Genomic DNA, 47311 nt, shown 5'->3' on the forward strand with positions numbered 1-47311 from the left:
TGGCGCAACACCAAGCAGGAGCTGACCGAGTACCTGACCGAGCTGTCGGGTGAGGCGGCGGCCTGGATGCGGCCGAACTTCTTCGCCAACACCCCTGACATCCTGCACGCCTACCTCCAGCACGGCGGACGCCCCGCCTTCGAGGTCCGCGCCGTGCTCGCCGCCACCCTCTCCCCCGCCTGGGGCATCTACTCCGGCTACGAACTGTGCGAGAACACCCCGCTCAGGGAGGGCGGTGAGGAGTACCTGGACTCCGAGAAGTACCAGCTCAAACCCCGCGACTGGGAGGCCGCCGAACGCGAGGGGCGCACCATCGCCCCCCTCATCACGAAACTCAACACCGTCCGGCGGCAGCAGCCGGCCCTGCGACAGCTGCGCGATCTGCACTTCCACCACACCGACAAGGACGCGGTGATCGCCTACTCGAAGCGGAGCGGATCGAACACGGTTCTGGTGGTCGTGAACCTCGACCCCCACCACACCCAGGAGGCCACGGTCTCGTTGGACATGCCGCAACTCGGCCTGGACTGGCACGAGTCCGTGCCGGTGTGCGATCAGCTCACCGGCGAGACCTACTACTGGGGCAGGGCCAACTATGTGCGCCTCGAACCGGGTCATAGGCCCGCGCACGTCTTCACCGTCCTGCGACCGTCCACCCCGCAGATCGGAGGGTCACCCACAATATGATCGTCAATGAGCCCGTTCCGGACACCTTCGAGGACACACCCGCCAAGGACCGGGACCCGGAGTGGTTCAAACGCGCCGTCTTCTACGAGGTCCTGGTCCGCTCCTTCCAGGACAGCAACGGCGACGGCGTCGGCGACCTGAAGGGCCTGACCGCCAAGCTCGACTACCTGCAGTGGCTCGGCGTGGACTGCCTGTGGCTGCCGCCGTTCTTCAAGTCGCCGCTGCGGGACGGCGGTTACGACGTCTCCGACTACACCGCCGTCCTGCCGGAGTTCGGCGACCTCGCCGACTTCGTGGAGTTCGTGGACGCCGCCCACCAGCGCGGCATGCGCGTGATCATCGACTTCGTCATGAACCACACCAGCGACCAGCACCCGTGGTTCCAGGAGTCGAGGCGCGATCCGGACGGTCCGTACGGGGACTACTACGTCTGGGCCGACGACGACAAGCAGTACCAGGACGCCCGGATCATCTTCGTCGACACCGAGGTCTCCAACTGGACGTACGACCCGGTACGCAAGCAGTACTACTGGCACCGCTTCTTCTCGCACCAGCCGGACCTGAACTACGAGAACCCGGCCGTGCAGGAGGAGATGATCTCCGCGCTGAAGTTCTGGCTGGATCTCGGCATCGACGGGTTCCGGCTGGACGCGGTGCCCTACCTGTACCAGCAGGAGGGCACCAACTGCGAGAACCTGCCGGCGACCCACGAGTTCCTGAAGCGGGTGCGCAAGGAGATCGACGCCCAGTACCCCGACAAGGTGCTGCTGGCGGAGGCCAACCAGTGGCCCGAGGACGTCGTCGACTACTTCGGTGACTTCCGGGCCGGCGGCGACGAGTGCCACATGGCGTTCCACTTCCCCGTCATGCCGCGCATCTTCATGGCCGTACGGCGCGAATCCCGCTACCCGGTCTCCGAGATCCTCGCCAAGACCCCCGCGATCCCGTCCGGCTGCCAGTGGGGCATCTTCCTGCGCAACCACGACGAGCTGACCCTCGAGATGGTCACCGACGAGGAACGCGACTACATGTGGGCGGAGTACGCCAAGGACCCGCGGATGCGCGCCAACATCGGCATCCGCCGCCGCCTCGCGCCGCTGCTCGACAACGACCGCAACCAGATCGAGCTGTTCACCGCCCTGCTGCTCTCCCTGCCCGGCTCGCCGATCCTGTACTACGGCGACGAGATCGGCATGGGCGACAACATCTGGCTCGGCGACCGCGACGCCGTCCGCACCCCCATGCAGTGGACCCCCGACCGCAACGCCGGCTTCTCGTCCTGTGACCCGGGACGCCTGTTCCTGCCCGCGATCATGGACCCGGTCTACGGCTACCAGGTCACCAACGTCGAGGCGTCCATGGCCTCACCCTCCAGCCTGCTGCACTGGACCCGCCGCATGATCGAGATCCGCAAGCAGAATCCTGCCTTCGGACTGGGGTCCTACACCGAGCTGCCGTCGTCGAACCCGGCGGTGCTCGCCTTCCTGCGCGAGTACGAGGACGACCTCGTGCTGTGCGTCCACAACTTCTCCCGCTTCGCCCAGCCCACGGAGCTGGACCTCAGCCGGTTCGGCGGGCGGCACCCCGTCGAGCTGTTCGGCGGGGTCCGCTTCCCGGCGATCGGCGAGCTGCCGTACCTGCTCACCCTCGCGGGACACGGCTTCTACTGGTTCCGGCTGCGCCGGGAACCCGTGTAGCGAGGCCCTGTGGGGCGGTGCGGCGTTTCCACCGCCCCACCCGGGGCACGCATCAGTAACACCCCGACGACCCCCGGGGAAAGGACGTGACGCCCATGGCGGAAACGGTCACCTCTTCCGGCACCACCGGTTCACTCCTCGCCTCGCTCGACCCCCTGCTGCGCGCCTGGCTGCCCCGGCAGCGCTGGTTCGCGGGCAAGGGCCGCCCGGTCACCGGGTTCACCCCCGTGTCCGTCACCGAACTGCTGCCGCCCGACGGCCGGCTGGGCCTCTACCACCTGCTGGTACGCGTCCACCAGCCCGCCGTGCCGGGCGCCCCGCCGCACCCCGGAGACTGCTACCAGCTCCTCATAGGCGTGCGCGAGGCGCTGCCGCCCCGGCTGGCGCCCGCGCTCATCGGACATGTTTCCGAGGGCCCGCTCGCCGGACGCACGGTGTACGAGGCCCTGTACGACACCCGGCCCGCCGAGGTGCTCCTGGAGGCCCTGCGCACCCAGGCCCGCATCGGCGGGCTGCGCTTCGAACGGGACCCGGCGCAGGAGATCCGGGCCGGGCTCGTGGCCCGGCTGATGACCGCCGAGCAGTCCAACTCGTCGGTGGTCTACGGAGATACGTTCATTCTGAAGCTGCTGCGCCGGGTGGTGCCCGGCGTCAACCCCGATCTGGAGCTCCCCCTCGCCCTGGCCCGCGAGGGCTGCCCCCGGGTGCCCGCGCCGACCGCCTGGCTGCACGCCGAAGTGGCGGCGGACACCTACGTCCTGGCCGTGCTCCAGCCGTTCGTGAGCGGCGCGGCCGACGGCTGGGAGCTGGCGCTGCGCGAACTGGCCAAGGGCGAGGACTTCGCCGCCGAGGCCCGCGCGCTGGGCCGGGCCACCGCCGAGGTGCACACCGCGCTCGCCCGGGCCCTGCCGACGGTCACCCTCGGCCACGCCCAGCTGGAGCTGCTGGTCGACGGCATGACCGAGCGGCTGGCCGCCGCCGTGCAGGCGGTGCCGGCGCTGCGGCCGTACGAACGCGGGCTGCGCTCGGCGTACGAGGCGCTCGGCACGCTCGCCGCCGAGGGCCGCACCTGGACCGCCCAGCGCGTCCACGGCGATCTGCACCTCGGCCAGTGCCTGCGCTCGCCGTCCGGCGCGTGGTCGCTGATCGACTTCGAGGGCGAACCGGCCCGGCCGCTGGCCGAGCGGCGCATGCCGCAGCCGCCGGTGCGGGACATCGCGGGGATGCTCCGCTCCTTCGACTACGCGGCCCACTCGGCGACCCCGCCCGCCCCGGACTGGGCGCACACCTGCCGGGCCGCCTACTGCTCCGGATACGCGGAGGTGGCCGGCCGCGATCCACGAACCGATCCGGTGCTGCTGCGGGCCTACGAGACCGACAAGGCGGTCTACGAGGTCGTCTACGAGGCCCGGCACCGGCCCGACTGGCTCCCCGTACCGCTGAGCGCGGTGCGCCGCCTCGCCCTGCCCGACCAGGAGGCTCGTCCGTGACCCCCAAGGGACACAAGGAATCCAAGGCCCACAAGGGAACCAAGGCCAAGAAGGAATCCGCGGCCAGGAAGGAGACCGCCGGCAGGAAGCCGCCGGCCCAGGAGATCCCCGCGCAGACGCCGCCGCCCGCCGCGGACGCCCCGCCGCAGGCACCGGCGTCCGCCGTGGCGGTCCCGGCGCAGGCGGCGGCACCCCGTGCGGAGGTCGCCGTGTCCCCGGCCGTCGACGCCGGCGACCGCGAACGCCTGCTCCACGGCACCCATCACGATCCGCACTCCGTGCTGGGCGCGCACCCGGTGCCGGGCGGGGTCGCCTTCCGCGCCTTCCGCCCGCACGCCCAGGGGGTCACCGTGGTCTCGGGCGAGCTGCGGGCCAAGCTGCACGACGACGGCGACGGCTTCTTCTCCGGCCTGCTCCCGCTCACCGAGGTGCCCGTCTACCGGCTGCTGGTGACGTACGACGGCACGGTGCACGAGACCGAGGACGCCTACCGTTTCCTGCCCACCCTCGGCGAGCTGGACCTGCATCTGATCGGGGAGGGCCGGCACGAGCAGCTGTGGCAGGCGCTCGGCGCGCACGTCACCACCCACCAGGGCGTCACCGGCACCCGGTTCGCGGTGTGGGCGCCGAACGCGCGGGGCGTGCGGGTCACCGGCGGGTTCAACTTCTGGGACGGCACCGGCTTCCCGATGCGCTCGCTCGGCGGCACCGGGGTCTGGGAACTGTTCGTGCCGGGGATCGGCGAGGGCGAGCTGTACAAGTTCGAGATCACCCGCCCGGACGGCTCACGCACCCTGCGCGCCGACCCGCTGGCCCGCCGTACCGAGGTCCCGCCCGCCACCTCCTCGATCGTGCACGCCTCGCACCACGAGTGGGGTGACGCGGAGTGGATGGCCCGGCGCGGGGACACCCCGGTGCACGAGGCCCCCTTCTCCGTGTACGAGGTGCACCTGGCCTCCTGGCGCCCCGGCCTCACGTACCGGCAGCTGGCCGAGCAGCTGCCCGCGTACGTCTCGGAGATGGGCTTCACCCATGTCGAGCTGATGCCGGTCGCCGAGCATCCCTTCGGCGGTTCCTGGGGCTACCAGGTCACCGGCTTCTACGCGCCGACGGCCCGGCTCGGCACCCCCGACGACTTCAAGTACCTGGTGGACAAGCTGCACCAGGCCGGCATCGGGGTGCTGATGGACTGGGTGCCGGCGCACTTCCCGCGCGACGACTGGGCACTCGCGGAGTTCGACGGGCGGCCGCTGTACGAGCACCACGACCCGCTGCGGGCCGCCCATCCCGACTGGGGCACGCTGGAGTTCGACTTCGGACGGCGCGAGGTGCGCAACTTCCTCGTCGCGAACGCGGTGTACTGGTGCGAGGAGTTCCACATCGACGGGCTCCGCGTCGACGCGGTCGCCTCGATGCTCTACCTGGACTACTCGCGCGAGCCGGGCCAGTGGACGCCGAACGAGCACGGCGGCCGGGAGAACCTGGACGCGGTGGCCTTCCTTCAGGAGATGAACGCCACCGTGTACCGGCGCTGCCCGGGCGTGGTGACCGTCGCCGAGGAGTCCACGGCCTGGGACGGCGTCACCCGCCCCACCCACCACCGGGGCCCGAGCGGCTTCGGCGGGCTCGGCTTCGGACTGAAGTGGAACATGGGCTGGATGCACGACTCGCTCCAGTACATGAGCCACGACCCCGTGCACCGCGCGTACCACCACCACGAGATGACGTTCTCGATGGTGTACGCCTACAGCGAGAACTACGTCCTGCCGATCTCCCACGACGAGGTCGTCCACGGCAAGCGGTCCCTGGTGTCGAAGATGCCCGGCGACTGGTGGCAGCAGCGCGCGAACCTGCGTGCCTACCTGGGCTTCATGTGGGCCCACCCCGGCAAGCAACTCCTCTTCATGGGGCAGGAGTTCGCCCAGGGAGCCGAGTGGTCCGAGGCGCACGGCCCCGACTGGTGGCTGCTCGACCCGGCGTACGGCGCCGAGGCGGACCACCGGGGCGTGCGGGACCTCGTCCGGGACCTGAACGCGGTCTACCGGGCCACGCAGGCGCTGTGGCAGCGGGACACCGACCCGGCGGGCTTCGAGTGGATCACCGGGGACGCGGCGGACGACAACGTCTTCGCGTTCCTGCGCCACGACGCCGAGGGCACCCCCCTGCTCGCCGTCTCCCACCTGGCTCCGGTGGTGCGCCACGACTACCGCCTCGGGGTGCCGGAGGACGTGCCGGCCTGGGTGGAGGTCCTCAACACCGACGCGGCCCGCTACGGCGGCAGCGACGTCACCCGGCCGGACGTCGTCAAACCCGAGTCCCAGCCCTGGCACGGCCGCCCGGCGAGCATCCGGCTGACCCTGCCCCCGCTGGCGACGGTGTGGCTCCGCCCGGCCTGACCGGGTGGTGCGCGGCCTGTAGTGGCCGCACGTCTTCGGCGGAGCACGGGGGGACTGAGGCACGTGCGGCTGCACAGAGCACTGACCGCCCTGCTGTGTGCCGTGGCCGCTCTCCTGCTGAGCGGTTGCGGCACGCACGTGGCGGGGCGGGGAGCGTCCGCCACGGCGACCGGGCCGATCCCGTGGACCCTCACCGCGCCCTCCCGGATCGCGGCCGCCCGGATCGGCGCCGACCACCGCACGGTGAGCATCGACGCCCAGGTGCCCAGCGGCGAGCACCCCTGCGTGCGGAACCTCAAGGCGGTCGACACCGACGCCGAGTACGGCACCGTGCCGGGCACCGTGCACGTCCAGATCAGTTTCACCTCCCCCTCCCTCGACCCGCGTTCGGGATGCGTCGGGGAGACGACGGCCACGGCCCGGGTACGGCTGCCGAAGCCGCTGGGCGACCGGGAACTGGTGGTCGACAACGACACGGTGTTCACCGCTGACGGCGCGAAACCGCCCGCCCTGCGGATGTGCGGGCGCCTCGGCTGCCATCCGCCGGCCGCCGGCTGCACCCCCGCCTCCTACGACCAGGCCCTGATCGCGGCCGGCGCGCCGATGCACGCCTACCGGGACGCCGAGCACTGCGACGGCAGGTGGCTGGTCCTGGACTTCTCCTGGCGCACCGGCCCGGCGTGCGACTCCGGCGACGAGAACCCCGCGTGCTCCTCCCGGCTGGGCGACCGCTGGTTCTTCCGGGCGGAGCGCTCCGGCTGGAAGCCGGTCTTCGAGACCGCCGCCGGAGGCTGCGCGGCGGTCCGGCGCAGGGTTCCGCGGTTCCCGACAGCGCTGTGCGCGGAGCTGCCCCCGCTGTCCGCCACGCTGCACCCGAGCTACCCACCGCCGTCGGCCCCGCCGACGGCCGGGGGCAGCCCCGCCGCGACCGCTACGACACGGTGACGCCCGTGGCGAGCGCCTGCGGGAGTTCGTCCGTGTAGAGCACGCCGAGCCGCTGGGTGGCCCGGGTCAGGGCGACGTACAGGTCGCTCGTGCCGTAGGCGCCCGGCTCCACCACCAGGACGGAGTCGAATTCGAGGCCCTTGGACTGCCGCGGGTCGAGCAGGACGACCGTCCGCGTCAGGTCCGGCTCGGCGCCGGCCGTGACGCCGTCCAGGCGGGCGGCGAGGGCCCGGTGCAGGTGGCGCGGGGCGATCACCGCGAGCCGGCCCTCCGCCGGAGTGAGCTCGGCGACCGCCTTGGCGACCGCGCCGGGCAGGTCGTCGGCCACCCGCCGCACCCAGGGGCGCTCACCGGTGGAGCGGACGGAGCTGGGCGGTGCGAAGTCGGGGTTCTCGGCGCGGACGACGGCCGCCGCCAGCTCCATGATCTCCGCGGGGGTGCGGTAGTTGACGCCCAGCCGGGTGTGCTCCCAGCGGTCCTCGACGTAGGGCGTGAGGATGTCCGCCCAGGAGCCGACGCCGGCCGCCTCCGCCGTCTGGGCGGGGTCCCCGACCAGGGTCATCGAGCGGGTCGGGCTGCGCCGCATCAGCAGCCGCCAGGCCATCGGCGACAGTTCCTGCGCCTCGTCCACGATGATGTGCCCGAACGCCCAGGTGCGGTCGGCGGCGGCCCGCTCGGCGGCGCTGCGGTGGTCGGCCTCCTCCTGCCGCTCGGCGAACCGCTCGGCGTCGATGATGTCGTGCGCGGACAGCACCTCGGAGGCGTCCGGGTCGTCGGCCTCCTTGTCCTCGAACTCGTAGGTCCGGGAGGCGTAGGAGACGTCCAGCACGCCCTGGGCGTAGGCCACCTGCGTCTCGCGTTCGCGTTCGGCGCGGGCCCGCGCCACCCGGTCGTCCTCGCCGAGGAGTTCGGCCGCCTCGTCGAGCAGGGGCACGTCGGCGACGGTCCAGGCGCGGGTCACCGGGCGGCGGATCGCGTCGGCGTCCTCCTTCGGCAGGTGGCCGTCGGGCTCGGCGAGGAAGTCGGCGACCAGCCGCTGCGGGGTGATCCGGGGCCAGAGCTGGTCGATGGCGTCCCAGACCTCGGGGTTCTCGGCGAGTTCGTCGCGGATCTGGGTGATGTCGGAGGCGTCGAGCAGGCTGCTGCCGTCGTAGGGGTCGGTGCCCACGCGCTCGGCGTACAGCTCGGTGAGCGTGTTGAGGATGTGCCCCTCGAAGTACTCGCGGGCGACGTTGTGGGGCAGCTTGGCGGCGCGGGTGCGCTCGCGGGCGACGTTCACCAGGCCGTCGTCCAGCATGAGCACCTCGCGGTCGTGCTCGATCGCGATGACCGGGTCGGGCAGGGCCTGCCGGTCGCGGACGACGGCGGCGAGCACGTCGGCCATGGCGGCGCGGCCCTTGACGGCGGCGGCCTCCGGGGTGTCGGCGGCGGTGGCCTTCACGCCGGGGAACAGCTCGCCGACCGTGGCCAGCAGCACCCCGGTCTCGCCGAGGGAGGGCAGCACCTCGCCGATGTAGCCGAGGAAGGCCGGGTTCGGGCCGACGATGAGGACCGCGCGCCGGGCCAGCAGGTCCCGGTGCTCGTACAGCAGATAGGCGGCGCGGTGCAGGGCCACCGCGGTCTTGCCGGTGCCGGGTCCGCCCTCCACGACCAGCACGCCCCGGTGCGGCGCCCGGATGATGCGGTCCTGGTCGGCCTGGATGGTCTGCACGATGTCGCTCATCCGGCCGGTGCGGGCGGAGTTCAGCGCGGCCAGCAGGACGGCGTCGCCGCTCGGGTCCTCGTGCCCGGTGCGGGTGGCGTCGCCGAGGTCGAGGATCTCGTCGTGCAGGGAGGTGACGGTCCGGCCCTCGGAGGCGATGTGCCGGCGGCGGCGCAGGCCCATCGGGGTGTGGCCGGTGGCCAGGTAGAAGGGGCGGGCGACGTCGGCCCGCCAGTCGATGAGGACCGGCGTGCGCTCGGCGTCGTCCTCGCGCAGCCCGATCCGGCCGATGTGGTGCTTCGTGCCGTCGGCGAGGTCGATCCGGCCGAAGCAGAGCGAGCCGTCGACGGCGTTCAGCGCGGCGAGCAGCCCCGAGCGCTCGGCGACCAGGATGTCCCGCTCCAGCCGGGCCTGCATGGGCTTGTCGCCCTGGGCGAGCGCGTCGGCGACGGAGGTCTCGGCCTCGCCGCGCAGCACGTCCACGCGCGCGTACAGTCCGTCGATGAATTCCTGCTCGTTCCGGATTTCATCGTCTGGAAAGTCGGTGTTTGACAATTCCGCTCCCGCCCGGATATACTGTGCTCAGTAAATTACTTCGTGGCTCCTCGGAAATGAAGTCACGAATCACTGAATATACGCACAGCAATCCCCCGAGCGCAATTGCTCAGGGGATTTTTTGCTGGGCGGGGCCTGGTCTACAGCGGTGCGTGCACCGCGCCCGCCGACTCCTCCACCTCCATCAGCGACGCGCTGTGCCGTTCCTCCTCGAACGCCCGGCGGCCCCCGCGCAGCCCGAAGAGGCGCTTGGTCAGGGCGATGTAGAGGACCGCGAGGATGTTGAGCACGAGCGTGGCGATCTTCAGCCAGCTGACGTGCTCGGTGAGTTCGTAGATCTCCAGCGGGAGGAAGGCGGCCGTCGCGACCACCGTCAGGTACTCCGCCCAGCGCTTGGCGTACCAGAGGCCGACCGCCTCGATCAGCTCGATCAGCGCGTAGGCCAGCAGCAGTCCGGCGACCAGCAGCAGGGTGGAGTGCCGGTAGCCGAACGCCTTCTGGACGGAACCGACGACCGGCGAGTGGTCCAGGTCGTAGTGGAAGTGCCGGAAGACCGGCCGGAAGACGTCCAGGTACTCGTCGAACAGGCGGCGCACCGCGTCCTGGCTGTTGCTGAACTTCCACACCGCGACCGCGACCAGCACGATGAACACCCCGCGCACCGCCCGCTCGACGGCGAGGAAGCGCAGGACGAACAGGTCCCGGAGCACCTTGCCGCGCGGTACCAGCGGCGCGTCGGCGGCCGGCCCCGAGCCGCGTGGCTCGCCGAGCACGAAGTCACCGCAGCGCAGACACCGCCAGACCTCGCCGAGCGCGGTCTGCGCGTGCAGCCGGATCCGCAGCCGGGGGTCGTCGGGCGCGTAGGTCACATGGCCCTTGCGCGCGCAGGTCCGCCGGTCCCAGTCGATCTTCATGCCCCGTGCCTCCACAGTCGGATCATCACCACCCGTACGGACGCCGTACGCGAACGTGCCGTTCCGGTCGCTCCGGAGCGGCACGTCGGCGGAGGGGTGCGGGAGGCGGTCAGCCGGCCGCGCTGTCCACCAGCTCCTTCTCCTCGGTCGCGGCCTCAGGCGTGCCGGCCTCGCGGCGCGGCAGCAGGACGGCCACCAGGACGGTCCCGACGCCGAGGATCACCGCCCCGACGAAACTGGTGCGGGCGACCGCGTCGGAGAAGGCGGAGCCCACCGCGTCGGCCATCTGCCGGGCGCCGGCGGCCAGCTCACCGGCCTGCTGCTTGAGCTGGGCGGCCTGCTGCGGGTCACTCGCCTGCTGGGCCCGCGCCGCGGCCTGCTGCGCCTTCTCACCGATGCCCTGCGCGACGGCGTACCCGGCGCCGACCGAGTCCTGGGCGGTGTCCAGCGCGCTCGCCGGGAGCTTGCTGCCGGCGGTGGCGTCGGCCAGGTGGTCGCCGTAGGAGGTGGCGAGCAGCGAGCCGAGGAGGGCGATGCCGAGCGAGCCGCCCAGCTCCAGCGAGGTGTCGTTGACGGCGCCGCCGACGCCCAGCTCGGACTCCGGGAACGCGCCCATGATGGCGTCGGTGCAGGGTGAGAGGGCGAGGCCGATGGCGAGGCCCAGGATGATCAGGGGCGCCACGAAGTCGCCGTAGGTGGAGCCCGCGTCCACGCGGGTGAGCAGGGCGAGCGCGGTCGTGCCGCCGACCATGCCGGCGCTGACGGTCCACTTCATGCCGAGGTGCGGGGTGAGCCAGCCGGTCAGGGCCGAGCCGGCGAAGACGGCGCCGGCGAGCGGCAGCATGCGCACACCGGTCTGGAGGGCGTCGTAGCCGAGGACGAACTGGAGGTGCTGGGTGAGGTAGTAGAAGGCGCCGAAGACGGCGAGGAAGAACAGGGCGACGGCGAGGTTGGAGCCGGCGAACCGGCGGCCGGTGAAGCGGCGCACGTCCAGGATCGGGCGCGGGTGGCGCAGCTCCCACAGGACGAAGGCGACCAGGCCGAGCCCGGCGGCGACGGCCGCCCCGACGGCCTTGGCGCCCCAGCCGAAGTGCGGGCCCTCGATGATCATGTAGACGAGCGCGCCGGTCCAGAGCACCGACAGCAGCCCGCCGACGTAGTCGATCCGGTCGTGGTGGCCGGCCCGCGAGGGCGGGACGAGGACGAAGGCGGCGACGATCGCGACGGCCGCGACGGGCACGTTGATCAGGAAGGTCGAGGACCAGCCGTGGTCGCGCAGCAGGGCGCCGGCGACGACCGGTCCGGCGGCGATGGCGAGCCCGGCGGTGGCGGTCCACAGCGTGATCGCCTTGGCCCGCTCGGCGCGCGGGAAGGTCGCGGCCAGCAGGGACAGGGTGGCGGGCATGATCAGCGCGGCGCCCACGCCCATCACGGCGCGGGCCGCGATGACGGTCGCCGCGCTGTCGGCGAGGTACCCGAAGACGGCCCCGCCGCCGAAGACCACCAGGCCGAGGACGAGCGCCCCGCGCCGGCTGTACTTGTCGCCGATCGCGCCGAGCAGCAGCATCAGCGCGGCGTAGGGGACGGTGTAGCCGTCGATCACCCACTGCAGGTCGGCGCTGGACAGCCCGAGGTCCCGGGTCATGTCGGGCGCCGCGACCGTGAGGGCGGTGTTCGCCATCACGATGATCAGCAGGCTGAGGCACAGCACCAGCAGCGCCCACCACCGCCGGGCGTAGGGGCGGTCCATCCTTTCGACCGGTTCGGTCATGACGAGTCGCATGGCAGGGGTCGCCTTCCTCGGGTGCGCGACAGGACTTGCACAATGGCGTGCAATTGCACAACCATGTGCAATGTACGACGCTGCACAGCACTGTGCAAGTCGACCGGAAGACGCCCGGAAGGCTCCGGGGAGGCACAATGACCGCCATGACCACGGGTAACACCAGCCGCGCCGACGCCAACCGGCGCCGCATCCTCGACGTCGCCCTCACCGAACTCCTGCGCGATCCGGACGCCTCCATGGACCAGATCGCGCGCGCGGCAGGCGTCGTCCGACGGACGGTCTACGGCCACTTCCCCAGCCGGGAGGCGCTGATCAGCACGCTGGTGGACGGAGCCGTGGAGGCGCTGGCGGACGCCGACTCCCGGGCCGGCGCCGCGGTGACCGACCCGGCGGAGGCGGTGGCCCGCTCGGTGCTCGCCCTGTGGCCGGTCGCCGACCGCTACCGGCTGCTGATCGCCCTGGCCCAGCGCACGGTCACCGTGCAGGGCATCCGCGAACGCCTCGCGCCCCTGCGCGAGAACAAGATCCGCCTCCTCCAGCGCGGCCTGGACGAAGGCGCCTTCAGCTCCCCGCTGCCCGCGCCGGCCCTCGCGTACGTGCACGAGCAGATGCTGTTCGCGGTGATGGAGGCGGTGAACGACGGGCTCCTGGCAGCGCAGGAGGCGGGCCGCTCCGCCACGGTCGCCGTCCTGACCGCGGCGGGCGTACCCGCCTCACGGGCCACCGAGCTGGTGGCCGAGGTGTCGTAGCAATGGGGAGTGTCCGGGCGGCTGGGTCACGGGGAGCCTTGGCACGCCCGGCGCGGTGACCGGACGCCCGGCCCGGGTTCAGGCGGGGCCGGGCGTCCGGAACTCCGGGGTTGATCAGGCCTTGGCGAGTTCCTTCTCGCCGTCCTGCCGGGGCTCGGGAAGCTCCTCCGCCCCGGTCCCGTCCTCGTCCAGCAGCGTGGTCTCGTCGAACGGCAGCTCCCCGGCCAGCACCCGCCGCACCCGGACCGTGTCGATCTCCTTGGTCCAGGTGCCGACCAGCACCGTCGCGACCGCGTTGCCCGCGAAGTTCGTCAGCGCCCGCGCCTCGCTCATGAAGCGGTCGATGCCGACGATCAGACCGACCCCGTCCACCAGCGCCGGCTTGTGCGACTGCAGGCCGCCGGCCAGCGTGGCGAGGCCCGCACCGCTGACACCGGCCGCGCCCTTGGAGGCCAGCAGCAGGAAGAGCAGCAGCGGGATCTGCTCACCGATCGACATCGGCGTGCCCAGCGCGTCCGCGATGTACAGCGACGCCATGGTCATGTAGATCATCGTGCCGTCCAGGTTGAACGAGTACCCGGTCGGCACGGTGATGCCGACGACCGGCCGGCTGACGCCCAGGTGCTCCATCTTCGCGATCAGCCGCGGCAGGGCGGACTCCGACGAGGACGTCGACAGGATCAGCAGGAACTCCCGGGCGAGGTACTTGAGCAGGGAGAAGACGTTCAGACCCGCGACGACGCGGAGCAGCGCGCCGAGCACGACGAAGACGAACAGGAAGCAGGTGACGTAGAAGCCGAGCATCAGCACGGCGAGGCTCTTGAGGGCGTCGATGCCGGCCGAACCGACCACCGCCGCGATGGCACCGAACGCACCGATGGGCGCCGCCCACATCACCATGGACAGGATGCGGAACACGAGCCGCTGGATGTGCTCGATGCCGCGCAGCACCGGCTGTCCGGCCGAGCCCATGGCCTGGAGCGCGAACCCGGCGAGCAGGGCCACCAGCAGCGTCTGGAGCACCTGGCCCTCGGTGAAGGCGGAGACGAACGTGGTCGGGATGATCGACAGCACGAAGTCGACGGGCGGCAGGGCGTCCGGGGACACCTGGTCGTGTCCGGTCGCCTTGATGGCGTTGGTGATGTGCAGCCCGTCGCCCGGGTGCAGCACGTTGCCGACGACGAGCCCGATGGCGAGCGCGACGAGCGACATCACGAGGAAGTAGCCGAGGGCGATGCCGCCGACGGCGCCGACCTTGGCGGCCTTCCGCACGGATCCGATGCCGAGCACGATCGTGCAGAAGATGATCGGCGAGATCATCATCTTGATCAGGTTCACGAACCCGGTGCCGAGCGGCTTCAGCTCCACCGCGGCATCGGGCCAGATCAGCCCCACCCCGATGCCGAGCGCGACCGCCACGATGACGGCGATGTACAGGTAGTGGGTCCGGTCCCGCTTCACGCGGGGTGCGGCAGGTGCCGTATCGGGAGTACTGGCGGCCACGACTGCCCTCCTTGACGTCTTCGTCGGTGAACAACCGGCGTGCGGCTCACGTCCGGGCGTTTTGAGGAATGCCGTGACTATCTCCCGGCCTGTGAGGGCGGTCACCCTTCCGTTCATTTAGTTCACACTTAACCGGAGAGGCACACTGCTGACATGCGCGTCCCCACCCTCCCGCGGCCCCGGAGCCTGGCCGGCCAGCTGTTCGCCATGCAGGCCGTGCTGATAGCGGTCGTCGTGGCCGGGTACGCGCTGTTCACCTACGTCAGCGACCAGCGGCAGGCCGAGGACGCCGCCGCCCGGCAGGCCACGGCGGTGGCCCGGTCGATCGCCGACTCCCCCTCGGTCCGCGAGGCGATCCGCACCCCCCACCCCACCGCCCGGCTGGAGCCGTACGCCCTCCAGGTCATGCGGGACGCCAACGTCGACTTCGTGACGATCATGAACCCGTCCGGCATCCGCTGGACCCACCCCGACCAGAACCAGATCGGCAAACGCTTCCTCGGCAACATCGGTCCCGCCCAGCACGGCCGCACCTTCACCGAGACCTACACCGGCACGCTCGGCGCGTCCGTCCGCGCGGTGACCCCCATCTCGGACAACGGCCGGATCGTCGGCCTGGTGAGCGCCGGCATCAAGGTGGAGACGATCAGCGCCCGGGTCCAGGACCAGGTCACCGCCCTGCTCGGGGTGGCGGGCGTGGCCCTGCTGCTGGGCGCGGTCGGCACGTACGTGATCAACGCCCGGCTCCGCCGCCACACCCACGGCATGAACGCCACCGAACTGAGCCGGATGCACGACTACCACCAGGCGGCGCTGCACGCGGTCCGGGAAGGCCTGCTGATGCTGGACGGCCGGTACCGGATCGCGCTGATCAACGACGGCGGACGGGAGCTGCTGGGGGTGGGCCCGGAGGAGGAGGTGGTCGGCCGCTCGGTGGCCGACCTGGGCCTGCCGGCCCCGCTGACGGGCGCCCTGCTGTCCTCGGAGCCCCGGGTCGACGAGGTGCACCTGACCGCGTCCCGGGTGCTGGTGGTGAACACCTCCCCGGTGTCGGGCGGTGAACACCGGGGCACGGTCGTGACACTCCGGGACGTCACCGAACTCCAGTCGCTGATGGGCGAGCTGGACTCGGAGCGGGGCTTCACGCAGGCACTGCGCTCACAGGCGCACGAGGCCGCGAACCGCCTGCACACGGTCGTCTCCCTGATCGAGCTGGGCCGGGCCGGGGAGGCGGTGGAATTCGCCACGGCCGAGCTGGAGCTGGCCCAGGCCCTGACCGACCAGGTGGTGGCGGCGGTGAGCGAGCCGGTGCTGGCCGCGCTGCTGCTGGGCAAGACCGCGCAGGCGAACGAGCGGGGCGTGGAGCTGGTGGTCTCCCCGGACAGCCGGCTGGACGACGGCCTGCTCCCGGAGAGCCTCTCCGCCCGCGACCTGGTGACGATCCTCGGCAACCTGATCGACAACGCGGTGGACGCGGCGCAGGGCGGCGCCCGGGCGCGGGTGACCGTGACGGCGTACGCTACGGCCGCCGAAGTGGTGCTCCGGGTGTCGGACACCGGCCCGGGGGTCGACCCCGCCCACGCCGACCTGGTGTTCCAGCGGGGGTTCTCCACGAAGCCGGCCGAACCCGGCGGACGGGGACTCGGCCTGGCCCTGGTCCGGCAGGCGGTGAACCGCCACGACGGCACGTTGACGGTGGCCGAGGCGGAGGAGGGCGGAGCGGTGTTCGAGGTGCGGTTGCCGTTGCGCGCGTCCACGGGTGGCGCCGGATGACGAACGAGGAGCAGCCCATCCGCGTCCTCGTCGTCGAGGACGACCCGGTGGCCGCCGACGCGCACGTGATGTACGTCGGCCGGGTACCGGGGTTCGTCGCGGTCGGGAAGGCGCACACGGGGGCGGAGGCACGGCGCCTGCTGGACCGGACCCCGGTGGACCTGCTGCTGCTGGACCTGCACCTCCCCGACGTCCACGGCCTGCAACTGGCCCGGTCCCTGCGGGCGGCCGGGCATCACGCGGACGTGATAGCGGTGACCTCGGCGCGCGACCTGGCAGTGGTGCGGGAGGGGGTGTCCCTGGGCGTCGTCCAGTACGTCCTGAAACCGTTCACGTTCGCGACGCTGAGGGACCGGCTGGTGCGGTACGCCGAGTTCCACGCGGCGGTGGGCGAGGCGAGCGGCCAGGACGAGGTCGACCGCGCCCTGGCGGCCCTGCGCGCCCCGACACCGGCGGCCCTGCCGAAGGGGCTGAGCGGGCCGACGCTGGAACGGGTGACGTCCGCGCTGCGGGAGGCGGCTGCGGAGGGGCTCACGGCGGCCGGGGTGGCCGAGGCGGTGGGCATCTCACGGATCACGGCGCGGCGGTACCTGGAGCACCTGGTGGATGCGGGACGGGCCGGCCGGAGTCCGTTGTACGGGCAGGTGGGGCGGCCGGAGTTGGTGTACCGGTGGGTGTCTCAGGGGCGGTGACAGAGAGCACGGACGCCGGTGGCTCCTGCGGGACCGGGCTCAATCCCGCGCAGACACATTGACCTGACTAGACCACTCCTCTTACCTTCACACGGCAGCAATCTCCGCGCCACCCCCACGTGCGCTCAGGAGGTCATGCCCGTGCGCCCCACCGCCGCCCGCTCCCGCCGCCTCCCCCTCTCCCCCCGCTCCCCCCTCCCCCTCCTCCTCGCCGCCGCTCTCGCCGCCACCGCCCTCACCGCCTGCGGCAGCGGCTCCGGCAGCAGTCCGGACACGGTGAAGGTGTCGTACAAGCAGTCCACCGACAACTCCGTCAAGGTGATGGACACCTACCTCGCCGGCATCAAGAAGCAGTTCGAGCGCGAACACCCCGGCAAGAAGGTCGAGTTCGTGCCGATTAAGGCCCCGGACTCGGAGTACTACACCAAGCTCCAGCAGATGCTCCGCTCGCCGCGCACCGCCCCGGACCTGGTCTACGAGGACACCTTCCTCATCAACTCCGACATCACCAGCGGGTACCTGAAGCCGCTCGACCCCTACCTCGCCCAGTGGCCGGACTGGCGCCAGTTCATCGGCACCGCGAAGGCGGCGGCCAAGGGGCAGGACGGGAAGACGTACGGCGTCCCGGACGGGACCGACACCCGCGGCCTGTGGTTCGACAAGCGGGTGTTCAAGAAGGCCGGACTGGCCCTGGACTGGCAGCCGAGGACCTGGGACGACGTCCTCGCCGCCGCGCGCACCATCAAGCGGAAGGTGCCCGGCGTGATCCCGCTCAACGTCTACACCGGCAAGCCGGCCGGTGAGCGGGCCACCATGCAGGGCTTCGAGATGCTCCTGTACGGCACGGGCGACGGTACACAAGACCCCTTGTACGACAGCGGCAGCAAGAAGTGGATCACGGGGTCGCGGGCCTTCGAGGACTCCCTCCGCTTCGTGGAGACGGTCTACAAGGACAAGCTCGGACCCGACGTCTCCGACGCCCTCGACCCGAACTTCAACACCACCGTCAACGGCGAACTGCTCCCCCAGGGCAAGATCGGCATCGCCCTCGACGGCTCCTGGCTGCCGCAGGAGTGGCTGCCGGGCAGCGGGCACGAGTGGCCGGACTGGTCCGAGCAGTTGGGGCTCGCGGCCATGCCGACGCAAGCCGGGCAGGCGCCCGGCAAGGTGAGCATGTCCGGCGGCTGGACCTGGTCCATCCCGGCCAAGGCGGCCAACCCCGACCTCGCCTTCGACTTCGTCCGGACGCTGCAGACGAAGGACAACGCCCGCAAGTGGTACATCGCCAACTCCGGGATCGCCGTCCGCAAGGACGTCGCCGCCGATCCGAAGTACGTCACCGCCCAGCCCGGCATCAAGTTCTTCACCGACCTGGTGGCGAGCACCCACTACCGGCCCGCGTACCCGGCGTACCCGAAGGTGTCGACCGCCGTGCAGGAAGCCATGGAGGCGGTCACGACCGGTGACCTGTCCGTGGAGAAGGCGGCGGACGCGTACGACGCCACGGTCAAGGACGTCACCGGCGGCCAAGTGGTCCGGAAGTGAGGCGCCGCAGCCCGGCCGTCCGGGTCCTCCCGGTCGCCCCCGCCCTGGTCCTGCTGCTGCTGTTCCTCGCCGGGCCGATCGCCTACTGCGTCTGGATCGCCTTCACCGACCTCCAGCTGACCGGCCAGGCCCACTCCTCCTTCGTGGGCCTCGCCAACTTCCGCCGGGCGTTCCGGGACGACGCGTTCCTGAACGCCGTCCGGCTCACCCTGGTGTTCACGGTGCTGTCCTCGCTCGTCGGGCAGAACACCCTCGGGCTGGCCCTCGCCGCGCTGATGAAGCGCGCGTCGAAACCCGTCCGCACCCTCACCGGCGGGGTCGTCGTCACCGCGTGGGTGCTGCCGGAGGTCGTCGCCGGGTTCCTGCTCTACGCGTTCTTCCGGCGCGAGGGCACCCTGAACGCGATCCTGGACTGGCTCCATCTGCCCCGCCAGAACTGGCTGTTCACGCTGCCGATCCTCGCGGTGTCCTTCGCCAACGTCTGGCGCGGGACGGCGTTCTCGATGCTGGTGTACTCCGCCGCCCTGGACGAGATCCCCGCCGAGATCACGGAGGCCGCCGAGGTGGACGGGGCCGGCGGCTGGCGGCGGCTGTGGCACATCACGCTGCCGATGATCCGGCGCTCCATCGGCACCAACCTCATGCTCAACACCCTCCAGACGCTCTCGGTCTTCGGGCTGATCTGGGTGATGACCCGGGGCGGGCCCGGCGACCGGAGCCAGACGCTGCCGCTGTTCATGTACGAACAGGCCTTCCAGAACAGCATGATCGGGTACGGCACCGCGGTCGCCCTGCTCCTGCTGGTCGTCGGCTCCCTGTTCTCCGTCGTCTACCTGCGGCTGCTGCGGACGGAGGTCTGATGGCCCGCAACCGTGCCTCGCGGCGGCTCGCCGCCGATGTCGCGCTGCTGGCGGTGGCCGCCGCCTTCGCGCTGCCGCTCGCCTGGGTGCTGCTGTCCGCCGTGGACCCGCACGCCGGCCTGCGGGTCAGGGTCCCCGACGGCCTCACCCTGGCCAACTTCCACGCGATCCTGACCCCCGACATCACCTACACCCCGCTGCTCAACAGCCTGATCCTGTGCGGGGGCGCCACGGCGCTGACCGTCGGCTGCGCCGCCCTCGCCGCGTACCCGCTGTCCCGGTTCCCGTCCCGGCTGAACCGGCCGTTCCTGCTGACGATCCTGTTCGCGGCGAGCCTGCCCATCACGGCGATCATGGTGCCGGTGTACGCCCTGTTCGTCCGGGTGAACCTCATCGACACCCTCCAGGGCACGATCCTCTTCTTCGCCGCCTCCCAGCTGCCGTTCGCCATCTGGCTGATGAAGAACTTCATGGACGGCGTGCCGACGGAGCTGGAGGAGGCGGCCTGGACGGACGGGGCCTCGGCGGCGCAGTCCCTCGTCCGGATCGTGCTGCCGCTGACGGGGCCGGGGCTCGCCGTCGTGACCGTGTTCTCGTTCGTGATGATGTGGGGGAACTTCTTCGTCCCGTTCATGCTGCTGCTCACCCCGGAGCAGATGCCGGCCTCGGTGAGCATCAACGACTTCTTCGGCAACCGGGGCATGGTGGCGTACGGCCAGCTCGCCGCGTTCTCGGTGATCTACTCGACGCCGGTGATCCTGCTGTACGTCCTGGTGGCACGGCGGCTGGGCGGCGGGTTCGCGCTCGGCGGCGCGGTCAAGGGGTGAACGGGGAGGGTGTTCCGCCCGTTGCCTGCCGAACGGCCGGAACTGTGCGTTCCGACAATCCGTGATCCTGGCTGAACGGACCGTAGCCCTCCCGTCACCGCACCCCTAGCTTGTGCCGGGTGCGCCAACCCTCAGCTCCTCCGTTCAACGCCCCGGCGGCCCGCCGGCTGCGCGCCGCGCTCGGCATGGGCCCCGAGCACGTCGCCTACGGCATGCGGGCCTCCTACGGGCTGCCGTACGTCACACCCGATCTGGTGATCGCCTGGGAACGCGGCGTCGTCACCCCGGGCAGTACCGAACTGACCGCTCTCGCGGGCGTGCTGTGGTGTTCCCCGGGCGAACTCCTCGGCCGCCCGCGGAGCCTGCGCGAGCACCGCATCGCCCGTGGCGTCGCGCCCGAGGACGTCGCCCGTGCCGTCGGCATGGACCTGCGGTCGTATCTGCGCCTGGAGGACAGCGGGCAGTGGCGGGGCAACGAGCGCCAGTCGGCCGCGCTCGCCCGGGTCCTCGATCTCGCCCTGCCCGACCTCGTCACCGTCACCGGCCGCGCGGCGAGGCTCGCCGACCTGCTGCGCAGTGCGGTGACCACCCGCTGGCAGGCCTATGTGCGGCCGGTGCGCAAACTGGCCCCGATGGACACCGGCGTCCTCGAAGCGGTGCTCCAGGAACTGCACCAGGACTACCAGGGGCACATGGCCGCCACCCTCAGCTGGGGCGGCGGCAGCGCAGCCGCCAGCGAGTCCGGGCGGGAGTTCCTCGACCGGATCGTGGACACCTTCTGGAACGGCGTGGAGGCGAGGACGCCCCGGCCCTGAGGAAGGACTCCTAGAAGACCGACTCCGCCTCGTCCATCCGGTCCTTCGGCACCGTCTTCAGCTCGGTGACCGCCTCCGCGAGCGGCACCATCACGATGTCGGTGCCGCGCAGCGCGGTCATCTTCCCGAAGTCACCGCGGTGGGCGGCCTCGACGGCGTGCCAGCCGAAGCGGGTGGCGAGGACACGGTCGTACGCGGTGGGCACACCGCCGCGCTGGACGTGGCCGAGGATGACGGGCTTGGCCTCCTTGCCCAGGCGCCGCTCCAGCTCGTACGCCAGCGCGGTGCCGATGCCCTGGAAGCGCTCGTGGCCGTACTGGTCGATCTCGCCCTTGCCGTAGTCCATGGTGCCCTCGGCGGGGTGGGCGCCCTCGGCGACGCAGATGACGGCGAACTTCTTGCCGCGGTCGAACCGCTCCTCGACCATCTTCACCAGGTCGGCGGGATCGAAGGGGCGCTCGGGCAGGCAGATGCCGTGGGCGCCGGCGGCCATGCCCGACTCCAGGGCGATCCAGCCGGCGTGCCGGCCCATGACCTCGACGACCATCACCCGCTGGTGGGACTCGGCCGTGGTCTTGAGGCGGTCCATGGCCTCCGTCGCCACACCGACGGCCGTGTCGAAGCCGAAGGTGCGGTCGGTGGAGGAGATGTCGTTGTCGATGGTCTTGGGGACGCCGACGACCGGGAGGCCGGCGTCGGAGAGCATCCGGGCGGCCGTCAGGGTGCCCTCGCCGCCGATCGGGATCAGCGCGTCGATGCCGAACTCCTCGACCATGTCGGCGGCGCCCTCGCAGGCCTCCCGCAGCCGGTCGCGCTCCAGGCGGGAGGAGCCGAGGATGGTGCCGCCGCGGGCCAGGATGCCGCTGACCGCGTCCAGGTCGAGGGTGCGGTAGTGCCGGTCGAGCAGACCCCGGTAGCCGTCCTCGAAACCGATGACCTCGTCGCCGTACTGCGCCACCGCCCGGTGCACGACCGACCGGATCACGGCGTTCAGGCCCGGGCAGTCGCCGCCTGCGGTGAGAACTCCGATGCGCATCGTGCTGTGTCTCCTGCTCGCTGTCGTGTGCCGGTGAGCCGATGTCGATTCTTTCACGTCCGTCGGGCCATCGAGATCCTGATGGGCGCCTTATCCGTCGGCGGGGGTACTGTCAAGAGGGTTCTGCTCGCCGTGGTGAGCGATTTTTATGCCGAAAAAGCCATGAAAGCGATATGAGGAACGGAGTGGACACGTGACGCGCAGCGTGTACGTGACCGGCATCGACCGCGGTGACGGACGCCAGGTCGTGGAGCTGGGGGTCATGGAACTGCTGACCCGGCAGGTCGACCGGGTGGGTGTGTTCCGTCCGCTCGTCCACGACGGCCCGGATCGCCTGTTCGAGCTGCTGCGGGCCCGGTACCGCCTCTCGCAGGACCCGGCGACGGTCTACGGCATGGACTATCACCAGGCGTCCGCGCTCCAGGCCGAGCAGGGCACCGACGAGCTGGTCTCCGCCCTCGTCGACCGCTTCCACCTCGTGGCCCGCGACTACGACGTCGTCCTGGTCCTCGGCACCGACTTCGCCGACACCCAGCTGCCGGACGAGCTGTCGCTGAACGCCCGGCTCGCCAACGAGTTCGGCGCCTCCGTCATCCCGGTGGTCGGGGGCCGCAAGCAGCCCGCCGAGTCGGTGCTGGCCGAGACCCGCAACGCCTACCGCGCCTACGACGGCCTCGGCTGTGACGTCCTCGCCATGGTCGCCAACCGGGTGGCCCGCGAGGACCGCGACGAGATCGCCGAGCGGCTCGCGAACCGGCTGCCGGTGCCGACGTACGTACTCCCCGACGAACCCGCCCTGTCCGCGCCGACGGTCGCCCAGATCGCCCAGGCCCTCGGCGCCAAGGTGCTCCTCGGCGACGACTCCGGGCTCGCCCGGGACGCGCTGGGCTTCGTCTTCGGCGGCGCGATGCTGCCGAACCTCCTCACCGCCCTGACCCCGGGCTGCCTGGTCATCACCCCGGGCGACCGCGCCGACCTGGTCGTCGGCTCGCTCGCCGCGCACAGCGCCGGCACGCCGCCGATAGCCGGTGTGCTGCTCACCCTGAACGAGGTGCCGAGCGAGGAGATCCTCACCCTCGCCGCCCGCCTCGCCCCGGGCACCCCGGTCCTGTCGGTGTCCGGCAACAGCTTCCCCACCGCCGAGCAGCTGTTCTCGCTGGAGGGCAAGCTGAACGCGGCCACCCCGCGCAAGGCGGAGACCGCGCTCGGCCTGTTCGAGCGGTACGCCGACACCACCGGCCTGGCCGGCCGGGTCTCCGCGCCGAGCAGCGACCGGGTCACCCCGATGATGTTCGAGCACAAGCTGCTGGAGCAGGCCCGCTCCGACAAGCGGCGGGTCGTGCTGCCGGAGGGCACCGAGGAGCGGGTGCTGCACGCGGCCGAGGTGCTGCTGCGCCGGGGCGTGTGCGACCTCACCCTGCTCGGCCCGGTCGACCAGATCCGCAAGAAGGCCGCCGACCTGGGCATCGACCTCGGCGACACCCAGTTGATCGACCCGGCCACCTCCGAGCTGCGGGACTCCTTCGCCGAGAAGTACGCGGCCCTGCGCGCCCACAAGGGCGTCACGGTGGAACTGGCCTACGACGTGGTGTCGGACGTGAACTACTTCGGCACCCTGATGGTCCAGGAGGGCCTCGCCGACGGCATGGTGTCGGGCTCGGTGCACTCCACGGCGGCCACCATCCGGCCCGCCTTCGAGATCATCAAGACCACACCGGAGGCGTCGATCGTCTCGTCCGTGTTCTTCATGTGCCTGGCCGACAAGGTGCTGGTCTACGGCGACTGCGCGGTCAACCCGGACCCGAACGCCGAGCAGCTCGCGGACATCGCCATCCAGTCGGCGACGACGGCCGCGCGGTTCGGCGTGGAGCCGCGGATCGCGATGCTGTCGTACTCCACCGGCACCTCCGGGTCCGGTGCCGACGTCGACAAGGTGCGCGAGGCCACCGAACTGGCCCGCTCGCGCCGGCCCGACCTGAAGATCGAGGGCCCGATCCAGTACGACGCGGCCGTGGAGCCGTCCGTCGCCGCCACCAAGCTGCCCGGCTCCGAGGTCGCCGGGCAGGCCAGCGTGCTGATCTTCCCCGACCTCAACACCGGCAACAACACCTACAAGGCCGTGCAGCGCTCGGCCGGCGCGATCGCCGTCGGCCCGGTGCTCCAGGGTCTGCGCAAGCCGGTCAACGACCTGTCCCGGGGCGCGCTCGTCCAGGACATCGTCAACACGGTCGCCATCACGGCGATCCAGTCCCAGAGCCCCGCCCAGACCCCCAGCGAGAAGGCGTTCCAGCAGTGACCTCCCCCACCCGTGTCCTCGTCCTCAACTCCGGCTCCTCGTCGGTGAAGTACCAGCTGCTGGACATGCGGGACAGCAGCCGGCTCGCGGTGGGCCTGGTCGAGCGCATCGGCGAGCAGACCTCCCGGATCGAGCACACCTGCCTGGTCGGCGGCGACACCCGTGAGCACACGGGGCCGATCGCCGACCACGAGGCCGCCCTCAAGGCGGTCGCCGAGGAGCTGACCCGGGACGGCCTGGGCCTGGACTCCCCCGAGCTGGCCGCGATCGGCCACCGGGTGGTGCACGGCGGGATGTTCTTCACCGAGCCCACCGTCATCGACGACGAGGTGCTCACCGAGATCGAGCGGCTGATCCCGGTCGCCCCGCTGCACAACCCGGCCAACCTCACCGGCATCCGCACCGCGCAGGCGCTCCGCCCGGACCTGCCCCAGGTGGCCGTCTTCGACACCGCGTTCCACACGACGATGCCGGAGCCCGCGGCGCGCTACGCGATCGACCCGAAGATCGCCGACCGCCACCGCATCCGCCGCTACGGCTTCCACGGCACCTCGCACGCGTACGTCTCGCGGCAGACCGCCCGGCTGCTGGGCAAGGACCCGTCCGAGGTCAACGTGATCGTGCTCCACCTGGGCAACGGCGCCTCCGCCTCCGCGGTGGAGAAGGGCCGCTGCGTGGACACCTCCATGGGACTGACCCCCTTGGAGGGGCTGGTGATGGGTACGCGATCCGGTGATCTGGATCCGGCCGTCATCTTCCATTTGGCCCGGGTTGGGGATATGTCCATGGACGAGATCGACACTCTTCTCAACAAGAGGAGCGGTCTGTTCGGCCTGTGCGGGGACAACGACATGCGGGAGATCCGCCGCCGGATCGACGAGGGCGACGAAGAGGCCGCGCTCGCCTTCGACATTTACATTCACCGGATCAAGAAGTACATCGGCGCCTATTACGCGGTGCTCGGCACGGTGGACGCGGTGGCCTTCACCGCCGGGGTCGGCGAGAACGCGGCACCGGTGCGGGAGGCGGCCATCGCGGGGCTGGAGGGCCTGGGCCTGGCGGTCGACCCGGAGCGGAACGCCGTGCGGGGCGGCGGACCGCGGCTGATTTCGCCGGAGTCCGCCCGGGTGGCGGTCGCGGTGGTGCCGACGGATGAAGAACTGGAGATCGCGACGCAGACCTACGCACTGGTCGGAAAGAACAACTGAATAGCACCTGAGCGGTGTGGCACTCATTTGTATCTTCCGCCAGACGGAATATTCCGTAGCGAAACAAACCGATAGGATCGCCCCATGCGCCGTTCGAAAATCGTCTGTACTCTCGGCCCCGCGGTCGACTCCCACGAGATGCTCGTCGCCATGATCGAGGCGGGCATGAACGTGGCCCGGTTCAACTTCAGCCACGGCTCCCACGCCGAGCACCAGGCGCGGTACGACCGCGTCCGGGCCGCCTCCAAGGAGACCGGCCGTCCCATCGGCGTCCTCGCCGACCTTCAGGGCCCGAAGATCCGCCTGGAGACCTTCGCCGAGGGTCCGGTCGAGCTGGAGCGCGGTGACGAGTTCGTCATCACGACCGAGGACGTGCCGGGTGACAAGCACGTCTGCGGTACGACGTACAAGGGGCTGCCGGGTGACGTCTCCCGCGGCGACCAGGTCCTGATCAACGACGGCAACGTCGAGCTGAAGGTCCTGGACGTCGAGGGCCCGCGGGTGAAGACGATCGTCATCGAGGGCGGTGTCGTCTCCGACCACAAGGGCATCAACCTGCCCGGCACGGCCGTCAACGTGCCCGCGCTGAGCGAGAAGGACGTCGAGGACCTGCGCTTCGCCCTCCGCATGGGCTGCGACCTGGTCGCGCTGTCCTTCGTCCGGGACGCCAAGGACATCCACGACGTCCACCGCGTCATGGACGAGGAGGGCCGCCGCGTCCCCGTCATCGCCAAGGTGGAGAAGCCTCAGGCGGTGGAGAACATGGAGGACGTCGTGATGGCGTTCGACGGCGTGATGGTCGCCCGCGGCGACCTCGCCGTCGAGTACCCGCTCGAGAAGGTCCCCATGGTGCAGAAGCGCCTGATCGAGCTGTGCCGGCGCAACGCCAAGCCGGTGATCGTCGCGACCCAGATGATGGAGTCGATGATCACGAACTCGCGTCCGACCCGCGCCGAGGCGTCCGACGTCGCCAACGCGATCCTGGACGGCGCCGACGCGGTCATGCTGTCGGCCGAGTCCAGCGTGGGCGCCTACCCGGTCGAGACGGTCAAGACCATGTCGAAGATCGTCACCGCGGCCGAGCAGGAGCTGCTCTCCAAGGGCCTCCAGCCGCTGGTGCCGGGCAAGAAGCCGCGCACGCAGGGTGGTTCGGTGGCCCGTGCCGCCGCCGAGATCGCCGACTTCCTCGGCGGCAAGGGCCTGGTCGCCTTCACGCAGTCCGGTGACACCGCGCGCCGGCTCTCGCGCTACCGCGCGATCCAGCCGATCATCGCCTTCACCACCGACGAGGGCACCCGCAACCAGCTCACCCTCAGCTGGGGCGTGGAGTCGCACGTCGTGCCGTTCGTGAACACCACCGACGAGATGGTCGACCTGGTGGACCAGGAGATCTCCCGGCTCGGCCGCTTCGAGACGGGCGACACCCTCATCATCACCGCCGGCTCGCCCCCCGGGGTCCCCGGCACCACCAACATGCTCCGCGTGCACCACCTGGGCACCCAGAGCAACTGACCGGTCCCGCAAGGGTCTTGCACGGCACCGAGGGCGCCCCCCGCGACAGGGGGCGCCCTCGGTGTTGTGCGGCTCCCGAACTGGCTTGTACGACCGCTCAGTCGGTCGTGTACACGTGCATGCCGGGCACGTGCAGGTTGCCGCCGAACTGGGCCGCCTGGACCACCTTGACGTTGGTGAAGTAGATCAGCGGGATGTTCAGCGGGGGCGGGCTGTCGGGGCTGAACGTCACCGGGATCAGCCCGAACAGGTTGCCCGAGATGCTCTCGGTGTACATCACCGTGTCGCCGCCGGTGATGGTGGACGTCGAACCCTTGGCCGCCTGGACGTGGTACGTCTTGCCGGCCTGCTTGTCCTTCACCGTCTGGTGCAGGTCGCCGATGTCGGTGCCGCCGGAGATGACGTACTTCAGCACCTTCTTGGTGGTGCCGTTGGCCGTCCTGACCTCGACGATGCCCTGGTAGTTGGCGCCCTTGAGGAGCAGGGAACTGGCGTTCAGGTACCAGGGGTCGTCCGCCACCGGCACCTTGTTGTCGACGCCGCCCTCGTCGTCCGTGGCCACCGGGCAGTCGTCGGCGGAGGCCGACTCGCTCGCGGACGGGCTCGGCGTGGCCGACGCGGTCGCGTCCCCGGCCGCCTTCGTGGCGTCCCCGGCCGCCTTGGAGACGGTGCCGGTGGTGCCGTCGACGGTGTCCTTGACCGTGTCCGTGGCCTTCTTCACCGTGTCCTTGACGGTGTCCGAGGTGCCGCCGCCGGACTCCTTGCCGCCGCCGGATTCCTTGCCGCCGCCGGACGAGGTGCCCGTGGACGGGGTCTCCGTGGCGGACGACTGTGACGCGGACGGTGTCGGGGCCGGCGTCTGCGACGACGTGCCCGAGTCCTTGTCACCACCGGTGAGGAGGTCGCCGAGCGTGTCGCCGATGGTGTCGAGGACGTTCCCGCCGCCGCTCTGGGTCTGCGACTGCGTCGGCGTGGTCGTGTCACCGCCGGAACCCGAACCGGAGTCCGAGCCCGAACCGGAGCCCGACGAACCGGAGTCCGAGGAGCCGGAGCCGGAGCCCGAGCCGGAGTCGGAGGACCCCGAGGTCGCGGTGGGCTCGGGCGTGTCCTTGCCGCCCGAGTCGCCGGAACCCGAACCCGACGAGGAGGTGCCGCCCGGCTCCTGTGTCTTCCCGCTCCCGGCGGTCTCCGACGGCGACGGCGAGGCCGTGCTCTGCGACGCGGACGGCGACGGCGAGGCCGAGGGGTCCTTGGAGCCGTCGTCCAGCGCCTTGACGCAGTCCTTGTACTCGTCGGCCGTCAGGCTCTTCGCCGACGTCGACGGGGAGGGGGTGCCGTTGTTGTCGGCGAGGGCGAGCGTGGAGGTGAAGCCCATGCCCATGAGCACCGCCGTGGGCATGGCCACCGAGGCTATCGCCTTGCCGGCCGGCATGTGGAACCTGGTGAACAGCGGCTTTCTGGGGGCCGCGTGGCGGGGCCCGGTTCTCGCGCGGGACCCGTCCACGTCGGTCCCGCGGGTCACCTCGTCAGCCGGCACTGTGCCTCCCGTTCGCCCCGTTGGCCGGGCTCGTTCCTGACAGGTCGTTCTCCCACGGCGCCTTGTACGGCCCGGCCGGGCCGGGGTCGGCCGCCGGGGTCGTGCCCTGGTGCGGCAGCGGAGCCGTGCCCGGGGCACCGCCCGCGTCCGGGGTGGCCTCGGTCGGCGGCTGCTCCTGCGGAGGCGTGCCCGGCGCCCACGCCACGGCCAGCGCCCCGCCGACCAGGGCGAGCAGGAAGCCGATGACGAAGCCGCCGAAGTTGGACACGGGGATGGACACCAGCGCGAGCAGGATCGCGGCGACGCCCGCGAAGGTGCGGACGTGCTTCTGGAACCAGAGGCTGATGCCCAGGACGATGAGCAGCACACCGATGATCAGGGACCCGGCTCCCGCGGTGGTCGCCATGGCCAGCGTCAGGTGTCCGAGCTGGAGGTGGGCGTACGGGAAGTACATGATCGGAAAGCCGCCGAGCATGACGAACAGACCGGCCCAGAACGGCCGCGTGCCCCGCCAGGCGCGGAACTGCAGCCTCCGGCGGGTGAACTGGCCGGGTGCGGCGGCAGGAGTCTCGGCGCTCATGGAAAACAGCTCCCTGGTGCGGCGTTGCTGTGGTGGTGATGTGTGCCGCGTGTGAGGACGCGGCCGGAGAGTGGACGGGCGGGGGGCCACCGGCTCCCCCGCCCGTCAACGAGTGCTTAGTAGCACTCCTTGACACCCGTCGACAGCGACATCTTCAGGCCGCTGAGCTTGAAGGTTCCGGCGGTGGTCGCCCACGCCGTCTGCTTCACGTCGGACAGCGTGGCCCTGTCGGCCTGCTGGGCGAACCCGTACGGGTTGGCCTGCTCGCCGCCGCCCTTCATGCCCGGACCCTTGGAGGCGTCCTTGGCGGCCACACCGATGTCGATGTTCTCGAACGTCGCGTCGGCGTTGAGGTCGGCAACGTCGATGTAGATGTTGTCGGCCTGGACCTTGTCGGCGCCCGCGCCGCCGGCCCGCAGGATCAGGCTGACGTGGCCGAAGATCGGCACGTCGGGCGTGACCACGGACTGGCACAGGTTGGTGATCTCGGCGTGCTTGAACGCCGAGACGGCCACCGGGTGCGCCGTCTTGTCGCCCTGCAGCGTGTAGCCGCTGTCGATGGCGCCGTACTGCGAGAAGCCGGTGCCGACGAGCTGGTCGGCCGACACCTTGAACGACTGGCCGGACACGCTGAACGAGGCGGCCAGAGCACCCTGCGCGAGGGCGACACCTATACACGCCGTGGCGGCCACGCTGGGCACCATGACCACAGCGAACCGCTTCCATCTGGTCCCGCCACGCACCTGGGACTCCATATTTCCTCCTTCTCGGACGTACATCTCCTGGCCCGGGCTCGCCCCGAATCAGCGGCTCAGCCGGGCAGGGATGGGAGAAGTGCTACGTCCTCGGGAAGGAGAGCGCCCGCGCTCGGCGGCGCGAACCGCGCCCGAATCACCGGCGATCACCCCCGAGCGACAACCACTGGTCGCGCCTGACACGCATCACGCACAACCCTGCTGGACAGGCTTCGCCGGCCGGCGAAGACCCCCCTGCCCTAGACCCGGCGCCACTGCCGCCGGCTCTGCTCGGTGGGGACCCAGAGTCTCCCGGTGACCCGACCGGCTGCCGGGGTACGGGAATGGACCGAGCGTCGCCGATCGTGGTGCATTCTCGGCCCGGGCACAAGGGGGTTCGTTACTGGCTAGTAACGGGGGGATAACCGGAGGACGACCGACCGGTCTCGGAGTGCGACGCTCGGTGGCATCGAAGGGCAGAGCAAAGCCGTTGATCCCTGGACGAATCCAGACAGACCAACGGCCTCGATTTACTCGGAGTAACAGCGACCGCGATTACCAAGATTTGGTAAAGCGCGGCCGCCGTGATGCCTCGTCGGCAAACCTTTCACCCCGGCATCACAAGCCGTGGCGTTTAGCGACTGGTCAGAACAGGGCGCGCGCGAGCGCCCTGCGTGCGCCCACCACGCGCGGGTCCTCTTGGCCCACGACCTCGAACAGCTCCAGCAACCGGAGCCGTACCGCCTCCCGGTCGTCACCCGCCGTGCGCTGCACGGTCTCGATGAGCCGCCCGAAGGCGTCCTCGACGTGCCCGCCCACCAGGTCCAGGTCGGCGGCGGCGATCTGCGCCTGCGGGTCCTTCGGCTTCTCGGCGGCCTCCTGGCGCACCTTCTGCGGGTCCATGCCCTGCACCCGCTGGAGCAACTCGGCCTGCGCCAGGCCCAGCTTGGCCTCCGGGTGGCCCGGGTCGTCGGCCAGTACGTTCTTGTACGCCTGGACGGCCCCGCCCAGGTCGCCGGCGTCCAGCGCCTGCGCGGCCGCGTTCAGCGCGGCCTCGTACGGCCCCTCGGACGACGCGGCCTGCGGGGCGCCGCCCGGCTCCGCGTCCGGGTCGACGGTCAGACCGGTCAGCCCGAAGCGCTGCTCGGCGACCTCCACCAACTGGTCCAGGGTCTGCCGGATCTGCTGCTCACCGGCCACTCCCTGGAACAGCGGCAGCGCCTGGCCCGCCACGACGGCGAACACGGCCGGGATGCCCTGGATCCCGAACTGCTGCATCAGCATCTGGTTGGCGTCGACGTCGATCTTGGCGAGGAGGAAGCGCCCGTTGTACTCGACGGCCAGCCGCTCCAGGACCGGGCTCAGCTGCTTGCAGGGCTGACACCACTCGGCCCAGAAATCGATGACGACCGGGACTTCGGCGGAGCGCTGCAGGACGTCCCGCTCGAAGCCCGCCTCATCGACGTCGATGACGAGATCGGCCGGCGAGACGGCCCCCGTCCCGCCCTGCCGGGCGGCTTCTGCGCGCGCCTGCTCCGCCTTGGCCTTGGCCTCCTGGGCCGCCTTCACCGCGGCGAGGTCGACGACACCGCTCATGGACATGTTCCGTGGCTGCATGCGTCTATCCTCCCCCGATCCCGCGTCTGATGGAAAAAAGCGATGTGCGGCGCAGGGTCCCCACCCCACGCCTGGTGGTCGTCGCTCGCGTACGGCGCTCACGCGCTTTCGCTACGACCCGTAGCGTAATGCCATGAGGGCACCGCGCGACACCACACCCCGGTGATCTCCCTCACGACCGCACGGATCCCGCCGGTTATGGTCGGGGGATGCAGAGCCGCACCCCCGCCAGCCGTACCGGGCGCCCGCGCAGCGCCGCCGCGGACACCGCGATCCTGGCCGCGACCCGGGAGGCTCTGGTCGAACTGGGCTGGTCGAAACTCACCCTCGGAGACGTCGCCACGCGGGCCGGGGTTGCGAAGACGACGCTCTACCGCCGCTGGGCCGGCAAGAACGAGCTGGTCGTGGACGCGGTGGCGGAACTCTTCGACGAGCTGGAACTCCCCGACCGCGGCAGTCTCGCCGCCGACATCGAGGGCGTCGTCCTCCAGTTCGCGGCCATCCTGGCCCGCCCGGAGGCCAAGAGCGGCCTGATGGCGGTGGTCGCCGAGGCCACCCGCGACGACGCCCTGCGCGAGCGCATCCGCGCCTCCATCGTGGACCGCCAGGTACGGCTGGTTCTGGAGGGCCGCGCCCGGGCCCAGCGCCGGGGCGAACTCCCCCCGGAACCGGACCCCGGCGAGTCCGCGCGCACGGTGGACCTGATCTTCGACGTGGTCGCGGGCGCGGTGGTCCACCGCACCCTGGTGAGCGGGAAACCGGCGGACGAGGACTGGGTGCGCAGCTTCACGCGCCTGCTGCTCCAGGGCCTCACGTCCCAGTCCGCCGAGGGCACCTAGAAGCCGGCCGGCTCGGTGTACACCCCCCACTCGTCGCGCAGCACCCCGCAGATCTCCCCGAGCGTCGCCTCGGCCCGCACGGCTTCCAGCATCGGCTCGATCATGTTGGCCCCGGAGCGCGCGGCGGCGAGCATCCCGTCCAGCGCTCCGCGTACGGCCGCCTCGTCCCGCGCCGCCTTCCGCTCGGCGAGCACCCGCACCTGCTCCCGCTCCACCTCATGGCTGACCCGCAGGATCTCCAGGTCACCGGTGACGGACCCGGTGTGGACGTTGACGCCGACGACCTTCTTGTCACCCTTCTCCAGCGCCTGCTGGTACCGGAACGCGGACTCCGCGATCTCCCCGGTGAACCACCCGTCCTCGATCCCGCGCAGGATCCCGGACGTGATGGGCCCGATCGGGTGTCGCCCGTCCGGGTGAGCCCGCAGCCCCCGCTCCTTGATCTGCTCGAAGATCTTCTCCGCGTCCGCCTCGATCCGGTCCGTCAGCTGCTCGACGTACCAGGACCCGCCCAGCGGATCGGCGACATTGGCGACCCCGGTCTCCTCCATCAGCACCTGCTGCGTGCGCAGCGCGATCTCCGCGGCCTGCTCGGAGGGCAGGGCGAGGGTCTCGTCGAGCGCGTTGGTGTGCAGCGAGTTGGTCCCGCCGAGCACGGCCGCCAGCGCCTCCACCGCCGTACGCACCACGTTGTTGTACGGCTGCTGCGCGGTCAGCGAGACGCCCGCGGTCTGCGTGTGGAACCGCAGCCACTGCGCCTTGTCGGACGTCGCGCCGTACACGTCCCGCATCCAGCGCGCCCAGATCCGCCGCGCCGCCCGGAACTTGGCGATCTCCTCGAAGAAGTCGACGTGCGCGTCGAAGAAGAAGGACAGGCCGGGCGCGAAGACGTCGACGTCGAGACCGCGGCTGAGCCCCAGCTCGACGTATCCGAACCCGTCCGCCAGCGTGTACGCCAGCTCCTGCGCGGCCGTGGACCCGGCCTCCCGGATGTGGTACCCGGAGACGGAGAGCGGCTTGTACGCCGGGATGCCGGCCGCGCAGTACTCCATCAGGTCGCCGATGAGCCGCAGATGGGGCTCGGGCTGGAAGAGCCACTCCTTCTGGGCGATGTACTCCTTGAAGATGTCGGTCTGGAGCGTGCCGTTGAGCACCGACGGGTCCACGCCCTGCCGCTCGGCGGCGACCAGGTACATGCAGAAGACGGGCACGGCGGGCCCGCTGATGGTCATGGAGGTCGTCACGTCCCCCAGCGGGATGTCCTTGAACAGCACCTCCATGTCGGCGGCCGAGTCGATGGCGACCCCGCAGTGGCCGACCTCGCCGAGGGAGCGGGGATCGTCGGAGTCCCGCCCCATGAGCGTCGGCATGTCGAAGGCGACCGACAGGCCCCCGCCGCCGGCGGCGAGGATCATCTTGTACCGCTCGTTGGTCTGCTCGGCGTTGCCGAACCCGGCGAACTGCCGGATCGTCCAGGTGCGGCCGCGGTAGCCGGTCGGATGGAGCCCGCGCGTGAAGGGGTACTCCCCGGGCCAGCCGATCCGTTCGAATCCCTCGTACGTGTCGCCCGGTCGGGGCCCGTACACCGGCTCCACGGGGTCGCCGGAGAGCGTGGTGAAGTCCGCGTCGCGCTTGCGCGCGGCGTCGTAGCGGGCCTGCCAGCGTCGGCGGCCCTCCTCGATGGCGTGAGCGTCCATACCGTCGAATTTACTTGGACGTCCTAGTAAATGTCGATGGCAGACCGCCGCACGGCATCCGTACGGCGGTACCCGCTACGCCTTGGCGACGGCCGGGGCCTCGTCGGCGACCCGGGACTCCAGCTCGCGGCTGATCTTCCGCTCGACGAAGAAGGCGGCGGTGGGAATCGTCCCCGCCAGCAGCACCCAGAGCTGGCGGCCGACCGGCATCTTGGCCTTGGAGCCCAGGTCGAACGCGAAGATCAGGTAGACGACGTACAGCCAGCCGTGGGCGATGGCGACGACCCGGGTGAAGTCGGCGGCACCGTCGACGTCCAGCCCGTACTTCGCGATCATGCTCAGGCAGAGCAGCACCAGCAGCACGCCGGTGGTGTAGGCCATGACGCGGTAGCGGGTCAGCACGCTTTTTTTCATGGAGCGAGCGTAACCACCCGTTCCGGGAGATCTTGCCCCGGGTCACTTCTCCTCGAAGTCGTGCGCCGCGATCCGCAGCGGACGCAGCAGCGCGAAGATCTCCTGGCACTCCTCGGCGTCGTAGACCCCGAGCCCGAAGTCCATGGCCATCAGGTCGCGGGTGGCCGCGTCGACCACCTCGCGCCCCTTGTCGGTGATGACGGCCAGCGTGCCGCGCCCGTCGTTGGGGTTGGGCCGCTTGGCGACCAGCCCCGACCTCACCAGCCGGTCCACCGTGTTGGTCACGGACGTGGGATGCACCATCAGCCGCTCACCGATCTTGGACATCGGCAACTCGCCGGCCTTGGAGAAGGTGAGCAGCACCAGCGCCTCGTACCGGGCGAACGTGAGCCCGTACGGCTTGACCACCGCGTCCACCTCGGAGAGCAGGATCTGCTGGGCCCGCATGATCGAGGTGATCGCGGCCATGGACGGCACCTTGCCCCACCGCTGCTTCCAGAGTTCGTCGGCGCGGGCGATGGGGTCGAACGGGAGGCTGAGAGGCTTCGGCACGTCATCAGACCCTACCGGCCGGTCATATGCCGGTCAGCTCCGTCTCGCCTTTCGGTCCCCGGCCGGTCACGAGCGCGTCCCGAGGGGTCCTGGCGGCAGCAGCCGGCCCGGAGCCGCGGGGATGCGAGCGGCCTCAGGCGCGTCCACGCCGCCGCAGGTGGTGGCGGACGGCCCGCTGGGCGACCGGCCCCAGCGACTCCACCGCGGCCACCAACGCGCCCAGCTGCTCCAGCGCGTCGAGCGCCGCATGCGCCCCCGCCTCGTCCACCCCCTCGTACAGCTCGATCCCCACGAACGACGCCGCCACGGCCCGGGCCAGCCCCGCCGGATCGGCGAACTCACCGAAGGGTGTCGCCGCCAGCACCCGCCTGAGCACCTGCTCGATCTCGGTGATCCACAGGCCGAGCCCGGCCGCCGTGGCCGGCCCGAGGGCCGGGTGGGTCGGGGCGCCGGCCAGCAGCTGCCCGAGCAGCGCCACATGCCCCCCGGCCCGCTCGCGCTCATGGATCTCGCGGCCGACGGCGAGGAGCTCGGAGAGCGAGTCCACCGCGGCGAGGCGCTCGCGGTACCGGGCCACGGCCTTCTCGGCTCCGTACCGGCAGGCCGCGGCGAGCAGCTCGTCCACCGATCCGAAGTGGTAGAAGACCAGTGCCTGGTTGACCCCGGCCGCCGCCGCCACCGTGCGGGCCGACGTCCTGGCGATGCCCTGCTCGGTGAGCGTCAGCAGCGCGCCGTCCAGCAGCTTCGTCCTGGTCTCCTGCGCCTTGGCGGTCTCCGGGCTCACGCGCGCGCCTCCTCCCGCACCGGGCGCAGTCCGGGCCGGACACCGCGGGCCCGGGCGTCGGTGTACGACGCCGTGAAGGAGCCCTCGTAGCCGAAGAGCGGGCCGAACCAGCGGTTCACCACGCGGACGCGGATGCGGAAGCGGCCGGCCGTCTCGTCGTACGACTCCCGTACCTCGGCCGTCGCGCCGATGAGTTCGGGGACGCGGACGTCCACCGGGCCCTCCCGGAAGCGGTGCGCGCCGGAGCGGATGAGCAGGGAGCCGTCGGGCTCGGCACGGAAGTGCAGGTCCGTCGCGAGGTGCTGGTGGGTGCCGAGGTAGTCGAGGATGCGGTCGCCCCGGGGGCCGAGCACCATCTGGGCGTCGAAGCGGCGGGCCCGGCCGGGCAGGTGGAAGGTGCGCACGAAGCTCACCGTCTCACGGCCGAACGTGTCCCTGTACGGCACGTTCTCGATCACGAAGGGGACGTTCCGGCCGGGCCTGGGGACCAGGATGTTCCGGGTGGCGCCCAGGGCGAGGAACGGTTTCACGAAGGCCGGTCCGTGCCAGATCCGGTCCATCACGCCCCGGCCGGTGCATGCCTCGCCGCCGGCCAGGCCCACCGAGAAGCGGCGCCGCAGGGCCGGGTGGAGGCGCTGGAAGTCGGGTCCCATGGCGGTCTGGAAGATCGAGGTCATCCGTGCTTCTCCAGGGTGCGCAGGAGGCGGGGCGCGCAGGAGCGGGTGGCGGGGGTGCGCAGGCAGCGGCGGGCGGCCGGGGTACCGGCGAGCGGCGCCTTGAACAGGGCCAGGAAGACGCCGAGAACGAGCAGGAGCGGGCAGAGGTAGGCCAGCGAGTCCGCGACGGGGCCGGACGGGCCCGGGAGCGAGCCGCGTGCCAGTCCGGTCAGGCACAGGGCGAGGACGAGCGCGCGGACGGCCAGTTCGGCCAGCCAGCGGTACAGGGCCCGCTCGGGGGTGGTGCCCCGCTCCAGCCAGAGCCGGAGCCGGTCGAAGGACCAGGCGGTGGCCCAGCCCATGAGCGGGCGGAACAGCAGACGGTCGGCGAGGGCGCCCGGGGCTCCCCAGCGGGGGCGGTAGTCGTAGCCGGTGAGGAAGCGGACGCCGTGGGCGTCGGGGACGTAGCGCCAGTAGCCGCTGCCCTCGGCGATCAGGGAGAGCGGGTGCGGGGAGGCGAAGCGCAGGGCGGAGGTGCGGGTGCCGTCGGGGCGTTCCTTCTCGCCGGCGGCCACGCCGGTGCCGGAGACCGTGAGGAACGGCAGCACGCGCGTGGCGTACCGGAAGCGCTGTGGCTCGCCCGCCGCGCGCGGGAGGTACTCGATCTCGGTGAAGCGCAGGTCCCAGCGCTGGTGGTGGGCGGGGTCCTGGGTGCGGGCCCATAGCTCGTCGAGGTCGGCGCGGATGTGCGTCTCTATGTAGAGACCCATGTGTTCCCCCACGTGAGCACGGTGTTTGAGCGACTGCTCAAATCGTCTGGCCTGAACGTACACCTCGTTGAGCGATCGCTCAAAGGGGGGGATGAAAAAACCCCGGCCCTGGGGGCCGGGGTCTGACTGGCGGGCCCGCTACCCGGCGAGGTGCCGTTCGACGGTCTCCACCTTGGACGTGAGCCCGTCGGTCACGCCGGGGCGGATGTCGGCCTTGAGGACGAGCGAGACGCGCGGGGCACGGGCCTCGACGGCGGCGACGGCCCGCTTGACGACGTCCATGACCTCGTCCCACTCACCCTCGATCGAGGTGAACATGGCGTCGGTGCGGTGGGGCAGGCCCGACTCGCGGACCACGCGCACGGCGTCGGCGACGTACTCCCCCACGTCCTCACCGACGCCGAGAGGCGTCACGGAGAAGGCGACGATCATGCGTTCACGACCCCTTCCTTGCGGGCGCGGGCGGCGATGACGGCGTCCTCGGCCTCGCGGCGCAGCTTGCGCTCGGCGAAGAATCCGCCCGTCGGCAGCACCGAGAGGACGAAGTAGAGGGCCGCCGTCCCCAGCGGCCACTTGGCGCGGTTCCAGGCGTCCGCCCAGAAGATCACGTAGAGGATGAAGAGGACGCCGTGGACCGCGCCCATCACGGGGACCGCGTTGAAGTCCGTGGTCCGCTTCAGCACCGAGCACAGGAGCAGGATGAGGAAGGACACGGCCTCCGGGGCCGAGACCAGTCGGAGACGGCGGAGGGCGGTGGCGGTCTTGATGTCCACGGGTCACCTTCGATGGGAGTAATCGTTTGTGAACGCACGCACAAGCGTTCCCCCATTGTGGCAAACCGCGCCCCTAGGGGTCCGCTCAGGGTGGGTCTCCACCCATGGGCCCTGTTCCGTCCACCCGCCCGGCCGCTACTTTCGCAGCGTGGCGATGTTCCGGCTCCAGGGGAGCAAGGTCCTCGCCGTCGACATGACCGGGGACGCCGTGAAGGCGAAGAACGGCTCGATGGTCGCGTACGACGGGCAGATGGCCTTCAAGAAGCTGAGCGGTGGCGGCGAGGGGCTGCGCGGGATGGTGACCCGGCGGCTCACCGGTGAGCAGATGACGGTGATGGAGGTGAAAGGCCACGGGACCTGCTGGTTCGCGGACCGCGCGTCCGAGATCAACCTGGTGAGCCTCCAGGGCGACAAGCTCTACGTCGAGGCGGGCAACCTGCTGGCCACGGACGCGGGGCTGAGGACGGGCACGACGTTCACGGGGCTGCGCGGGGCCTCGCAGGGCAACGGCCTGTTCACGACGACCGTGGAGGGCCACGGCCAGGCGGCGATCGTCTCGGACGGGCCGGCCGTCGTGCTCCGGGTCACCCCGCAGTACCCGCTGATCGTCGACCCGGGCGCCTATGTGGCCCATCAGGGCGACGTCCGGCAGTCCTTCCAGTCCGGTGTGACGTTCCGCACACTCCTCGGGGAGGGCGGCGGCGAGGCCTTCCAGATCCGCTTCGAGGGCGACGGACTGGTGTACGTGCAGCCGAGCGAGCGGAACACGATCGCGGGGGACCTGTGAGATGACCTTCCGAGAGATCAACTCCAAGATGGTCGAGGCGACGGTGGCGCCGGGGCAGCGGCTGTTCAGCCAGCGCGGCGCGATGCTCGCCTACAAGGGGGACGTGTCCTTCACGCCCAACGTGCAGGGCGGCCAGGGCGGGCTGATGTCCATGATCGGGCGCCGGGTGGCCGGCGAGGCGACACCGCTGATGACCGTGGAGGGCAGCGGCACGGTCTTCTTCGGGCACGGCGGCCACCACGTCCATGTGATCACCCTGACCGGCGACACGCTCTACGTCGAGGCCGACCGCCTGCTCGCCTTCGAGGGCACGCTGCGACAGGGGACGATGTTCCTGGGCTCCCAGGGCGGGGTCATGGGCATGGTGCGCGGGCAGGTCACGGGTCAGGGGCTGTTCACGACGACCCTCCAGGGACAGGGCGCGGTCGCCGTGATGGCGCACGGCGGCGTCTTCGAGATCCCGATCACCCCCCAGCGCCCGGTCCACGTCGACCCCCAGGCCTACGTGGCCCACCACGGCGACGTCCGCAACAGGCTGTCCACGGCGCTCGGCTGGCGGGACATGGTGGGGCGGGGCTCCGGCGAGGCCTTCCAGCTGGAGCTGAGCGGCAACGGCACGGTGTACGTCCAGGCCTCGGAGGAGAAGCTGTGAGCACCTACGGAACTCCGGGCGCCGGGCCGGTCGTGTACGACCCGGTGACGCTGCCCGCCGACGACAACGTCAACAAGTACACCTTCTGTGTGGAGCTGAAGGGCGGGCAGTGGTTCCTCCAGAAGGGGAAGATGATCGCCTACTACGGGACGATCGGCTTCAACGGCATCGGGCACGGGCGACTCGACCGACTTGTCCGTACGTCGTTCCATTCGCCACTGCACGCGAGCGACTGGGTGGTGGCCGAGGGCTCCGGCAAGATGCTGCTGGCCGACCGGGCCTTCGACGTCAACTCCTACGACCTGGACGACGGGAACTTGACCATTCGCGCGGGCAACCTGCTCGCTTTTCAGCCAAGTCTCGCGCTCAAGCAGTCGATCGTGCCGGGTTTTCTGACCCTTATCGGAACCGGAAAGTTTGTCGCCGCATCTAACGGGCCGGTGGTGTTCATGGAACCTCCGATCCGGGTCGACCCTCAGGCGCTCGTCGGGTGGGCCGACTGCCCGTCCCCGTGCCATCACTACGACCACGGGTACATGGCGGGTGTACTGGGCGGTCTGCGTGCGATGACGGGCGTCGGCGGGGTTTCCGGGGAGGAGCACCAGTTCGAGTTCGTGGGCGCCGGGACGGTGCTGCTGCAGTCGACGGAGACCCTGATGGCCGAAGGGGCCACGGGGACGATTCCTCCCGAACCGGGGGTCCCGGGTGGTGGCGGAACGGCGCCGGGCGGACACGGTCCGCAATCGTCGGCCGTACCGCGCCTTCCCGGACAGCTGGGGGACCTCCAGCGTCGCTTCGGGCTGTGAGCGGTAGTCTGCGGAGTGTGACGTCGAACGCGTGCGCACTGTCACACCACCCGAAGTAGTTCGTCATTCAACTTCTTAGGTAGACTTCATTCATGGAGACCGAGACGGCCACGCGCTGGCTGACCGATGCGGAGCAGTGCGCTTGGCGCACCCACCTGGAGGTCAACAGGCTGTTGACGTACCAGCTCGAAAAGGATCTGCAGCCGTTCGGCCTGACAATGAACGACTACGAGATCCTGGTGAACCTGTCCGAGTCGGAGGACGTGCGGATGCGGATGAGCGACCTCGCCTCCGCGACGATGCAGTCCAAGAGCCGGCTCTCGCACCAGATCACGCGTATGGAGAACGCGAACCTGGTGCGCCGCGAGAACTGCGACACGGACCGGCGAGGACTGTACGCCGTGCTCACGGAGCACGGCATGGAGACGATGAAGAAGGTCGCGCCGCACCATGTCGCGTCGGTGCGCCGGCACTTCATCGACCTGCTGTCGCCGGACGCGCTGATGGAACTGGAGAAGGCGCTGAAGCCCATCGCCGAACACCTGCGGGGGCAGCGGGGTCGTCCCTGAGCCGGACTCGTCGGCTCAGGGCGCGGTAGCCGGGCGGGGGCAGGTCACGCGGCCCGGCGCTGACGGGATGCCGCCGCGCCCACCCGCGCCGCCGTCCCGGTGACGCGGCAGCCCGCGGCCACGGCGGCCACCAGGGCGGTTCCTCCCGCCAGGGTGAAGCACAGGGGCAGCGGCAGTCGGCCGATCAGCAACCCGGCCGCCATCGCACCGCCCGAGCTTCCCGCGTTCACCGCCATGTTCACCCATGCCCCGGCCCGCGTGCGGGCGCTCTCGGGGGCCGATTCGTCGGCCAGGAGGTAGGCCGTCGTCAGGGCCGGGGCAATGAACGCTCCCGCGCAGGCCATGGCCGCCGTGAGGGTCCACAGGTCGGGGGCCAGGCCCGCTGCCGCGAGCACCAGACCGAGGCACACCCCGAACCGGCACAGCCGGGTCCGGGCGCTCGTACGCCACCGCACCACCCCGTTGGCCAGACCGCCCAGCGCACTTCCCGCCGAGAGCGCGCCCAGCACCCACGGGACCAGGGCGGGGTCGTAGGAACGTTCCGTGGCGAAGGCCATCACCAGCAGCTCCACGGCGCTGAGGGCCAGCCCCGCGCCCAGGGCGACCGCGACCGGGGGCAACAGCCCCCGCACCAATCCGGCCGGTTCCCGGACGCGCTGCGCCTCGACGGGCAGCCCCGAGGCAGCCTTTTCCCCGGCACTCCCTTCCCCGTCAGGCCCTTCGCCGGCGGGCCCCTCGCCCGCGAGCCGGACCCCGGCAGAGCCCTCCTCCCGGGGTGTCCGGCGCTGAGCCGTCATCGCCGGGGATGTGACGAAGCCGCACGTGCCCCCGGCGTTCAGAGCCGCGCTGAGGAGGATTCCGGCGGCCGGTGGGGCGAAGCCCCCCAGCAGGGCGATCAGGGCCGGACCGGAGACGTACAGCAGTTCCTCGGCGACTCCGTCCAGGCTGTAGGCGCGTCGCAGCAGGTTCCGGTCCGTCACCAGTTCGGACCACAGGGCGCGCATGGTCGGGCCCAGCGGCGGCGCGCAGGAGCCCGCGAGGGCGGCCGTGAGTCCGACGGCCGCCGCCGGTGCGCCGGGACGCCAGGTCAGGACGGCCAGGACGCTCAGCAGGACGCCGTACAGCGCGGACATGGGCGGCAGCACCAGGCGCGGGCCGTGGCGGTCGATCAGGGAGGCCCGCAGCGGCATCAGGAAGACCGTCGTGGCGCCGAAGAGGGAGAGAACGGTGCCGGAGACGGTGTAGGACCCGGTGGCGTGGGTGACGGAGAGCAGCACCGCGAGCGAGACCATGCCGTAGGACAGGCGGGCCGTCAGGGCTGCGGTGAAGGTGCGGCGCGCATGCGGGACGCGCAGGACGGCGGCGTACGAGGGCCGCGAATGGGGCGTGGACACGCGAGGTTCCTCTGGGAGAGGCGGAAGAGGCGGACACCGAAGGGCGCGGTGGCCGTCAGTCCGGCCCCGCGATCCCGGGTGCGCTCTACGCCAAGGAGAGGAACATGCCGGTCAAGGTAGCAGCGTGATCACCGCGTCGGCGACCCAGATTCTTCGGTCAGCCCAGCGACCCCACCAGCCCCCAATCAGCCCATCCCCACGCAGGAGAAACCCAGCCCCCGGCGGACGGCGGTCCGCTCGCCGTCCTCAGCCCTCCGTCAGGCCCGTGACCAGTTCGTCGGCCGCGCGGTACGGGTCCAGCTGGCCGGCGACGATCCGTTCGGCGAGGGCGCTCAGGCGGCGGTCGCCGTGCAGGTCGCCGATGCGTTCGCGCAGCGCCGTCACCGCGATGGTCTCCACCTCGCGGGCCGCGCGGGCCTTGCGGCGCTCCACGAGGATCCCGCGCTCCTCCATCCAGGCCCGGTGCTTCTCCAGAGCCTCCACGACCTCGTCGACGCCCTCGGCGCGGGCCGCGACCGTCTTCACGATCGGCGGGCGCCAGTCGCCGGGGCCGCGGGCCTCGCCCAGGCCCAGCATGTGGTTCAGCTCGCGGGCGGTCGCGTCGGCGCCGTCCCGGTCGGCCTTGTTGACGACGTACACGTCGCCGATCTCCAGGATTCCGGCCTTGGCGGCCTGGATGCCGTCGCCCATGCCGGGGGCGAGGAGGACCACGCTGGTGTCCGCCTGGGAGGCGATCTCCACCTCCGACTGGCCCACGCCGACCGTCTCGACCAGGATCACGTCGCAGCCGGCCGCGTCCAGCACCCGGATGGCCTGCGGGGCCGCCCAGGCCAGGCCGCCGAGGTGGCCGCGGGTCGCCATGGAGCGGATGTAGACGCCGGGGTCGGAGGCGTGCTCCGACATCCGGACCCGGTCGCCGAGCAGGGCGCCGCCGGAGAACGGCGACGAGGGGTCGACGGCCAGGACGCCGACCCGCTTGCCCTGCTTGCGGTACGCGGTGACGAGCGCGGAGGTGGAGGTGGACTTGCCGACGCCCGGCGAGCCCGTCAGGCCGACCACGTACGCGTTGCCGGTCAGCGGGGCCAGCGCCGCCATGACCTCCCTCAGCTGCGGGGACGCCCCCTCCACGAGGGAGATCAGCCGGGCCACGGCCCGCGGCCGGCCTTCCCTGGCCTGGGCCACCAGAGAGGAGACGTCCTGCATCACAGCTCCGTTCAGTTCACCACGTACCGGACACCGGCGTACCGGGGACAGACCCTCGGGGTCTCAGGCCTTCGGTACCCGCACGATCAGCGCGTCACCCTGGCCGCCGCCGCCGCACAGCGCCGCCGCGCCGACGCCGCCGCCGCGCCGCTTGAGCTCCAGCGCCAAGTGGAGCACGAGCCGGGCGCCGGACATGCCGATCGGGTGGCCCAGCGCGATCGCGCCGCCGTTGACGTTCACCTTTTCCGTGGACACGCCGAGGTCCTTCATTGACTGCACGGCGACGGCGGCGAAGGCCTCGTTGATCTCGATGAGGTCCAGGTCGGAGACCTCCAGGCCCTCCTTCTTCAGGGCGTGGCGGATGGCGTTCGACGGCTGGGACTGGAGGGAGTTGTCCGGGCCGGCCACATTGCCGTGCGCGCCGATCTCGGCGAGCCAGGTCAGGCCCAGCTCCTCGGCCTTGGCCTTGCTCATCACGACCACGGCCGCCGCACCGTCCGAGATCTGCGAGGAGGAGCCGGCCGTGATGGTGCCGTCCTTGGCGAAGGCCGGGCGCAGCTTGGCCAGGGACTCGGCGGTGGTGTCACCGCGGATGCCCTCGTCCTTGCTGAACAGCACCGGCTCGCCCTTGCGCTGCGGGATCTCCACCGGGGTGATCTCGGCCTCGAACAGACCGTTCTTCTGGGCGGCCGCCGCCCGCTGGTGGGACAGGGCGGCGATCTCGTCCTGCTCGGCGCGGCCGATGCCGAGGCGGGTGTTGTGCTTCTCGGTGGACTCGCCCATCGGGATGTTCTCCCACGGGTCGGTCAGGCCGTCGTAGGCCATCGCGTCGAGCATCTGCACCGCGCCGTACTTGTAGCCTTCGCGGGACTTGGGCAGCAGGTGCGGGGCGTTGGTCATGGACTCCTGGCCGCCCGCGACGACGATGTCGAATTCACCCGCGCGGATCAGCTGGTCGGCCAGGGCGATGGCGTCGAGGCCGGAGAGGCACACCTTGTTGATGGTGAGCGCCGGGACGTTCATCGGGATGCCGGCCTTGACGGCGGCCTGGCGGGCCGGGATCTGGCCGGCGCCGGCCTGCAGGACCTGGCCCATGATCACGTACTGCACCTGGTCGCCGCCGATCCCCGCACGGTCGAGGGCGGCCTTGATCGCGAAGCCGCCCAGGTCGGCTCCGGAGAAGGACTTCAGCGAGCCCAGCAGCCGCCCCATGGGCGTCCGGGCGCCCGCGACGATCACCGAGCTGGTCGTTCCAGAAGACATGAGGTGCGATCCCCTTCCAGCTGCGCACAGCCGAGGAGTGAACGAGGGTTTACTTCGAATGTACTGAGCGGTTGGACATGGCGTCACCGGCCCGTCGGTGTGATCGCGCGCACGTTGCGTAACCATCCGGGGAGCGCTGCACTGAATCCATGCTGACGCGAATCGACCACATCGGGATCGCCTGCCACGACCTCGACGCGACCGTCGAGTTCTACCGGGCCACGTACGGCTTCGAGGTGTTCCACACCGAGGTCAACGAGGAGCAGGGCGTGCGGGAGGCCATGCTCAAGATCAACGAGACCTCGGACGGCGGAGCCTCCTACCTCCAGCTGCTGGAACCGACCCGCGAGGACTCGGCGGTCGGCAAGTGGCTCGCGAAGAACGGGGAGGGCGTCCACCACATCGCCTTCGGCACGGCGGACGTCGACGGGGACGCCGCGGACATCCGCGGAAAGGGCGTCCGGGTGCTGTACGACGAGCCACGACGCGGCTCCATGGGGTCGCGGATCACCTTCCTGCACCCCAAGGATTGCCATGGCGTCCTGACAGAACTGGTCACTTCGGCCCCTGTTGAGTCACCTGAGCACTGACCCCCGTACATAAGGGCCGGTAGGGTTGGGGGCGGTCGTCCCTGAAACGGGGGCGGCCGCATGCCGGGGTCCGGGTTTCGGGGGACGAGCGTCGGGGCAGCAGCCCGTGCTCCGCCGTCTGTCTGACACCATTCCCCGGGGGCCCCGTTCGGCGGATGGACGGAGCTCGTTGGAGAAGCTGACCAGGGGACGGATGGGACCGCGCAGTGCGGGGCTACGAGAGCCAGGAGCGAGAGCCGGCGGCTGACGTCGACCACCTCTCTCGGTTCGAGGCCGAGATGAAGCGGCTGAGGACCGAGCGCGAGAAGGCGATCCAGCACGCCGAGGACCTCGGCTACCAGGTCGAGGTGCTGCGCGCCAAGCTGCACGAGGCGCGGCGCACCCTCATGACCCGGCCCGCCTACGACGCGGGTGACATCGGCTACCAGGCCGAGCAGTTGCTCCGCAACGCCCAGATGCAGGCCGAGCAGCTGCGCCAGGACGCCGAGCGGGAGCTGAGCCAGGCCCGCGCCCAGACCCAGCGCATCCTCCAGGAGCACGCCGAGCAGGCCGCGCGGCTCCAGGCCGAGCTGCACCAGGAGGCGGTGACCCGGCGCCAGCAGCTGGACCAGGAGCTGGCCGAGCGCAGGGCCACCGTCGAGTCGCACGTCAACGAGAACGTGGCCTGGGCCGAGCAGCTGCGCGCCCGCACCGAGCAGCAGGCCCGCAGGCTGCTGGAGGAGTCCCGCGCGGAGGCCGAGCAGGCGATGGCCGCCGCCCGCGCGGAGGCCGAACGGCTGACCCGGGAGGCCCGGGAGCGGCTGCAGAGCGAGGCCGAGTCGGCGCGCGCGGAGGCCGAGCAGATCCTGCGCCGTGCCCGCACGGACGCCGAGCGGCTGCTGAACGCGGCCTCCACGCAGGCCCAGGAGGCGACCGAGCACGCCGAGCAGCTGCGGACGGCCACGGTCACCGAGTCGGACGCGGCCCGCCGGCAGGCCGCCGAGCTGAGCCGGGCCGCCGAGGAGCGGATGGCGGCGGCCGAGGAGGCGCTGCGCAAGGCGCAGGCCGAGGCCGAGAAGGTGGTCACGGAGGCGAAGGAGGCCGCCGCCAAGGCCCTCGCGACCGCCGAGGCCGCCAACGAGACCCGGACGCGCACCGCCAAGGAGCAGGTGGCCCGGCTGGTCGAGGAGGCCACCAAGGAGGCCGAGCAGACCAAGTCCGAGGCCGAGCAGCTGGTCGCGGACGCCCGCGCCGAGGCCGAGAAGATCGTCGCCGAGGCCGCCGAGAAGGCCCGGTCGATCACCGCCGAGGAGACGGCCAGCCAGCTGTCCAAGGCGGCCAAGACCGCCGAGGACGTCCTGAACAAGGCGTCCGAGGACGCCCAGAAGACCACCCGGGCCGCCGCCGAGGAGGCCGAGCGGATCCGCTCGGAGGCCGAGGCCGAGGCGGACCGGCTGCGCGCCGAGGCGCACGACATCGCCGAGCAGCTCAAGGGCGCGGCGAAGGACGACACCAAGGAGTACCGCGCCAAGACGGTCGAGCTGCAGGAGGAGGCCCGCCGGCTGCGCGGCGAGGCCGAGCAGCTGCGCGCCGACGCGGTCGCCGAGGGCGAGTCGATCCGCGCCGAGGCCCGCCGGGAGGCGGTCGCGCAGATCGAGGAGGCGGCCAAGTCCGCCGAGGAGCTGCTGGCCAAGGCCAAGGCGGACGCCGACGAGCTGCGGCAGACCGCGACCGCCGACAGCGAGAAGGTGCGCACCGAGGCCATCGAGCGGGCCACCGGCCTGCGCCGGCAGGCCGAGGAGACCCTGGAGCGCACCCGCAAGGAGGCCGAGCGGCTGCGCGCCGAGGCCGCCGAGCAGGCCGAGACGGTCCGGTCGGACGCCGAGAAGGCCGCGCGGGAGCTGCGCGAGGAGGCCGAGAAGGCCGTCGAGTCCCGTCGTGCCGAGGCAGCCGAGGAGTTGAGCCGGCTTCAGACCGAGGCGCAGGAGCGGCTGGCGTCGGCCGAGCAGGCGCTGGATGACGCCCGCGCCGAGGCGGCGCGGATCCGCCGGGAGGCCGCCGAGGAGACCGAGCGGCTGCGCGCGGAGTCCGCCGAGCGGATCCGCACGCTCCAGCAGCAGGCCGAGG

40 protein-coding genes and 2 pseudogenes are annotated in these 47311 nt (G+C 71.2%); 22 read left to right on the plus strand and 20 right to left on the minus strand.

Going from position 1 to position 47311, the window contains the following annotated elements:
* The 5 genes and pseudogenes from ABZV94_RS19545 to ABZV94_RS19565 form a co-directional block, all read left to right on the plus strand.
* Positions 1–687, plus strand: a pseudogene (locus ABZV94_RS19545) (alpha-1,4-glucan--maltose-1-phosphate maltosyltransferase); the annotation flags it as partial.
* On the plus strand, positions 684–2384 hold the full coding sequence (treS, locus tag ABZV94_RS19550) for a maltose alpha-D-glucosyltransferase (protein ID WP_356341678.1): 1701 nt from the start codon (positions 684–686) through the stop codon (positions 2382–2384). The pseudogene ABZV94_RS19545 and the gene treS, both read left to right, overlap by 4 nt.
* Before the next feature lie 95 nt (positions 2385–2479).
* Positions 2480–3874, plus strand: coding sequence for a maltokinase (locus ABZV94_RS19555; protein WP_356341681.1), 1395 nt, complete (start codon positions 2480–2482; stop codon positions 3872–3874).
* Entirely contained in the window at positions 3871–6270 is a 2400-nt protein-coding gene (glgB, locus tag ABZV94_RS19560; protein ID WP_356341683.1) for a 1,4-alpha-glucan branching enzyme, read from the plus strand. Before ABZV94_RS19555 ends, glgB begins: the two co-directional genes overlap by 4 nt.
* Before the next feature lie 63 nt (positions 6271–6333).
* Positions 6334–7215: a hypothetical protein gene (locus ABZV94_RS19565; protein ID WP_356341686.1), complete on the plus strand. Its 882-nt coding sequence runs from the start codon at positions 6334–6336 to the stop codon at positions 7213–7215.
* Here the strand turns inward: ABZV94_RS19565 and ABZV94_RS19570 are convergent.
* The 3 genes from ABZV94_RS19570 to ABZV94_RS19580 all read right to left on the minus strand — a co-directional run bounded on the left by ABZV94_RS19570 (position 7202) and on the right by ABZV94_RS19580 (position 12169).
* Positions 7202–9442: an ATP-dependent DNA helicase gene (locus tag ABZV94_RS19570; RefSeq protein ID WP_356341759.1), complete on the minus strand. Its 2241-nt coding sequence runs from the start codon at positions 9440–9442 to the stop codon at positions 7202–7204. The two genes, ABZV94_RS19565 and ABZV94_RS19570, sit on opposite strands and share 14 nt — an antisense overlap.
* 170 nt (positions 9443–9612) lie before the next feature.
* The gene (locus ABZV94_RS19575) at positions 9613–10386 is read right to left on the minus strand and encodes a DUF2127 domain-containing protein (RefSeq protein ID WP_356341688.1); all 774 of its coding nucleotides are present in this window, start codon (positions 10384–10386) and stop codon (positions 9613–9615) included.
* A 109-nt stretch (positions 10387–10495) separates the two neighbouring features.
* Positions 10496–12169, minus strand: a complete 1674-nt coding sequence (locus tag ABZV94_RS19580) for an MFS transporter (RefSeq protein WP_356341690.1) — start codon at positions 12167–12169, stop codon at positions 10496–10498.
* 137 nt (positions 12170–12306) lie between these two features.
* On the opposite strand from ABZV94_RS19580, the gene ABZV94_RS19585 reads away from it, so the two are divergent.
* Positions 12307–12921 carry a TetR/AcrR family transcriptional regulator gene (locus ABZV94_RS19585; protein ID WP_356341693.1) on the plus strand — a complete coding sequence of 205 codons (615 nt, stop codon included), beginning with the start codon at positions 12307–12309 and terminating at the stop codon, positions 12919–12921.
* A gap of 114 nt (positions 12922–13035) precedes the next feature.
* On the opposite strand, the gene ABZV94_RS19590 is transcribed toward ABZV94_RS19585, so the two are convergent.
* Positions 13036–14424, minus strand: coding sequence for a cation:dicarboxylase symporter family transporter (locus ABZV94_RS19590; RefSeq protein WP_356341696.1), 1389 nt, complete (start codon positions 14422–14424; stop codon positions 13036–13038).
* A gap of 153 nt (positions 14425–14577) precedes the next feature.
* On the opposite strand from ABZV94_RS19590, the gene ABZV94_RS19595 reads away from it, so the two are divergent.
* From ABZV94_RS19595 to ABZV94_RS19620, 6 genes are all read left to right on the plus strand, one after another.
* A complete protein-coding gene (locus ABZV94_RS19595; protein WP_356341698.1) occupies positions 14578–16197 on the plus strand; it encodes a sensor histidine kinase in 1620 nt (539 codons plus the stop codon).
* Positions 16194–16889: a response regulator gene (locus ABZV94_RS19600; protein ID WP_356341701.1), complete on the plus strand. Its 696-nt coding sequence runs from the start codon at positions 16194–16196 to the stop codon at positions 16887–16889. Before ABZV94_RS19595 ends, ABZV94_RS19600 begins: the two co-directional genes overlap by 4 nt.
* A gap of 135 nt (positions 16890–17024) precedes the next feature.
* Positions 17025–18434 carry an extracellular solute-binding protein gene (locus ABZV94_RS19605; protein ID WP_356341703.1) on the plus strand — a complete coding sequence of 470 codons (1410 nt, stop codon included), beginning with the start codon at positions 17025–17027 and terminating at the stop codon, positions 18432–18434.
* The gene (locus ABZV94_RS19610; protein ID WP_356341705.1) at positions 18431–19294 is read left to right on the plus strand and encodes a sugar ABC transporter permease; all 864 of its coding nucleotides are present in this window, start codon (positions 18431–18433) and stop codon (positions 19292–19294) included. The genes ABZV94_RS19605 and ABZV94_RS19610 overlap by 4 nt, the downstream gene beginning before the upstream one ends.
* Complete coding sequence (locus tag ABZV94_RS19615; RefSeq protein WP_356341707.1) at positions 19294–20121, plus strand: carbohydrate ABC transporter permease; 828 nt, start codon at positions 19294–19296, stop codon at positions 20119–20121. Before ABZV94_RS19610 ends, ABZV94_RS19615 begins: the two co-directional genes overlap by 1 nt.
* Before the next feature lie 119 nt (positions 20122–20240).
* Positions 20241–20936 (plus strand): helix-turn-helix transcriptional regulator, encoded by a 696-nt coding sequence (locus ABZV94_RS19620; RefSeq protein ID WP_356341709.1) that lies wholly within the window; start codon positions 20241–20243, stop codon positions 20934–20936.
* A gap of 10 nt (positions 20937–20946) precedes the next feature.
* Here ABZV94_RS19620 and ABZV94_RS19625 read toward each other — a convergent pair whose 3' ends face one another.
* Positions 20947–21972: an ATP-dependent 6-phosphofructokinase gene (locus ABZV94_RS19625; protein WP_356341711.1), complete on the minus strand. Its 1026-nt coding sequence runs from the start codon at positions 21970–21972 to the stop codon at positions 20947–20949.
* 193 nt (positions 21973–22165) lie between these two features.
* Between ABZV94_RS19625 and pta the strand changes: the two genes are divergently transcribed.
* The 3 genes from pta to pyk all read left to right on the plus strand — a co-directional run bounded on the left by pta (position 22166) and on the right by pyk (position 26988).
* Entirely contained in the window at positions 22166–24268 is a 2103-nt protein-coding gene (pta, locus tag ABZV94_RS19630; protein ID WP_356341713.1) for a phosphate acetyltransferase, read from the plus strand.
* Positions 24265–25476 carry an acetate kinase gene (locus tag ABZV94_RS19635; RefSeq protein ID WP_356341714.1) on the plus strand — a complete coding sequence of 404 codons (1212 nt, stop codon included), beginning with the start codon at positions 24265–24267 and terminating at the stop codon, positions 25474–25476. The genes pta and ABZV94_RS19635 overlap by 4 nt, the downstream gene beginning before the upstream one ends.
* Before the next feature lie 84 nt (positions 25477–25560).
* On the plus strand, positions 25561–26988 hold the full coding sequence (gene pyk, locus ABZV94_RS19640) for a pyruvate kinase (RefSeq protein WP_356341716.1): 1428 nt from the start codon (positions 25561–25563) through the stop codon (positions 26986–26988).
* Positions 26989–27085: 97 nt separating this feature from the next.
* Here pyk and ABZV94_RS19645 read toward each other — a convergent pair whose 3' ends face one another.
* The 4 genes from ABZV94_RS19645 to ABZV94_RS19660 all read right to left on the minus strand — a co-directional run bounded on the left by ABZV94_RS19645 (position 27086) and on the right by ABZV94_RS19660 (position 31456).
* The gene (locus tag ABZV94_RS19645) at positions 27086–28525 is read right to left on the minus strand and encodes a hypothetical protein (RefSeq protein WP_356341718.1); all 1440 of its coding nucleotides are present in this window, start codon (positions 28523–28525) and stop codon (positions 27086–27088) included.
* Positions 28515–29105 (minus strand): DUF6114 domain-containing protein, encoded by a 591-nt coding sequence (locus ABZV94_RS19650; protein ID WP_356341720.1) that lies wholly within the window; start codon positions 29103–29105, stop codon positions 28515–28517. Before ABZV94_RS19650 ends, ABZV94_RS19645 begins: the two co-directional genes overlap by 11 nt.
* 116 nt (positions 29106–29221) lie before the next feature.
* On the minus strand, positions 29222–29860 hold the full coding sequence (locus ABZV94_RS19655) for a DUF6230 family protein (RefSeq protein WP_356341723.1): 639 nt from the start codon (positions 29858–29860) through the stop codon (positions 29222–29224).
* A gap of 624 nt (positions 29861–30484) precedes the next feature.
* Positions 30485–31456, minus strand: coding sequence for a tetratricopeptide repeat protein (locus ABZV94_RS19660; RefSeq protein WP_356341725.1), 972 nt, complete (start codon positions 31454–31456; stop codon positions 30485–30487).
* A gap of 209 nt (positions 31457–31665) precedes the next feature.
* Here ABZV94_RS19660 and ABZV94_RS19665 point away from each other — a divergent pair, with 209 nt between their 5' ends.
* A complete protein-coding gene (locus ABZV94_RS19665; RefSeq protein WP_356341727.1) occupies positions 31666–32295 on the plus strand; it encodes a TetR/AcrR family transcriptional regulator in 630 nt (209 codons plus the stop codon).
* Here the strand turns inward: ABZV94_RS19665 and ABZV94_RS19670 are convergent.
* The 8 genes from ABZV94_RS19670 to ABZV94_RS19705 all read right to left on the minus strand — a co-directional run bounded on the left by ABZV94_RS19670 (position 32292) and on the right by ABZV94_RS19705 (position 37941).
* The gene (locus tag ABZV94_RS19670; RefSeq protein WP_356341729.1) at positions 32292–33992 is read right to left on the minus strand and encodes a methylmalonyl-CoA mutase family protein; all 1701 of its coding nucleotides are present in this window, start codon (positions 33990–33992) and stop codon (positions 32292–32294) included. The two genes, ABZV94_RS19665 and ABZV94_RS19670, sit on opposite strands and share 4 nt — an antisense overlap.
* 75 nt (positions 33993–34067) lie before the next feature.
* Positions 34068–34406 carry a DUF3817 domain-containing protein gene (locus tag ABZV94_RS19675; RefSeq protein ID WP_356341732.1) on the minus strand — a complete coding sequence of 113 codons (339 nt, stop codon included), beginning with the start codon at positions 34404–34406 and terminating at the stop codon, positions 34068–34070.
* A gap of 42 nt (positions 34407–34448) precedes the next feature.
* On the minus strand, positions 34449–34958 hold the full coding sequence (locus ABZV94_RS19680) for a MarR family transcriptional regulator (RefSeq protein WP_356341734.1): 510 nt from the start codon (positions 34956–34958) through the stop codon (positions 34449–34451).
* Between the two features lie 133 nt (positions 34959–35091).
* The gene (locus tag ABZV94_RS19685; protein WP_356341737.1) at positions 35092–35742 is read right to left on the minus strand and encodes a TetR/AcrR family transcriptional regulator; all 651 of its coding nucleotides are present in this window, start codon (positions 35740–35742) and stop codon (positions 35092–35094) included.
* Complete coding sequence (locus tag ABZV94_RS19690) at positions 35739–36419, minus strand: DUF4166 domain-containing protein (RefSeq protein ID WP_356341739.1); 681 nt, start codon at positions 36417–36419, stop codon at positions 35739–35741. Before ABZV94_RS19690 ends, ABZV94_RS19685 begins: the two co-directional genes overlap by 4 nt.
* The gene (locus ABZV94_RS19695) at positions 36416–37168 is read right to left on the minus strand and encodes a hypothetical protein (protein WP_356341741.1); all 753 of its coding nucleotides are present in this window, start codon (positions 37166–37168) and stop codon (positions 36416–36418) included. The genes ABZV94_RS19690 and ABZV94_RS19695 overlap by 4 nt, the downstream gene beginning before the upstream one ends.
* A gap of 138 nt (positions 37169–37306) precedes the next feature.
* A complete protein-coding gene (locus ABZV94_RS19700) occupies positions 37307–37600 on the minus strand; it encodes an MTH1187 family thiamine-binding protein (RefSeq protein ID WP_356341743.1) in 294 nt (97 codons plus the stop codon).
* On the minus strand, positions 37597–37941 hold the full coding sequence (locus ABZV94_RS19705) for a DUF3817 domain-containing protein (RefSeq protein ID WP_171152742.1): 345 nt from the start codon (positions 37939–37941) through the stop codon (positions 37597–37599). Before ABZV94_RS19705 ends, ABZV94_RS19700 begins: the two co-directional genes overlap by 4 nt.
* A 154-nt stretch (positions 37942–38095) precedes the next feature.
* Between ABZV94_RS19705 and ABZV94_RS19710 the strand changes: the two genes are divergently transcribed.
* The 4 genes from ABZV94_RS19710 (at position 38096) to ABZV94_RS19725 (ending at position 40755) form a co-directional block, all read left to right on the plus strand.
* Entirely contained in the window at positions 38096–38728 is a 633-nt protein-coding gene (locus ABZV94_RS19710) for an AIM24 family protein (RefSeq protein ID WP_356341761.1), read from the plus strand.
* Between the two features lies 1 nt (position 38729).
* Positions 38730–39380: an AIM24 family protein gene (locus ABZV94_RS19715; RefSeq protein ID WP_356341745.1), complete on the plus strand. Its 651-nt coding sequence runs from the start codon at positions 38730–38732 to the stop codon at positions 39378–39380.
* Positions 39377–40186, plus strand: coding sequence for an AIM24 family protein (locus ABZV94_RS19720; protein ID WP_356341747.1), 810 nt, complete (start codon positions 39377–39379; stop codon positions 40184–40186). The genes ABZV94_RS19715 and ABZV94_RS19720 overlap by 4 nt, the downstream gene beginning before the upstream one ends.
* A gap of 92 nt (positions 40187–40278) precedes the next feature.
* Positions 40279–40755: a MarR family transcriptional regulator gene (locus ABZV94_RS19725; RefSeq protein ID WP_356341749.1), complete on the plus strand. Its 477-nt coding sequence runs from the start codon at positions 40279–40281 to the stop codon at positions 40753–40755.
* A 44-nt stretch (positions 40756–40799) separates the two neighbouring features.
* Here the strand turns inward: ABZV94_RS19725 and ABZV94_RS19730 are convergent, their stop codons facing one another.
* From ABZV94_RS19730 to ABZV94_RS19740, 3 genes are all read right to left on the minus strand, one after another.
* Positions 40800–42149: an MFS transporter gene (locus ABZV94_RS19730; RefSeq protein ID WP_356341751.1), complete on the minus strand. Its 1350-nt coding sequence runs from the start codon at positions 42147–42149 to the stop codon at positions 40800–40802.
* Between the two features lie 246 nt (positions 42150–42395).
* Positions 42396–43352: a methylmalonyl Co-A mutase-associated GTPase MeaB gene (gene meaB, locus ABZV94_RS19735; protein ID WP_356341754.1), complete on the minus strand. Its 957-nt coding sequence runs from the start codon at positions 43350–43352 to the stop codon at positions 42396–42398.
* A 63-nt stretch (positions 43353–43415) separates the two neighbouring features.
* Entirely contained in the window at positions 43416–44615 is a 1200-nt protein-coding gene (locus tag ABZV94_RS19740) for an acetyl-CoA C-acetyltransferase (RefSeq protein ID WP_356341756.1), read from the minus strand.
* A 149-nt stretch (positions 44616–44764) separates the two neighbouring features.
* On the opposite strand from ABZV94_RS19740, the gene mce reads away from it, so the two are divergent.
* Positions 44765–45205 carry a methylmalonyl-CoA epimerase gene (mce, locus tag ABZV94_RS19745; protein WP_030656158.1) on the plus strand — a complete coding sequence of 147 codons (441 nt, stop codon included), beginning with the start codon at positions 44765–44767 and terminating at the stop codon, positions 45203–45205.
* A 206-nt stretch (positions 45206–45411) separates the two neighbouring features.
* Positions 45412–47311 (plus strand): annotated as a pseudogene (gene scy / locus ABZV94_RS19750) (polarized growth protein Scy); the annotation flags it as partial.

It is taken from the genome of Streptomyces sp. NPDC004658 (assembly GCF_040609555.1).
Classification (GTDB): Bacteria; Actinomycetota; Actinomycetes; order Streptomycetales; family Streptomycetaceae; genus Streptomyces.

Excerpts from the sequence above, each read along its gene's own strand:
- treS (WP_356341678.1), top strand. The coding sequence starts at position 684 with ATGATCGTCAATGAGCCCGTTCCGGACACCTTCGAGGACACACCCGCC.
- ABZV94_RS19555 (WP_356341681.1), top strand. The coding sequence starts at position 2,480 with ATGGCGGAAACGGTCACCTCTTCCGGCACCACCGGTTCACTCCTCGCC.
- ABZV94_RS19575 (WP_356341688.1), bottom strand. The coding sequence starts at position 10,386 with ATGAAGATCGACTGGGACCGGCGGACCTGCGCGCGCAAGGGCCATGTG.
- ABZV94_RS19580 (WP_356341690.1), bottom strand. The coding sequence starts at position 12,169 with ATGCGACTCGTCATGACCGAACCGGTCGAAAGGATGGACCGCCCCTAC.
- ABZV94_RS19585 (WP_356341693.1), top strand. The coding sequence starts at position 12,307 with ATGACCGCCATGACCACGGGTAACACCAGCCGCGCCGACGCCAACCGG.
- ABZV94_RS19595 (WP_356341698.1), top strand. The coding sequence starts at position 14,578 with ATGCGCGTCCCCACCCTCCCGCGGCCCCGGAGCCTGGCCGGCCAGCTG.
- ABZV94_RS19600 (WP_356341701.1), top strand. The coding sequence starts at position 16,194 with ATGACGAACGAGGAGCAGCCCATCCGCGTCCTCGTCGTCGAGGACGAC.
- ABZV94_RS19605 (WP_356341703.1), top strand. The coding sequence starts at position 17,025 with ATGCCCGTGCGCCCCACCGCCGCCCGCTCCCGCCGCCTCCCCCTCTCC.
- ABZV94_RS19615 (WP_356341707.1), top strand. The coding sequence starts at position 19,294 with ATGGCCCGCAACCGTGCCTCGCGGCGGCTCGCCGCCGATGTCGCGCTG.
- ABZV94_RS19625 (WP_356341711.1), bottom strand. The coding sequence starts at position 21,972 with ATGCGCATCGGAGTTCTCACCGCAGGCGGCGACTGCCCGGGCCTGAAC.
- pyk (WP_356341716.1), top strand. The coding sequence starts at position 25,561 with ATGCGCCGTTCGAAAATCGTCTGTACTCTCGGCCCCGCGGTCGACTCC.
- ABZV94_RS19650 (WP_356341720.1), bottom strand. The coding sequence starts at position 29,105 with ATGAGCGCCGAGACTCCTGCCGCCGCACCCGGCCAGTTCACCCGCCGG.
- ABZV94_RS19655 (WP_356341723.1), bottom strand. The coding sequence starts at position 29,860 with ATGGAGTCCCAGGTGCGTGGCGGGACCAGATGGAAGCGGTTCGCTGTG.
- ABZV94_RS19660 (WP_356341725.1), bottom strand. The coding sequence starts at position 31,456 with ATGCAGCCACGGAACATGTCCATGAGCGGTGTCGTCGACCTCGCCGCG.
- ABZV94_RS19665 (WP_356341727.1), top strand. The coding sequence starts at position 31,666 with ATGCAGAGCCGCACCCCCGCCAGCCGTACCGGGCGCCCGCGCAGCGCC.
- ABZV94_RS19670 (WP_356341729.1), bottom strand. The coding sequence starts at position 33,992 with ATGGACGCTCACGCCATCGAGGAGGGCCGCCGACGCTGGCAGGCCCGC.
- ABZV94_RS19675 (WP_356341732.1), bottom strand. The coding sequence starts at position 34,406 with ATGAAAAAAAGCGTGCTGACCCGCTACCGCGTCATGGCCTACACCACC.
- ABZV94_RS19690 (WP_356341739.1), bottom strand. The coding sequence starts at position 36,419 with ATGACCTCGATCTTCCAGACCGCCATGGGACCCGACTTCCAGCGCCTC.
- ABZV94_RS19695 (WP_356341741.1), bottom strand. The coding sequence starts at position 37,168 with ATGGGTCTCTACATAGAGACGCACATCCGCGCCGACCTCGACGAGCTA.
- ABZV94_RS19700 (WP_356341743.1), bottom strand. The coding sequence starts at position 37,600 with ATGATCGTCGCCTTCTCCGTGACGCCTCTCGGCGTCGGTGAGGACGTG.
- ABZV94_RS19710 (WP_356341761.1), top strand. The coding sequence starts at position 38,096 with ATGTTCCGGCTCCAGGGGAGCAAGGTCCTCGCCGTCGACATGACCGGG.
- ABZV94_RS19715 (WP_356341745.1), top strand. The coding sequence starts at position 38,730 with ATGACCTTCCGAGAGATCAACTCCAAGATGGTCGAGGCGACGGTGGCG.
- ABZV94_RS19725 (WP_356341749.1), top strand. The coding sequence starts at position 40,279 with ATGGAGACCGAGACGGCCACGCGCTGGCTGACCGATGCGGAGCAGTGC.
- meaB (WP_356341754.1), bottom strand. The coding sequence starts at position 43,352 with ATGCAGGACGTCTCCTCTCTGGTGGCCCAGGCCAGGGAAGGCCGGCCG.
- ABZV94_RS19740 (WP_356341756.1), bottom strand. The coding sequence starts at position 44,615 with ATGTCTTCTGGAACGACCAGCTCGGTGATCGTCGCGGGCGCCCGGACG.
- mce (WP_030656158.1), top strand. The coding sequence starts at position 44,765 with ATGCTGACGCGAATCGACCACATCGGGATCGCCTGCCACGACCTCGAC.